General features: G+C 67.2%; 54 protein-coding genes and 1 tRNA gene (2 of these 55 running past the window's edge). 36 read left to right on the forward strand and 19 right to left on the reverse strand.

Features of this window, described 5'->3' with window-relative positions; genetic code table 11:
• From ACQVDU_RS00800 to ACQVDU_RS00810, 3 genes are all read right to left on the reverse strand, one after another.
• Positions 1-126 carry the start of an Ig-like domain-containing protein gene (locus ACQVDU_RS00800; RefSeq protein ID WP_443476049.1) on the reverse strand. It extends 5,820 nt beyond the left edge of the window, so the window shows 126 of its 5,946 coding nt (coding positions 1-126); the start codon lies at positions 124-126; the stop codon falls past the left edge of the window.
• A 4-nt stretch (positions 127-130) separates the two neighbouring features.
• Positions 131-1,273 (reverse strand): serine/threonine-protein kinase, encoded by a 1,143-nt coding sequence (locus ACQVDU_RS00805; protein WP_300593521.1) that lies wholly within the window; start codon positions 1,271-1,273, stop codon positions 131-133.
• 143 nt (positions 1,274-1,416) lie between these two features.
• The gene (locus ACQVDU_RS00810) at positions 1,417-2,355 is read right to left on the reverse strand and encodes an FHA domain-containing protein (RefSeq protein WP_443476050.1); all 939 of its coding nucleotides are present in this window, start codon (positions 2,353-2,355) and stop codon (positions 1,417-1,419) included.
• Between the two features lie 85 nt (positions 2,356-2,440).
• Here ACQVDU_RS00810 and ACQVDU_RS00815 point away from each other — a divergent pair, with 85 nt between their 5' ends.
• Positions 2,441-3,277, forward strand: a complete 837-nt coding sequence (locus ACQVDU_RS00815; RefSeq protein ID WP_443476051.1) for an aldo/keto reductase — start codon at positions 2,441-2,443, stop codon at positions 3,275-3,277.
• A 10-nt stretch (positions 3,278-3,287) separates the two neighbouring features.
• Here the strand turns inward: ACQVDU_RS00815 and ACQVDU_RS00820 are convergent, their stop codons facing one another.
• Together ACQVDU_RS00820 and ACQVDU_RS00825 are read right to left on the reverse strand one after the other, a co-directional pair.
• Positions 3,288-4,859, reverse strand: a complete 1,572-nt coding sequence (locus tag ACQVDU_RS00820; RefSeq protein ID WP_300593530.1) for a dolichyl-phosphate-mannose--protein mannosyltransferase — start codon at positions 4,857-4,859, stop codon at positions 3,288-3,290.
• Between the two features lie 9 nt (positions 4,860-4,868).
• Positions 4,869-5,441 (reverse strand): hypothetical protein, encoded by a 573-nt coding sequence (locus ACQVDU_RS00825; protein ID WP_300593533.1) that lies wholly within the window; start codon positions 5,439-5,441, stop codon positions 4,869-4,871.
• 207 nt (positions 5,442-5,648) lie between these two features.
• Here ACQVDU_RS00825 and ACQVDU_RS00830 point away from each other — a divergent pair, with 207 nt between their 5' ends.
• The 8 genes from ACQVDU_RS00830 to ACQVDU_RS00865 all read left to right on the forward strand — a co-directional run bounded on the left by ACQVDU_RS00830 (position 5,649) and on the right by ACQVDU_RS00865 (position 15,012).
• The gene (locus ACQVDU_RS00830) at positions 5,649-6,671 is read left to right on the forward strand and encodes a LacI family DNA-binding transcriptional regulator (RefSeq protein ID WP_292708950.1); all 1,023 of its coding nucleotides are present in this window, start codon (positions 5,649-5,651) and stop codon (positions 6,669-6,671) included.
• 162 nt (positions 6,672-6,833) lie between these two features.
• Complete coding sequence (locus tag ACQVDU_RS00835) at positions 6,834-7,601, forward strand: class II aldolase/adducin family protein (RefSeq protein WP_300593537.1); 768 nt, start codon at positions 6,834-6,836, stop codon at positions 7,599-7,601.
• A gap of 57 nt (positions 7,602-7,658) precedes the next feature.
• Entirely contained in the window at positions 7,659-8,789 is a 1,131-nt protein-coding gene (gene chvE / locus ACQVDU_RS00840; protein WP_443476052.1) for a multiple monosaccharide ABC transporter substrate-binding protein, read from the forward strand.
• Between the two features lie 72 nt (positions 8,790-8,861).
• Positions 8,862-10,391 (forward strand): multiple monosaccharide ABC transporter ATP-binding protein, encoded by a 1,530-nt coding sequence (mmsA, locus tag ACQVDU_RS00845; RefSeq protein WP_292708946.1) that lies wholly within the window; start codon positions 8,862-8,864, stop codon positions 10,389-10,391.
• Positions 10,392-10,416: 25 nt separating this feature from the next.
• Entirely contained in the window at positions 10,417-11,655 is a 1,239-nt protein-coding gene (mmsB, locus tag ACQVDU_RS00850; RefSeq protein WP_292708944.1) for a multiple monosaccharide ABC transporter permease, read from the forward strand.
• Positions 11,656-11,708: 53 nt separating this feature from the next.
• Positions 11,709-12,518, forward strand: a complete 810-nt coding sequence (rsmI, locus tag ACQVDU_RS00855; RefSeq protein ID WP_443476053.1) for a 16S rRNA (cytidine(1402)-2'-O)-methyltransferase — start codon at positions 11,709-11,711, stop codon at positions 12,516-12,518.
• A gap of 38 nt (positions 12,519-12,556) precedes the next feature.
• The gene (gene metG, locus ACQVDU_RS00860) at positions 12,557-14,134 is read left to right on the forward strand and encodes a methionine--tRNA ligase (protein ID WP_443476054.1); all 1,578 of its coding nucleotides are present in this window, start codon (positions 12,557-12,559) and stop codon (positions 14,132-14,134) included.
• On the forward strand, positions 14,131-15,012 hold the full coding sequence (locus ACQVDU_RS00865) for a TatD family hydrolase (protein WP_443476055.1): 882 nt from the start codon (positions 14,131-14,133) through the stop codon (positions 15,010-15,012). The genes metG and ACQVDU_RS00865 overlap by 4 nt, the downstream gene beginning before the upstream one ends.
• Here the strand turns inward: ACQVDU_RS00865 and ACQVDU_RS00870 are convergent.
• Both ACQVDU_RS00870 and ACQVDU_RS00875 read right to left on the reverse strand, forming a co-directional pair.
• Positions 14,994-16,079, reverse strand: coding sequence for a LacI family DNA-binding transcriptional regulator (locus ACQVDU_RS00870; RefSeq protein ID WP_443476056.1), 1,086 nt, complete (start codon positions 16,077-16,079; stop codon positions 14,994-14,996). The genes ACQVDU_RS00865 and ACQVDU_RS00870 overlap by 19 nt on opposite strands.
• 6 nt (positions 16,080-16,085) lie before the next feature.
• On the reverse strand, positions 16,086-17,345 hold the full coding sequence (locus tag ACQVDU_RS00875) for a glutamyl-tRNA reductase (RefSeq protein WP_443476057.1): 1,260 nt from the start codon (positions 17,343-17,345) through the stop codon (positions 16,086-16,088).
• A gap of 41 nt (positions 17,346-17,386) precedes the next feature.
• On the opposite strand from ACQVDU_RS00875, the gene hemE reads away from it, so the two are divergent.
• Genes hemE through hemL form a run of 8 tightly spaced genes read left to right on the forward strand, consistent with a single transcriptional unit; the run spans position 17,387 to position 25,808 of the window.
• The gene (hemE, locus tag ACQVDU_RS00880; RefSeq protein ID WP_443476058.1) at positions 17,387-18,508 is read left to right on the forward strand and encodes a uroporphyrinogen decarboxylase; all 1,122 of its coding nucleotides are present in this window, start codon (positions 17,387-17,389) and stop codon (positions 18,506-18,508) included.
• Positions 18,498-19,889, forward strand: coding sequence for a protoporphyrinogen/coproporphyrinogen oxidase (locus ACQVDU_RS00885; protein ID WP_443476059.1), 1,392 nt, complete (start codon positions 18,498-18,500; stop codon positions 19,887-19,889). The genes hemE and ACQVDU_RS00885 overlap by 11 nt, the downstream gene beginning before the upstream one ends.
• 30 nt (positions 19,890-19,919) lie before the next feature.
• Positions 19,920-20,609 (forward strand): hydrogen peroxide-dependent heme synthase, encoded by a 690-nt coding sequence (gene hemQ, locus ACQVDU_RS00890; protein ID WP_443476060.1) that lies wholly within the window; start codon positions 19,920-19,922, stop codon positions 20,607-20,609.
• Positions 20,606-21,820, forward strand: a complete 1,215-nt coding sequence (locus tag ACQVDU_RS00895) for a ferrochelatase (RefSeq protein WP_443476061.1) — start codon at positions 20,606-20,608, stop codon at positions 21,818-21,820. Before hemQ ends, ACQVDU_RS00895 begins: the two co-directional genes overlap by 4 nt.
• A complete protein-coding gene (gene hemC, locus ACQVDU_RS00900; protein ID WP_443476062.1) occupies positions 21,817-22,740 on the forward strand; it encodes a hydroxymethylbilane synthase in 924 nt (307 codons plus the stop codon). Before ACQVDU_RS00895 ends, hemC begins: the two co-directional genes overlap by 4 nt.
• The gene (locus ACQVDU_RS00905; protein ID WP_443476063.1) at positions 22,733-23,500 is read left to right on the forward strand and encodes a uroporphyrinogen-III synthase; all 768 of its coding nucleotides are present in this window, start codon (positions 22,733-22,735) and stop codon (positions 23,498-23,500) included. The genes hemC and ACQVDU_RS00905 overlap by 8 nt, the downstream gene beginning before the upstream one ends.
• Complete coding sequence (gene hemB / locus ACQVDU_RS00910) at positions 23,497-24,498, forward strand: porphobilinogen synthase (protein WP_300594690.1); 1,002 nt, start codon at positions 23,497-23,499, stop codon at positions 24,496-24,498. The genes ACQVDU_RS00905 and hemB overlap by 4 nt, the downstream gene beginning before the upstream one ends.
• Complete coding sequence (hemL, locus tag ACQVDU_RS00915) at positions 24,495-25,808, forward strand: glutamate-1-semialdehyde 2,1-aminomutase (protein WP_443476064.1); 1,314 nt, start codon at positions 24,495-24,497, stop codon at positions 25,806-25,808. Before hemB ends, hemL begins: the two co-directional genes overlap by 4 nt.
• A gap of 137 nt (positions 25,809-25,945) precedes the next feature.
• Here the strand turns inward: hemL and ACQVDU_RS00920 are convergent, their stop codons facing one another.
• Positions 25,946-27,409: a sugar porter family MFS transporter gene (locus ACQVDU_RS00920; RefSeq protein WP_443476065.1), complete on the reverse strand. Its 1,464-nt coding sequence runs from the start codon at positions 27,407-27,409 to the stop codon at positions 25,946-25,948.
• Positions 27,410-27,490: 81 nt separating this feature from the next.
• Here ACQVDU_RS00920 and rsmA point away from each other — a divergent pair, with 81 nt between their 5' ends.
• The 8 genes from rsmA to ACQVDU_RS00960 all read left to right on the forward strand — a co-directional run bounded on the left by rsmA (position 27,491) and on the right by ACQVDU_RS00960 (position 34,099).
• The gene (gene rsmA, locus ACQVDU_RS00925) at positions 27,491-28,345 is read left to right on the forward strand and encodes a 16S rRNA (adenine(1518)-N(6)/adenine(1519)-N(6))-dimethyltransferase RsmA (RefSeq protein WP_300594685.1); all 855 of its coding nucleotides are present in this window, start codon (positions 27,491-27,493) and stop codon (positions 28,343-28,345) included.
• Positions 28,346-28,354: 9 nt separating this feature from the next.
• Positions 28,355-29,434 (forward strand): aldo/keto reductase, encoded by a 1,080-nt coding sequence (locus ACQVDU_RS00930; protein WP_300594681.1) that lies wholly within the window; start codon positions 28,355-28,357, stop codon positions 29,432-29,434.
• A complete protein-coding gene (locus ACQVDU_RS00935; protein WP_443476381.1) occupies positions 29,428-30,405 on the forward strand; it encodes a 4-(cytidine 5'-diphospho)-2-C-methyl-D-erythritol kinase in 978 nt (325 codons plus the stop codon). The genes ACQVDU_RS00930 and ACQVDU_RS00935 overlap by 7 nt, the downstream gene beginning before the upstream one ends.
• 135 nt (positions 30,406-30,540) lie before the next feature.
• Complete coding sequence (locus ACQVDU_RS00940; RefSeq protein ID WP_300594675.1) at positions 30,541-30,843, forward strand: DUF427 domain-containing protein; 303 nt, start codon at positions 30,541-30,543, stop codon at positions 30,841-30,843.
• A gap of 12 nt (positions 30,844-30,855) precedes the next feature.
• Positions 30,856-31,698: an ABC transporter ATP-binding protein gene (locus tag ACQVDU_RS00945; protein WP_300594672.1), complete on the forward strand. Its 843-nt coding sequence runs from the start codon at positions 30,856-30,858 to the stop codon at positions 31,696-31,698.
• Positions 31,695-32,381 (forward strand): ABC transporter permease, encoded by a 687-nt coding sequence (locus ACQVDU_RS00950; protein WP_443476066.1) that lies wholly within the window; start codon positions 31,695-31,697, stop codon positions 32,379-32,381. The genes ACQVDU_RS00945 and ACQVDU_RS00950 overlap by 4 nt, the downstream gene beginning before the upstream one ends.
• A complete protein-coding gene (locus ACQVDU_RS00955) occupies positions 32,378-33,139 on the forward strand; it encodes an ABC transporter permease (RefSeq protein ID WP_443476067.1) in 762 nt (253 codons plus the stop codon). The genes ACQVDU_RS00950 and ACQVDU_RS00955 overlap by 4 nt, the downstream gene beginning before the upstream one ends.
• Positions 33,140-33,184: 45 nt before the next feature.
• Positions 33,185-34,099 carry an ABC transporter substrate-binding protein gene (locus ACQVDU_RS00960; protein ID WP_443476068.1) on the forward strand — a complete coding sequence of 305 codons (915 nt, stop codon included), beginning with the start codon at positions 33,185-33,187 and terminating at the stop codon, positions 34,097-34,099.
• A 73-nt stretch (positions 34,100-34,172) separates the two neighbouring features.
• Here ACQVDU_RS00960 and ACQVDU_RS00965 read toward each other — a convergent pair whose 3' ends face one another.
• The 7 genes from ACQVDU_RS00965 to ACQVDU_RS00995 form a co-directional block, all read right to left on the reverse strand.
• Positions 34,173-34,334, reverse strand: a complete 162-nt coding sequence (locus ACQVDU_RS00965) for a hypothetical protein (RefSeq protein ID WP_195691894.1) — start codon at positions 34,332-34,334, stop codon at positions 34,173-34,175.
• Between the two features lie 87 nt (positions 34,335-34,421).
• A complete protein-coding gene (locus tag ACQVDU_RS00970; protein ID WP_374197992.1) occupies positions 34,422-34,709 on the reverse strand; it encodes a metal-sensitive transcriptional regulator in 288 nt (95 codons plus the stop codon).
• Positions 34,709-36,394, reverse strand: a complete 1,686-nt coding sequence (locus ACQVDU_RS00975; protein WP_443476069.1) for an FAD-dependent oxidoreductase — start codon at positions 36,392-36,394, stop codon at positions 34,709-34,711. Before ACQVDU_RS00975 ends, ACQVDU_RS00970 begins: the two co-directional genes overlap by 1 nt.
• Before the next feature lie 71 nt (positions 36,395-36,465).
• On the reverse strand, positions 36,466-38,283 hold the full coding sequence (locus tag ACQVDU_RS00980; protein ID WP_443476070.1) for an ABC-F family ATP-binding cassette domain-containing protein: 1,818 nt from the start codon (positions 38,281-38,283) through the stop codon (positions 36,466-36,468).
• 39 nt (positions 38,284-38,322) lie between these two features.
• Positions 38,323-39,639 carry a GNAT family N-acetyltransferase gene (locus ACQVDU_RS00985; protein WP_443476071.1) on the reverse strand — a complete coding sequence of 439 codons (1,317 nt, stop codon included), beginning with the start codon at positions 39,637-39,639 and terminating at the stop codon, positions 38,323-38,325.
• A gap of 54 nt (positions 39,640-39,693) precedes the next feature.
• Positions 39,694-40,215 (reverse strand): hypothetical protein, encoded by a 522-nt coding sequence (locus ACQVDU_RS00990; protein ID WP_300593851.1) that lies wholly within the window; start codon positions 40,213-40,215, stop codon positions 39,694-39,696.
• Positions 40,212-40,709 (reverse strand): MarR family winged helix-turn-helix transcriptional regulator, encoded by a 498-nt coding sequence (locus tag ACQVDU_RS00995; RefSeq protein WP_300593848.1) that lies wholly within the window; start codon positions 40,707-40,709, stop codon positions 40,212-40,214. Before ACQVDU_RS00995 ends, ACQVDU_RS00990 begins: the two co-directional genes overlap by 4 nt.
• Before the next feature lie 84 nt (positions 40,710-40,793).
• Here ACQVDU_RS00995 and ACQVDU_RS01000 point away from each other — a divergent pair.
• The 6 genes from ACQVDU_RS01000 (at position 40,794) to ACQVDU_RS01025 (ending at position 46,395) form a co-directional block, all read left to right on the forward strand.
• Positions 40,794-40,865, forward strand: a tRNA-Gln gene (locus tag ACQVDU_RS01000).
• A gap of 1 nt (position 40,866) precedes the next feature.
• Positions 40,867-42,333 carry a bifunctional UDP-N-acetylglucosamine diphosphorylase/glucosamine-1-phosphate N-acetyltransferase GlmU gene (gene glmU / locus ACQVDU_RS01005; protein WP_300593845.1) on the forward strand — a complete coding sequence of 489 codons (1,467 nt, stop codon included), beginning with the start codon at positions 40,867-40,869 and terminating at the stop codon, positions 42,331-42,333.
• Positions 42,308-43,342 carry a ribose-phosphate diphosphokinase gene (locus ACQVDU_RS01010; protein WP_300593842.1) on the forward strand — a complete coding sequence of 345 codons (1,035 nt, stop codon included), beginning with the start codon at positions 42,308-42,310 and terminating at the stop codon, positions 43,340-43,342. The genes glmU and ACQVDU_RS01010 overlap by 26 nt, the downstream gene beginning before the upstream one ends.
• 92 nt (positions 43,343-43,434) lie before the next feature.
• Positions 43,435-43,911 carry a hypothetical protein gene (locus tag ACQVDU_RS01015; protein ID WP_443476072.1) on the forward strand — a complete coding sequence of 159 codons (477 nt, stop codon included), beginning with the start codon at positions 43,435-43,437 and terminating at the stop codon, positions 43,909-43,911.
• Between the two features lie 13 nt (positions 43,912-43,924).
• Complete coding sequence (locus tag ACQVDU_RS01020) at positions 43,925-44,824, forward strand: FAD:protein FMN transferase (protein WP_443476073.1); 900 nt, start codon at positions 43,925-43,927, stop codon at positions 44,822-44,824.
• A complete protein-coding gene (locus ACQVDU_RS01025; protein WP_443476074.1) occupies positions 44,821-46,395 on the forward strand; it encodes an FAD-dependent oxidoreductase in 1,575 nt (524 codons plus the stop codon). Before ACQVDU_RS01020 ends, ACQVDU_RS01025 begins: the two co-directional genes overlap by 4 nt.
• Here the strand turns inward: ACQVDU_RS01025 and ACQVDU_RS01030 are convergent.
• Both ACQVDU_RS01030 and ACQVDU_RS01035 read right to left on the reverse strand, forming a co-directional pair.
• Positions 46,389-47,966: a sensor histidine kinase gene (locus tag ACQVDU_RS01030; RefSeq protein WP_443476075.1), complete on the reverse strand. Its 1,578-nt coding sequence runs from the start codon at positions 47,964-47,966 to the stop codon at positions 46,389-46,391. The genes ACQVDU_RS01025 and ACQVDU_RS01030 overlap by 7 nt on opposite strands.
• Positions 47,963-48,694 (reverse strand): response regulator transcription factor, encoded by a 732-nt coding sequence (locus ACQVDU_RS01035; protein ID WP_300593831.1) that lies wholly within the window; start codon positions 48,692-48,694, stop codon positions 47,963-47,965. The genes ACQVDU_RS01030 and ACQVDU_RS01035 overlap by 4 nt, the downstream gene beginning before the upstream one ends.
• Before the next feature lie 191 nt (positions 48,695-48,885).
• Here ACQVDU_RS01035 and ACQVDU_RS01040 point away from each other — a divergent pair, with 191 nt between their 5' ends.
• Positions 48,886-50,343 (forward strand): ABC transporter permease, encoded by a 1,458-nt coding sequence (locus ACQVDU_RS01040; RefSeq protein WP_300593828.1) that lies wholly within the window; start codon positions 48,886-48,888, stop codon positions 50,341-50,343.
• A 121-nt stretch (positions 50,344-50,464) separates the two neighbouring features.
• Complete coding sequence (locus ACQVDU_RS01045; protein WP_443476382.1) at positions 50,465-51,130, forward strand: ABC transporter ATP-binding protein; 666 nt, start codon at positions 50,465-50,467, stop codon at positions 51,128-51,130.
• Positions 51,131-51,198: 68 nt separating this feature from the next.
• On the opposite strand, the gene gndA is transcribed toward ACQVDU_RS01045, so the two are convergent.
• Positions 51,199-52,674, reverse strand: coding sequence for an NADP-dependent phosphogluconate dehydrogenase (gene gndA / locus ACQVDU_RS01050; RefSeq protein ID WP_443476076.1), 1,476 nt, complete (start codon positions 52,672-52,674; stop codon positions 51,199-51,201).
• Positions 52,675-52,733: 59 nt separating this feature from the next.
• A complete protein-coding gene (locus tag ACQVDU_RS01055; protein ID WP_292736217.1) occupies positions 52,734-52,859 on the reverse strand; it encodes a hypothetical protein in 126 nt (41 codons plus the stop codon).
• Between the two features lie 242 nt (positions 52,860-53,101).
• Here ACQVDU_RS01055 and ACQVDU_RS01060 point away from each other — a divergent pair, with 242 nt between their 5' ends.
• The 3 genes in view from ACQVDU_RS01060 to mfd are tightly spaced (at most 35 nt apart) and all read left to right on the forward strand, a layout consistent with a single transcriptional unit that may run on beyond the window.
• Positions 53,102-53,728, forward strand: a complete 627-nt coding sequence (locus ACQVDU_RS01060) for a 50S ribosomal protein L25/general stress protein Ctc (protein WP_300593820.1) — start codon at positions 53,102-53,104, stop codon at positions 53,726-53,728.
• 34 nt (positions 53,729-53,762) lie between these two features.
• Complete coding sequence (pth, locus tag ACQVDU_RS01065) at positions 53,763-54,347, forward strand: aminoacyl-tRNA hydrolase (protein WP_300593817.1); 585 nt, start codon at positions 53,763-53,765, stop codon at positions 54,345-54,347.
• A 35-nt stretch (positions 54,348-54,382) separates the two neighbouring features.
• A protein-coding gene (gene mfd / locus ACQVDU_RS01070) for a transcription-repair coupling factor (protein ID WP_300593814.1) crosses the window boundary here: on the forward strand, positions 54,383-57,103 show its 5' portion. It continues 903 nt past the right edge of the window; 2,721 of the gene's 3,624 nt are visible here — the first part of the coding sequence; it begins with the start codon at positions 54,383-54,385; its stop codon lies beyond the right edge, outside the window.

Here is a 57,103-nt window from a genome sequence, read left to right on the forward strand (position 1 = left end):
CTGTGCATCGAATCCTGGCCAGACGGCTGCGGCCGCGACGACCAGGCCGACGACCGCGACCGTTGCCCCACCGGCCACGAGTGCGCGCCAGCGGGGCCCTGTCGGGTTCGTCGGGGTGGATGTCATCCGCTCAGAACACCCCCGTGAGAGCGAGGACTGTCACCGTCGCTGCGGCGCCGACCGCCACCGCGCCCGCGATGATCGTCGGGATGAGCCAGCGGCTGCGTGCAGGCCGTGAGGGCGAGGACCCGGCGAGCACTGTGCCGTCCAGGCTCACCCGGTGCGCGGTGGAGCGCGACGCGCGTTGCGGGCGGCGGGAGGCGTGCTCGACGGTGGGTCGGACTGGGCCGCGCAGCGAGTTGTCCTGGAAGTCGATCGCGGCTCCCGCGGCCGCCCACTCGTCGACGGCAATCTCGAGGGGTGTCGAAGGGAGCCCCATCTCGTGCTGGACGACCTGCAGCTCGTAGGCGAACTGCGCCGCCGAGGCTTGGCGCCGTGCGGGGTCTTTGCTCATCGACCGCTGCAGCAGCGCTTCGAGCGAAGCAGGCACATCCGATCGACCTATCGGGGTGTACTGAGCCTTGCGGATCCGGCCCTTGAGCTGATCCCGCCCGTTCTGCCCGCTGCCGGCGATCTCGAAGGGGCTCCGCCCAGCGAGCAGCGTGTAGATCGTCGCGCCGAGGCTCCACACCTCGCTGGGGATCGAGCCCGAAATCGATTCGTCGACGACCTCCGGGGCGCTCCACGGGACAGACATAGCGAAGACCTCACCGTCGCCGCGGGCGTTGATCGAGGCCGCGATCCCGAAGTCCGACAGTACCGGAGCCCCGAAGGCAGTCATGAGGATGTTCGAGGGCTTGATATCGCGGTGCAGCAGACCCGCGCGATGGGCGGTTTCGAGGGCAGACCCGATCTTCACGCCGAGAGCGACGATCTCGGCGACCGGTATGAGCTCGCGTCGATAGCGGTTGGTCATCGAATTCGGGCAGTGCTCCATCACGATGTAGGGGCGACCGTCTGCCGAGACGCTGGCCTGGTAGATCGTGAGGATGGAGGGGTGAGCGCTCAGGCGCGCCATGACGTCGGCTTCCGCGTTGAACATCCGCAGCAGGCCGTCGTCAACGATGTCTTGAAGCAGCACCTTGACGGCGACGGGGCGGCGAGGCATGTTTTGCTCGAACAGGAACACGTCGGCAAAGCCGCCGGTGCCCAGTGGTCTCACATAGGTGAATCCGCTGAGGATCGGCGGCGCCGCTGGTAGGCGCCCTGCCATTGTTTCCCCCTCGAAGTGAGCGCGGCACCGTCGGGTGTGTGTACCGCGTTCAACTGCGTGACTGCCCTTGTTCCCCCTGGCCGTTCGGATATTTCCTATCACATGCGGATCACGACTGTGCAACTCCGGCCGCGGGGACGGCCTTAGCGAGACAGAGTGACCTCGGCGATATTGCCGTCGCCGAAATCGACGCGGTCGCCGGGCGCTAGCGTTATCTCGCGATCGCGCACTTCGATCGTCGGGCCGTCTCCTACAGTGACGAATGTACCGTTGGTGGACCGGAGGTCCCGGAGCCGCAGCTGCACGCCCTCGGCGACTACCTCGGCGTGTGTTGCGGACACCTCGTGTCGCGGCGAAGCGAGGGCCACTGTCGTCGCGCCCGCGCGAGTGGGTGAGCGGCCGAAGACGACGGTCCCCGCGATGGGAATGAGTGGGCCATTCCTGAAGTGCAGAGCCAGGCGCGGTTCGACGCGGCGCTGCCCGATGACGGTGGCATCGTCGAGATCCGCGCGGGCGGCGGCCCCTGAACCGATCACCGTGCGGTCGTCGAGCTCGCCGTGCTCGGGGTCGGCGCTCGGCACCATACCGGTCGCCCAGCGAGGCTCGGACGAATGCTCGACAGCTGTGTCGAACTCCGGAAGTGGAATGCCCCAGTGGACCTGTTCGGTGCGGACGACTCCGCGCTCGACGGGCAGTCGCGCCGGCCCCGGAGGCTCTCCGCGCAGACCGATCGTCAGCTCGGCGATCTGCTGTGTCGATGCTTCGACCCACGTGGCCGCACCCTTGCCCGAGTAGCGCTGATGCTGGGCGCTGCCGACCTCAGCCCGTCCTCGCCCGCGGAGGGCGAGGGATGCCGAGCCGGTCGAGGCGTCCAGCAGCTCGATCAGCGCGAAGTCGGGGATCACCCGCACCCCGCGGGTGACCAGGGCTTCGAGGATGCTCTCCAGCGTCGCATCCGGGGTTGTCATCGTGCGCCACAGCTCGAGTGCGTGGCCCGCGTCGGTAGCGATCGTCAGGACGAACCGATCGGTGATCAGGCCCCAGGCGTCGCGATCGGCAGCCGCCGGGGTATAGCTGAACATGCGCACAGCATATTGCGCGCCCGTGGGGTCTTCTTCGCGCCACCCACGGCATCGCGGGCTGCGCCATGCCCCGTAGGCTGGAATCATGACGATTCCTACGCTGCAGCTTCTCGATGGCAACCGCATTCCGCAGGTGGGTTACGGCGTGTTCAAGGTTCCGGCCGATGACACGCGTCGTGCAGTGCTCGAGGCGTTCGAACTCGGTTATCGGCATATCGACACGGCGGCCATCTACGGCAACGAAGAGGGAGTCGGCGCCGCGATCGCCGAGAGCGGCATCCCGCGCGACGAGCTTTTCATCACGACGAAGCTCTGGAACGACCGCCACGACGGCGACGAACCCCGAGCTGCGCTGGGCGAAAGCCTCGACAAGCTCGGACTCGACGCCGTCGACCTGTACCTCGTGCACTGGCCGACCCCCGCGCGCGACAACTACGTCCACGCGTGGGAGCGGCTGATCGACCTACGCGATGCGGGACTAACCCGCAGTATCGGCGTCTCGAACTTCCTCGTTCCCCACCTCGAGCGGATCATCGCCGAGACCGGGGTCGCTCCCGTCGTCGACCAGATCGAGCTTCACCCCGCCTATCAGCAGCGCGAGGTCGTCGAGTGGGCACTCGCTCGCGGCATCCGGATCGAAGCCTGGGGTCCGCTCGGACAGGGCAAGTACGACCTGTTCTCGATCCCCGCTGTCGCGGACGCGGCGGCTGCCCATAGCAAGACCCCGGCGCAGATCGTGCTGCGCTGGCACCTCGATAAGGGCAACATCGTGTTCCCGAAGTCGGTGCGACGTGAGCGGCTGGCCGAGAACATCGACATCGTCGATTTCGCGTTGACGGATGCCGAGATCGCCGCAATCGATGCGATCGACCCGGGCGATGGTTCGGGGCGTGTCTCGGCGCATCCCGACGAGGTCAACTGAGTGCTACGCGTCAGATCCAGGTGGGCGACCAGTTGTGGAGTCGCCAGAAGTCGTAGGGCACGCTCGTCGCGGTGAGGATCGGATACCAGAACGCCGAAAGCACCAGAGCGACGATGAAGAAGACGGCAACCACCCGCTGGCCCGTCACGCGTCTTTCGGGACTGGCGCCGGCCGGATGGGCGAGATCACGCAGCGCAATCCCCAGGGCCAAGAGGAGGAACGGCAGCATCACGACCGTGTAGAACTGGAAGACCGTGCGCTCGGGGTAGAGAAGCCACGGCACCCAGGTGACGGCGATGCCCGTCAGAACGAAGCCCGAGGCGAGGTCCCGGCGCCGTATGAACCTGATGACGAGGTAGACGGCAGCTGCGACGGCGGCGTACCACACGAGCGGGTTCGGCATCGAGTAGATGTTCTGCACGCATCCCGAAGCCGCGGTGCAGCCAGCCTCGCCGAGAGCATCGCTGTGATAGAACATCGAGGTCGGTCTGGCAAGGAGCGGCCACTGCCATGCAGGGCTCGCGTAGCTGTGGCTTGCTGACAGCCCCACGTGGAAGCCGTACATCGACTGGTGGTAGGCCCACAGATTCTGGAGCGACAGTGGCGCCCACGACCAGAAGCCGGTTGCTGGCGAGCCGTCGACGGTGTGCCTGTCGTATCCGCCGTCGGTGACCAGCCACCCCGTCCACGTCGCGAGATAGAGAAGGAGTGCCGGCGGCACGAGCAGCAGGAACGTCACCGGTCCCTGGCGCACCGCGGCATCGGCGGGCCAATACTCGACGCCACGCCGGCGCCGCTCCAGGGCGTCGACGACGACGAGGTAGATGCCGATACCGGCAAGGACGTACAGTCCCGACCACTTCACAGCCGTTGCAGCTCCGGCGGCAAGCCCCGCTGCGACAACCCACGGCCTCGCCCAGAACACCGGACCCCAGCGAGATTCCGATTCAAAACGCCCGGCGGCTAACCGTCGGGGCCACTCCCGCTGGCGAAGCCATCGTCGATCCAGCAGCACGAACCAGAACGCCAGCAGGGTGAAGAACATGACGAAGGTGTCGAGCAACGCGACCCGGCTCATCACGATCGCGAGGCCATCGATAGCCATCAGCCCCGCTGCTGCCGTTGCCACACCGATCGACCGGGTGAGGGTGAGAGCAACGACGTAGAGCAGCAGCACGGCGAGAGTCCCGAACAGTGCCGTGGCAAAGCGCCAGCCGACCGACGAGTCGGCGCCGAACAGCGCCATCCCCGCACCGATGAGGAATTTTCCGAGGGGTGGGTGGACGACGTAGCTTCCTTCGTCGAGGAAGATGTCGGTCTCGCCGGCAGCGAATCGCGCGTCGGCTTCATCGGGCCACTTCGCGGCGAACCCCAGGTTCCACTGCGACCAGGCATCCTTCACGTAATAGGTCTCGTCGAAGACCAGTTCGTGCGGGTGCCCGAGGTTCCAGAAGCGCAGGATGCCGGCAACCGCCGTCACGACCGCCGGCACCGCGATCTGCAGTCGGGGGGAGACGGCGATCCGGGCGCTGACACGGTCGTACACCGTCGGACGCGCGGGGCTGTCGACGATGGTGGTCACGGTGACAGCCTATTCGGGCGGGTCTGTCAGTTCCGGCGGTTCCGAGGCTGCGGGAGGCGCCTCCGACGCTGCGGTCGGAGGACGGGGCGGATCGTCAGTGACACCGAGCAGAAAACCCGCGATCTGCAGTGCGGTGCCCTCGAGCACGGGGCCACTACCGAACGCCCAGTCGGCATCCGTCGCCCGAATCGTGTGTCCGGCCACGACTGCTCGACGTTCGAACTGACCGGCGCCCTGTGCGTACAAGGCGACAGCACCAGCGGTCATCGGGTCCACGACCAGATCGAGACCGAGGTCGCCCGCGATCCGGAGCGCTGCAGCGAGCGCTCGAGACAGTACACGGATGCCGCGTCGACGTGCGAGAACGGCAGCCCGGAAGCCTGCGACGGTTCGATCCGATTGACGCCAGGGACCCGCGAGTCCCGCGTCCACCGCGAAGGCTGCCCAGGTCTTCTCCGCGTCGGTGAGCGTCGCCAGGCTCGACAGCAGCGCGTCCAGCTCTGGGCGCCGATCGCTGGAGACGAGGCCCTCGTTCTGACGTGATCGGCCACTGAGCGGGAGAAATCGCAGGAAGTCCGCCACGGAGACAGAGTATCGGCCGGTCTCGTGCCAGGGGCAGCTATACACATGCGCCGCGGGCAATGTGACGGATGTGACAGGCGCCGACGCGGCGACGAGTAATTCCCGGGGCCTAAATGTGACTGTCACATCCGGCGCGCCGCTATCATGAGCGAAGGGGCACGGAATCCCGGCACACTGCGATGTGACCGTGCTCACGGGAGGCGTTCGATGAGCGAGGGCACCGGCGGACGACCGCCGAGCATCCGAGACGTTGCACGGTTGGCCGGCGTCTCTCATCAGACGGTCTCGCGCGTTCTCAACGACCATCCGAGCATCCGGCCCGAGACGCGGGCGCGCGTGGTGCAGGTCATGAACGAGTTGCGTTACACCCCCAACCGGGCAGCTCGCATGCTCGTGACCAGTCGCTCGCAGACGATCGGCATCCTCGCTGCCTCTTCGACGCAATACGGGCCGGCTTCGAGCATCGCGGCGATCGAGGAGGCTGCGCGCGAGCGCGGGTACTGGGTCTCGACCGCCAACATCGATGCCGCCGATCCGGACTCGATCACAGACGGCATTGCGCATCTGAGCGCTCAGTCGATCGAGGGACTCGTGGTCATCGCCCCGCAAATGCGGGTCTTTCGCGCCCTGGCTTCACAGCGGATCGATGTGCCCTACGTGACGCTGCAATCGGCGGTCCTCGGTCCTGAACACACCCTCTCGGTCGATCAGATCGCGGGTGCCAGGATGGCGACCCGCCACCTCATCGAGCTCGGACACCGGCAGATCTACCACATCGCGGGCCCCCAGGACTGGATCGAAGCGGAGGCCCGCATGCGCGGATTCCTCGACGAGATGGACGCGCATGACCTGCCAATGACGGCGCCGATCCTGGGCGACTGGACCGCCGAGTTCGGCTACCACGCGGGTCGCGAGCTGCTGCGGGTGCGCGACTTCACGGCGGTCTTCGCTTCGAACGACCAGATGGCGCTGGGACTTCTTCACGCCGTGCGTGACGAAGGCTTGTCGGTGCCGCGCGACATCAGCATCGTGGGCTTCGACGACATCCCCGAAGCAGCGCACTTCTGGCCACCGCTGACCACCGTGCGGCAGGACTTCACCGAGCTCGGGCGCCGATGCGTAGCGCTGTTGCTGGACGACACGGCGGGCGCATCCGCGGGTGAAGCGATCGGCACGATCGCGCCCACCTTCGTTCCGCGCGCATCCTCGGGGCCGATCGGGCGGGTCTAGGGACCCCGACCCGCGGAGATTCACTCCGTTCGGGGCCGTTACCAATCCGAGACTTTTCGCCGCTTGACACTCGGGACGGCGACCGGTCTATAGTTTCGCAATGTGACCGGTCACATTGACTGTCACACCGATCGCTACTGATCGGAACGAAGGAGTTCAGCCATGCCGCCCAAGGATGTTGCGGGCACGACCGAGGGATACGCCGCCGGTGTCAAAGCCGAAGTGGCTATCGCGCGGACCCGCGCCGATGTCGCTCATCGGCAGGCTGAGCTCGAGCAGCGCGGATTGGTCGCCTGCCCCCGCGGCAACGTGTCGGCACGCATCACCGCAGCTGACCTGTTCGTGATCGCTCCGGCAGGGGCGTTTCTCGACAAGATCTCGCCCGAGCGCATGGTTCTGTGCGATCTCGACGGAGTCGCTCTCCCCGAAGTTCTCGGTAGCGAGCGCCTTCCGTCCGCGGATGCTGCGGTCCACTCCCGCATCTACCGTGATCTCCCTGGCGCGGTGGCGATCGTTCACACCGATTCGCCGTATGCGATGGCGTGGGCGGCGCGTGCCGACTCGTTGCCGTGCCTGACCGCCGCTGCCGCCGAAGAGTTCGGTGGTCCGGTTCCGGTCACGGTCGCCGATCTCGCCGATCCCGAAGCACTGGCTGACGCGGTAGCGCGGGCACTCGGATCCGAGCGCCCCGTTGCTCTCGTTCGCGCTGTCGGCGTCTTCGCGGTCGGCGCTGATCTGCGCGAGGCGATGCGGATCGCGTCAGCTCTCGAAGTCGCAGCGCGCCACGCGCTCCTGGTCTCCCAGACCGGCCCGCTCGACGACCTGGCGCTCGATGACACCGTCGCCGCAGCACTGCACGAGCGTGCTCGCCGTCATGCCACCTCGACCCCGGACGCCGCGGTGCACGGGTCGGGTCTCACCCACAACTGAACACCCACAACTGAACACACTCACCAAGACAACGATGTCCTTAGAAAGGAAATCACTGTGAAGAGCACGAAGATTCTGCTCGCCGGCGCGGCAACCCTCGCCGCCGGCGCCCTGCTGCTGTCCGGATGCTCCGGCTCCGGTGGCGGCGGGTCAACCGATGGTGGCGGAGACGGCGGCCTCGTCGGCGTCGCAATGCCCACCAAGAGCTCCGAGCGCTGGATCCAGGACGGCGATGCCGTCAAGGCTGAGCTCGAGAATCAGGGATTCACCGTCGACCTCCAGTACGCCGAGGACGACATCCCCACCCAGGTCTCGCAGATCGAGAACATGATCACCAAGGGTGCTGAGGCCCTGATCATCGCCTCGATCGACGGCACGACGCTCACGAGCGTTCTGCAGGAGGCTGCGGATGCCGGCATCCCCGTCATCGCCTATGACCGCCTCATCCGCGACACCGAGAACGTCGACTACTACGCGTCGTTCGACAACTATCAGGTCGGCGTGCAGCAGGCCACCTCGATCCTCAACGGCCTGGGACTCACCGAACTGGACGGCACCCCGATCGACGGCGCGCCGACCGGCCCGTTCAACATCGAGCTGTTCGCCGGTTCGCTCGATGACAACAACGCGTTCTTCTTCTGGAACGGCGCGATCGACACCCTGCAGCCCTACTTCGACGACGGCACCCTCGTCGTGAAGTCGGGTCAGACCGAGATCGAGCAGGCTGCGACGCTCCGCTGGGACGGCGAGACTGCGCAGAGCCGCATGGAAGACATCCTGACGGCGTTCTACTCGGACGGCTCGAAGGTCAACGCGGTGCTCTCGCCCTATGACGGCATCTCGCGCGGCATCATCTCGGCCCTCACCGACGCCGGCTACACCGTCGGCGACGGCTGGCCGATCATCTCGGGCCAGGATGCCGAGCTCGACTCGGTCAAGGCGATCAACCGCGGTGAGCAGTACTCGACCATCTTCAAGGACACCCGCCTGCTCGCGCAGGTCGCTGTCGACATGGCGGTGGCTCTGCTCAACGGTGAGACGCCCGACGTCAACAACACCACGGACTACGACAACGGCGTGAAGGTCGTCCCGTCGTACCTCCTGGAGTCGGCGATCGTCGTCAAGGACAACATCACCGAGGTGCTCGTGGACACCGGGTACTGGACCGAAGCCGAGATCAACGGCTAAGAAGATCGAAGATCGTGTCGGGCGGCGCGCTGCGCCGCCCGACACGAGGCCGAATGCTGACAAGGAGTCACGATGGCGGACAACATCCTCGAGATGCGCAGCATCACCAAGACCTTCCCGGGTGTCAAGGCGCTCTCAGGCGTCACGCTCGAGGTGGAGCGCGGTGAGATCCACGCGATCTGCGGTGAGAACGGCGCCGGCAAGTCGACGCTCATGAAGGTGCTCTCCGGCGTCTATCCGCACGGCTCGTACGACGGCACCATCGTCTTCGAGGGTGAAGAGGTAGCCTTCCGCAGCCTCAGCGACAGCGAGGCCAAGGGCATCGTCATCATCCATCAGGAACTGGCGCTGAGTCCCCACCTCTCGATCGCCGAGAACATCTTCCTCAACAACGAGCAACGCGGCGCCCTCGGTCTGATCGACTGGAACCGCACGAACTTCCAGGCCGCGGAGCTGCTTGCTCGGGTGGGCCTGCGGGATAACCCGACGACTCCCATCAAGCAGATCGGGGTCGGGAAGCAGCAGCTCGTCGAGATCGCCAAGGCGCTCTCGAAGGAGGTCAAACTGCTGATCCTCGACGAGCCGACAGCGGCTCTCAACGACGAGGACTCCGATCACCTGCTCGGCCTGATCCTCCAGCTCAAAGAGCAGGGGATCACGTCGATCATCATCAGCCACAAGCTCAACGAGATCAAGAAGATCTCCGACACCGTGACCGTCATCCGTGATGGAAAGACGATCGAGACGATCGCTCGCGACGATGTCACCGAAGACCGCATCATCAAGGACATGGTCGGCCGCGACCTGGAGCATCGGTATCCCGACCACGATCCGCAGATCGGCGAGGAACTTCTGCGCGTCGAAGACTGGACCGCCTACCACCCGCAAGACCCGTCGCGTGTTGTCGTGGACAACGTGTCCCTCAACGTCCGTGCCGGCGAGATCGTCGGGATCGCGGGACTCATGGGCGCCGGGCGCACCGAGTTCGCCATGAGCCTGTTCGGACACAGCTACGGCAGCAAGATCTCCGGCAAGGTGTACATGCGCGGGCGCGAGATCAAGACCCGCACCGTTGCTGAGGCGATCGAGAACGGACTGGCGTATGCCACCGAAGATCGCAAGACCTACGGGCTCAACCTCATCGAGGACATCAAGCGCAATATCTCGATGGCGTCGCTGGGCAAGCTCGAGCGTCTGGGCCTGGTCAACGACAACAAGGAATACGCGGTGGCCAACGAGTACCGCCGAGACCTCAACATCAAGGCACCCAACGTGCTGGTCAAGACGGGGAAGCTCTCGGGCGGCAACCAGCAGAAGGTCGTCCTGTCGAAATGGATCTACTCCGACCCCGAGGTGCTGATTCTCGACGAGCCCACGCGCGGTATCGACGTCGGAGCGAAGTACGAGATCTACACGATCATCAACAAGCTCGCCGCTGCCGGTAAGGGCATCATCGTCATCTCGTCCGAACTGCCGGAACTGCTCGGCATCTCCGACCGCGTCTACGCGATCTCGGAGGGCCGCATCACCGGCGAACTGCCCGTCGAAGAAGCGACACCCGAATCGGTCCTCAAGCTCATGACCATGGAAAAGGCCCGCTGACGGGCCGCGCAGGAGAACAGACACCATGTCCAACGACATCCCGAACACCGAATCCACGGCAGCCGGAGCGCTCGTCAACCCGCCCGACAACAAGTTCACCCGATGGTTCAGCAACATCCTCGGCGACCTCGGCAAGAACGGTATCTTCATCGCCCTCATCGCGGTGGTGGTGTTCTTCACCATCACGACCGACGGCATCCTGCTGCGCCCGCAGAACATCTCGAACCTGATCGTCCAGAACGGCTACATCCTGGTCCTCGCGATCGGCATGGTGATGGTCATCATCGCCGGTCACATCGACCTGTCGGTCGGGTCGGTGGCTGCCTTCATCGGTGCCCTCTCGGGCGTGTTCGCCGTGCAGTGGGGGCTCCCGTGGTGGCTTGCGATCGTATTGTCGCTGCTGATCGGTGCCGTCGTGGGAGCCTGGCAGGGATTCTGGGTGGCGTTCGTCGGCATCCCGGCCTTCATCGTGACCCTCGCGGGCATGCTCATCTTCCGCGGGCTCGCGCTCGTGGTCCTCGGCAACGCGAACATCGGGTCGTTCCCCGAGGAGTATCGCGCGCTCGGCAACGGATTCCTCACCGGTGTGTTCGGTGAAGGTACCCCCGACATCTTCACGCTGCTGGTCGGCGCCGCTGCGATCGTGTTGCTGGTGCTGAACCAGGTGCGCTCGCGGGCCGCCCGGGTCAAGTACGGCCAGGAGGTCGACCCGATCGTCTGGTTCATCGTCAAGCTGCTGCTGGTGTCGGCCGCGATCGTGTTCTTCATGTTCTCGCTCGCGATGTACAAGGGCATCCCGGTGACTCTGATCATCCTGGCGGTGCTCGTCCTCTTCTACGGCACGATCATGAACCGGTCGGTCTTCGGCCGCCACATCTACGCGATCGGCGGCAACCGTCACGCCGCGGAGCTGTCGGGCATCAAGACCCGCCGCGTCGACTTCCTGCTGTTCGTCAACATGGGCTTCCTCGCCGCGCTCGCGGGACTCATCTTCACCGCGCGTCTGAACCTCGCCGGCCCCAAGGCCGGTGACGGGTTCGAGCTCGAGGCGATCTCGGCAGCCTTCATCGGTGGCGCGGCAGTCCAGGGTGGCGTGGGCACGATCGGCGGTGCCATCATCGGTGGCCTCATCATCGGTGTGCTCAACAACGGTATGTCGATCATGGGCATCGGTATCGAGTGGCAGCAGGCAGTGAAGGGCCTCGTGCTGCTGCTCGCGGTCGCCTTCGACGTCTACAACAAGCGGCGCTCGGGCAACAGCTGAGTCAGTCGAGTGGGCACGGCCCCAGCCTGAGGCGTCAGCCCTAGGCTGGGGCCGTGATCATCCTCGCCGCCACGCCCATCGGTAATCTCGGCGACGCGTCTCGGCGCCTTGTTGAGGCGCTGGAAGCCGCTCAGGTGGTCGCCTCCGAAGACACCCGCACGACACAACGGCTGCTTGCAGCTCTCGGCATCCAGAACCGGCCGCGGCTGATCGCCCTCCACGATCACAACGAGAAGGCGCGCGCGGCTGAGCTCGTCGAGATCGCACGAGACACCGACGTGCTCCTGCTCTCGGACGCTGGGATGCCGACCATCAGTGACCCGGGATTCGGGGTCGTTGCCACGGCAGCCGCGGCCGGGGTCGCGGTGAGTGTTCTGCCGGGGCCGAGCGCGGTACTGGCGGCGCTGGCGGTCTCGGGTCTTCCGACGGATCGATTCACGTTCGAGGGGTTCGTGCCGCGTAAGTCGGGGGAGCGCCGCAGCGCGCTGTCGGCCCTGCGCGCAGAGCCGCGCACGATGGTCTTCTTCGAGTCGCCGGCGCGGTGCGCGCAGACCCTTTCTGACATGGCTCACATCTTCGGCGTCGACCGTCCCGCTGTCGTGTGCCGTGAGCTCACCAAGCTCCATGAGGAGGTGCGTCGCGGTCCCCTCGAGGATCTCGCGGCGTGGGCAGCAGAGGGGATCAGGGGTGAGATCGTCATCGTCGTCGGTGGCGCCGCCGGCCCCGCGATGTCGTTCGACGACGCGGTGGCCTACGTTTCAGATCTCCTCGCGCAGGGAAAGCGCCTGAAGGATGCCTGCGCGGAGGTCGCCGCGGCATCCGGCCACTCGTCGCGTGAGCTCTACAACGCGTCGCTGTCATAGACCCGCGGGGCGGCATCGGCCCGAACTAGACTTCTCGGGTGAGTTCCGGCAGTTCCTTCTACATCACGACGCCGATCTACTACCCGAGCGATGTCCCGCACATCGGGCACGGGTACACGACGGTCGCCGTGGATACCCTCGCGCGTTGGCACCGACAGTCCGGCGATGACACGTGGATGCTGACCGGGACCGACGAGCACGGCCAGAAGATGCTGCGGGCTGCCGCCGCCAACGGTGCGACCCCGCAGGAGTGGGTCGATCGCCTCGTGGGCGAATCGTGGTTCCCGCTGCTGAAGACGCTCGATGTCGCCAACGACGACTTCATCCGCACGACGCAGGCGCGCCACGAAGAACGCGTGACGCAGTTCGTTCAGGCGATCTACGACAACGGCTACATCTACGCCGGCGAGTTCGAAGCGCTCTACTGCGTGGGCTGTGAGGAGTTCAAGACCGAGGCCGAGATCATGGACGGCACCGGGGCGTTCGAGGGCCTCAAGGTCTGCGCGATCCACTCCAAGCCGCTGGAGCTGCTGCAGGAGAAGAACTACTTCTTCAAGCTGAGCGAGTTCCAGGACCGCTTGCTCGACCTCTATAAGACTGTTCCCGATTTCGTCAGGCCCGAGTCTGCCCGCAACGAGGTGGCATCCTTCGTCCGCAGCGGCCTGAAGGATCTCTCGATCTCTCGATCGACATTCGACTGGGGCATCAAGGTCCCGTGGGATCCGTCACACGTCATCTACGTGTGGGTCGATGCGCTCCTGAACTACGCCACGGCTGTGGGCTACGGATCCGATCCCGAGCAGTTCGCGCGCCGCTGGCCGGCCTATCACGTGGTGGGCAAAGACATCCTGCGCTTCCACGCCGTCATCTGGCCCGCGATGCTCATGGCTGCCGGCGTCGAGGTGCCGCGCGGCGTTTTCGCGCACGGGTGGCTGCTCGTGGGCGGCGAGAAGATGTCGAAATCCAAGCTCACCGGCATCGCGCCGACCGAGATCACCGACGTCTTCGGCACTGACGCCTACCGCTTCTACTTCCTCTCGGCTATCGCGTTCGGCCAGGACGGCTCGTTCTCGTGGGAGGACCTCTCTGCCCGCTACCAGGCGGAGCTTGCGAACGGATTCGGAAACCTCGCCTCGCGCACGGTCGCGATGATCGAGCGGTACTTCGAGGCAGTCGTGCCGCCGCCCGCGCAGTACACAGATGCCGACCTCGCGATCCAGCGCGTTGTCGCGGACGCTGCCTCGAACGCGGATGCCGCGATCGAGCGGTTCCGCATCGACGAGGCGATCGCGGCGATCTGGACGATCGTCGACGAGCTCAACGGATACATCACCGAGAACGAGCCGTGGGCGCTCGCGAAGGATGACGTGCTTCGACCGCGCCTGGAGACCGTGCTCTACACCGCGGCCGAGGGGTTGCGCGCTCTCGCACAGCTGCTTTCACCGGTGATGCCGATCGCGACCGAGAGACTCTGGATCGCCCTCGGTGCTGCCGAGACCATCGGCCGCCTGCAGGACCAGCCGCTGCGCGAGGCGGGCACCTGGGGGCAGCTGCGGCCCGGCACCTCGGTCAATGGCCTGGCGCCGCTGTTCCCGCGCGTCGAGCAGCCGGCGTGAGCGACCCGAGCGCTTACGTGCGGGAGCGGTCGGCGTCGGGCCGGCGGGACCTCACCTATCCTGAGCTGCCCGCGCCGCTCGTGGTGCCGGTGTACGACAATCACTGTCATCTCGAGATCATGGACGGTGAAGACCCGCTGAGCCTGGACGAGCAACTTGCCCGGGCGGCCTCAGCCGGGATCGCGGGGGTCGTTCAGGCATCCGGCGACGTCGAGTCTTCGCGATGGGCGGTGTGGGCTGCCGAGCAGCATCCGCGGGTTCTCGCGGCGGTCGCGATCCACCCGAACGAGGCCCCGACCTACGAGGCGGCGGGCGAACTCGAGGCCGCTATCGCGGTGATGGACGAGCTTGCTGCCCACCCGCGGGTGCGGGCGATCGGCGAGACCGGACTCGACTTCTTCCGCACGGATGCCGAGGGTCAGCCGGCCCAGTACCGGTCGTTCGAAGCCCACATCGGGCTTGCCAAGAAGCACGGGATCGCGATGCAGATCCACGACCGGGACGCGCACGACGAGGTTCTTCGCGTGCTCGAGAGCGTGGGAGCCCCAGACAAGACCGTGTTCCACTGCTTCTCGGGGGATGCCGCGATGGCGCGCGTTGCCGCCGAGCGTGGCTACTACCTGTCCTTCGCCGGCAACATCACGTTCAAGAACGCGCAGAATCTGCGCGATGCCCTCGCGGTGACACCGCTCGAGCGGATTCTCGTCGAGACCGATGCGCCTTTCCTCACCCCGGTTCCGCACCGTGGGCGTCCGAACGCACCGTACCTCGTGCCCATCACGTTGCGGTTCATGGCCGCCGAGCTCGGCGTTCCCATCGACGTGTTCGCAGCTCGGGTAGCCGCGAACACGATCGAGGTCTACGGCACGTTCGCCTGAGCGGTAAAGCCCTCGGAGGTGGTGCCGCGACGAACCGATGTCGGCGCCGAGCGGGTTGTCGATCCGCCCACCAGTTCCCACGGCAAAACCACTGGCGACGTTGGGGTGCTTGCGGATTCCAGCGCTGCGACCAGCTCGGGAAAGAGGAGTTCTGGCGCCTGCTCGGGGTGCACGCACACGTGGGTGACGCTCAGTCGGCGGTTCAGAGCGCAGTCATGCAGGCACAGCGCGACGAGCTGAAGATCGCGCGGCAGCACGACATCGAGAGCCGTGAGGTCAAGGAACAGCCGCGGCCCCTCCGGGGCGAACGAGAACAGCCCGTCAACACCGTGCAGCAGGAGTTCACGGATGCTCCCGGCAAGCTCCAGGCTCGAGGCATCCACCCGTGCGACGATCGGCGCCTGACCGCGGTCGGCACACCATTGCGCGTAGACGGTCTCGCCGATCTCCAGGCGGGGGAGCCCTGGTTCACCGGTGAGAAGCCCGATGTTCGTCGCGCCACTGGCAGCGAGGAGGTCCAGGGCTGCGGTCGCGGCATCCTCGTATCCCGTGCGGATCCACATCCCCGCATTTTGCGGAAGAGGCAGGTCGTTGGTGATGACCGGGATGCTCTGCGCTGCCGCGATCGCCAGCAGCGGATCACTCTCGCGAGCATCGGGTGCGTACACGATCTCGACCCGGGCGCTGCGCAGCAGCTCCGGGCGCGTGGAGGGGATGACCGTGACCGTGAACTGGTGCGCGGCCGCAGCGTCGACGAGGGCGCTGAGCTGACGCATCGCGTACTGCGCCTGAGCTGCCTCGCGCACCGGGTCAAGCGGCGGCGACGCGACGTACCCGATCGAGAGTGTCCTCCCGCGCCGGAGCGCTGCGGCGTACCGGTCGGGGGAGTACCCGAGGCCGGATGCGGCATCGAGGATCCGCTGCCTCGTCTCGGTGCTGAGCGCGCCCCGGCCGTTGAGTGCCTGACTGACCGCCGCCGTAGACACGCCGGCTTTCGCCGCGACATCCTTCACCGTGACCCGAGCGCGCGGCAACGGGATCGGTGTCTGGTCGGGATGCTGGGTCATGCTCACTCACGTGCCGGGATTCGGCGCCTCCGAGAAAACTGTTTCGACCGCCGCTGACCAGCGCTCGCCCTCCCCGGAGGAGGCCAGTGTATGACCGCGCGCAACGACGTGATGCATGATCACGCCGGCAAAATGCCGGAGCGCCCGTTCGGTCTTCAGCGAACTCTCGGACGAGTTCTCGGGGAGGCGAGCGATCTCGGCATCCAAGAGCTCCTGTACCCACCCCCGGGCCGCCCGAACGGCAGGCGCGACATCGTGGACCCTCCCCGCTCCTGCGTGGCGGAGTGCTGCATCGGCGACGATCGCCTTCGCGTCGGCGAGCGAGGCGAATTCGTCGAGCGGTGCGTGCAAGCGAATGGTCTCGAGGTCCAGCACCTCGACGCCGTGACGTGCCTGCACGTCGGCCGAGACGTTCCGGGGCATGCCGAGGTCGATCACCAGGAGCCGCTCCGCAGCGGCCGTCACCGCGGCGCGACCGGCATCCAGTTCGTCGCCGCCGAGCACGACCCGGGTTGTGCAGGTCACGATGACATCGGCAGACGCGATCTCGGCGTGGTACGAGTCCGGGTCGACCGGGATCAGTCCGTGTCGCTGGGCGAACTCCGGACCGCGACCGGATGCCGAATGAACACGGATGCCGCGCGCACCGCGCACGCGCAGTGCCGCCAACGCCGCCGCGGCATACTGACCGGTTCCGATCAGGAGCACGCGGGCGCTCGGCCAGTCGGTGATCCGCGAGGAGGCGAGTTCGAGGGCGAGGCGAACCAGGGAGCGGCCGGATTCACCCACCCGCGCCGAGTTCTTGACCGTCCGCGATGTCTCCTTCGCGCGCTCGAAGAGATGCTCGAGGGCGCGCGTCGTCATCCCCTCCCCGCGGGCGTCTTCGTAGGCCCGGGTGACCTGACCTGCGATCTCGTCTTCGCCGACGACGACCGAATCCAGGCCCGAGGCGACGGCGAACAGATGATGCGCGACACGATTGCCCACTGTGACATCGAGCGTCTCGCGCAGCTCTCGGTAGTCGATTCCCGAGGCGTCGGCCAGCTCGCCGAGCGCGGCAGTGACGGCTGACTCGGCCGAGTGGCCTTCGTCGGGGTCGATATCGAGGTAGGCCTCGAACCGGTTGCAGGTGGCCAGAACCACGGCGCCGCCGATCGACTCGTGGGCACGGGGGATGTCGCGGCGGACGTCGTCGCCCACTTCCGCCAGACGTTCCAGGGAGGCGAACGGGGTAGCCCGGTGGTTGGCCGATAAGCAGACCAGCATCGCTTCCTCCTCGCGTCGACTGGTTAGTATATCGATTAACTATGCAGCTCTCCGATCAGCATCCGCTCGTTGCCCACGCGACGAAGGACTCGCATCTCATCCGCGCCTTCCTCGGACACCGACCAGCCATCACCCCCGTGTGGTTCATGCGGCAGGCCGGGCGTTCGCTTCCCGAATACCGCGCGCTGCGTGAGAGCGGTTCGATGCTCGATGCGTGTTTGGACCCCGCTCTTGCGAGCGAGATCACGCTGCAGCCGGTGCGTCGTCACGGTGTTGACGCCGCAATCTTCTTCAGCGACATCGTCGTGCCGCTGGTGCTGGCCGGGATCGACGTGCGCATCGTGGCCGGCCGTGGTCCCGTCTTTGCCGACCCGGTCCGTACGGCTGCCGATATCGCGCGAGTCACGGCGATCGATCCGGCGGCTGTGACCGAGCGGGGCGGGCCGATCATCGACGCCGTGCGCCGCACGACCGAGATGCTCGCGGACGAGTCTGCCGCTCGCGGCACGCCGCTCCCGCTCATCGGTTTCGCGGGGGCACCGTTCACGCTCGCGGCTTACCTCGTCGAGGGAGGGCCCTCCAAGGACCACCTCGCCGCGCGCCGCCTGATTCACGAGGACCCGGCCGGGTGGGCCGCTCTCACGCAGTGGCTTGCCGACATCAGTGGGCGGTTCCTCGCTCTCCAGATCGAAGCCGGTGCCAGCGCCGCGCAGTTGTTCGACTCCTGGGCCGGCTCGCTGTCCCCGCGCCTGTACCGGCAGGCGGCGCTCCCGGCATCCGCTCGAGCCTTCGCTCACGCACGGCAGATCGAACCGCCCGTGGACTCGGGGATGCCCCGGATTCCGCTCTCGCACTTCGGCGTCGGCACCGCCGACCTCCTCGGCGACATCGCGAACCTGGACCTTGACGTCGTGGGCATCGACCACCGGATCGATCTCGACGAGGCGCTGATGCGGATCGGGACAGACGTGACGGTGCAGGGCAACCTCGATCCCGCGATGCTCTTCGCCCCCGCCGAGGTCCGCGCCGCCGAGGTCTCTCGGATCATCGCCGCAGGCAAGGCCGCGCGCGCTCACGTCTTCAACCTCGGGCATGGGGTTCCGCCCGAGACCGATCCTGCCGTGCTCACGGATCTTGTCGTGAGGGTGCACGATGCCCGCTGAGGCAAACGAGATCGTCGATGTCTGCATCGTCGGCGCGGGGATGGCGGGCCTCGTCGTTGCCGCTGAGACCGCCGCTGCTGGGCTCCGGACCATCGTCGTGGAAGCATCCGACCGCGTCGGCGGGATGCTCGCGCCGGTCATGATCGGCGGCGATGCTGGCGTGGGCGCTGCTGGTCTGACCGTGGATGCCGGTGCCGAGTCGTTCGCGACCCGAACGACCGGCGTGGCAGATCTCATCGACCGGTGGCACCTTCCCGTCACGGTGACGGCGCCGAACCCCGCCGGGGCCTGGCTTGTTGCCGGCGGCGACTCCGGCATCCGTCGCGCCCCGCTCCCGCGGCGGAGCGTCCTGGGGATCCCCGCCGATCCGCGCGCTGCCGACATCCTGGCGCTCGTTCCGCCTCGCGCCGAGCGACTGCTGCCCGTGCCCGCCGAGGAGCCCTCGCTCTACGACATCGTCGCCGCGCGACTCGGCGATGACCTGGCAAGCGCGGTGGTCGACACCGTCTGCCGCGGCGTCTACTCGCGCTCTGCCCACGACCTCACGCTCTCGGTGGTACACCCGCAGCTCTGGCAGCGCTTTGTGCAGACCGGCTCATTGACGGACGCCGTCGCGGACCTTGCCGCAGGGCCGCGCCCCGGCAGCGCTGTCGCGGGGATCGTCGGCGGCATGTGGCGGCTGCCCGTCGAACTGGCGGCCCGCGCCCGCGCGGCCGGAGCGACCATCATGCTCGATACCCCGGTTCATCGCATCCATGGTGCCGGCGGCGTGGGAGATCGCACGCGCGACGAGGCGTTGAGCGTGGATGCCGGGAGCACCGCGATCCGCGCTCGAACCGTTGTCATCGCCACCGGCCGCGGCCAGGCGCTCCGGCTCCTCGGGGAGCACAGCGATGGTGCCGGAGCGCCGGTCGAGCTGGCGATCGCGCTCGTGCGTTCTCTGGGCCTGGATGCTCACCCGGTCGGCACGGGAGCGCTCATCGCCGACGCCGCACCCATCGACGCGAAGGCGCTCACGCACGCCAACGCGAAGTGGGGGTGGCTCGATGAGCAGCTCGAGCGTCACCACCATGTTGTTCGGCTTTCGGCGCGCGATGGTGTCACGGGACGGTTCGATGAGGCATCCGTCGCCACGGCGATCAGCGTCGTGACGGGAGTTTCGGTTGCGGCGGAAGACGTGCGAGAGCTGCACGTGCGCCGCTGGGACGCGTCCTCATCATCGTCCACGTCGCTTGTTGTCGCCGCTGACCCCCGCCTGCACCTCGCCGGCGCCGCCGTCGCAGGCACCGGGCTCGCCTCGGTGGTGCCGCATGCGCGCGAGGTCGCCGCAACACTGATCCACGCGCTCGCGGCACCGCCGCTCGCATCCGCCGCTTCCTGACCCGCACCGCCGCTTCTGACTGGAGGAATCGTGACCGATCCCGTAACCCCCGCCTCGAACCCCGAGGCTGAGCCGACGCCCGCGGGCTACACCCTGTTCACCGTGCTCGCCGTCCCGCGGGTGGCGCCGGAGTTCGGCGACCTCGAGAGCGAGATCGCTGAGCTTCCCGCGGCAGGCGTGACCCTGCGCGGCCTCTATGACGTCACCGGCATGCGCGCGGATGCCGACCTCATGGTGTGGCTGCACGGTGAGGACCCCGCGGCTTTGCAGGCGGCCCTGCGCCGGCTTCGCCGCACCGCGGCGCTGCGCGAGGCGAGCATCACGTGGAGTGCCATGGGCGTTCACCGCGAGGCCGAGTTCAACAAGCGCCACGTGCCCGGGTACCTGCGCGGAGAGGCACCGCGGGAGTGGCTCTGCCTCTATCCGTTCGTGCGCAGCTACGAGTGGTACCTGCTGCCCGAAGCCGAGCGCTCAGCGATGCTCGCCGAGCACGGCCGCAAGGGGAGTGCCTTCCGTGATGTCGTGGCCAACACGGTCTCGACCTTCGCGCTCAGCGACTACGAGTGGCTGCTTCCGCTGGAAAGCGACAACCTGCTGAGCCTGGTCGACATGATGCGAGACCTTCGCGCCACGGATGCCCGCCGTCATGTGCGCGACGAGGTCCCGTTCTTCACCGGTAGGCGCGTCGAGGTCAGCGAACTCGAGGACGTGCTCTCGTGAGCGACACGACGTTTCGGCCCAAGCCCCCGCAAGCGACGGGCGCCTACTGTGCGCCCGGCGCTGCGGTGTGCGGTGCGACGCCGGCGGCGGCATCCGGCCCCGCACACGTGGAAGAGCCCGTGGCCTACGACGCCCTGCTCCTGCTCGGGTTCGGTGGCCCGGAGGGGCAGGATGACGTCATCCCGTTCCTGCGCAACGTCACGGCAGGTCGCGGCATCCCCGACGAACGCCTCGAAGAGGTCGCGCACCATTACCGCCACTTCGGCGGCGTCTCGCCGATCAACCAGCAGAACCGCGATCTCGTCGCTGCCCTCGACGCCGAGCTTCGCGCACGCGGCATCGACCTGCCGGTGTATTGGGGAAACCGCAACTGGATGCCGTATGTCGCCGACGCCGTGCAGCAGCTGCACGCCGACGGACACCGCCGCGTCCTGGCGCTGGCAACGAGCGCCTACAGCTCCTATTCGTCATGCCGGCAGTACCGTGAGGACCTCGCCGACGCGCTCGAGGCTACGGGTCTCGGCGCGCAGCTCGAGATCGACAAGATCGCGCAGTTCTTCGATCACCCCGGCTTTGTGGCACCCTTCGTTGCCGGCATCCGCGCAGGGTTCGCAGAGCTGCGGGAGCGGGGCATCGAGAATCCGAACGAGATCGAGGTGCTCTTCTCCACCCACTCGATTCCCGTCGCCGATGCCGAGCGCTCCGGGCCCCGCGACCGGGACTTCGGGCCGGGTGGTGCCTATGCCGCGCAGCACGCCGCCGTCGCCACGCAGATCATGCGTGAACTCGGATCCACGAGCCCCTGGCAGCTCGTGTACCAGAGCCGCTCTGGCCCGCCGTCGGTGCCGTGGCTTGAGCCCGACGTCAACGATGCGATTGCGCAGCTGCCTGACCAGGGGCGGCGCGGCGTCATCATTGTTCCTCTCGGGTTCGTCAGCGACCACATGGAAGTCATGTGGGACCTCGACACGGAAGCCATCGAGACTGCCACCGAGCTCGGTCTTGTCGCCGTGCGCACCGCGACCCCGGGAACGGCGCCCGCGTATGTTGCTGGGCTCGTCGACCTCATCGCCGAGCGGCTGAACGGGACCCCGGCATCGCAGCGCCCCCGGGTGACCTCCCTCGGGCCGTGGTTCGACGTGTGCCGGCCCGGATGCTGCGAGAACGCCAGGCTCGGCTTCCGCCCGGCCCTTGCGGGGTTGACGCCGTGACCCTGCGGCTGGGAACCCGCGCCAGCACGCTGGCGATGACGCAGTCCGGAACGGTAGCCCGGATGCTGACCGAGTCCTCCGGGCTCGAGGTCGACCTCGTGCCGCTGACCACCCACGGCGATGTCGCCACCGGTTCTCTCGCGTCGCTGGGCGGCACGGGTGTGTTCGCGACTGCCCTGCGCGAAGCGTTGCTCGCGGGGGACTGTGACCTGATCGTGCACTCCCTGAAGGACCTGCCGAACGCTGCGTACCCGGGCCTGACGCTGATCGCGGTTCCTGAGCGCGAGGGGCAGCGCGACGCCCTGTGCTCGCGCGGCGGCGTGACCCTCACCGAACTCCCCACCGGTGCGTGCGTGGGAACCGGATCCCCACGCCGGGCCGCACAGGTTCTGCAGCGCCGCCCCGATCTCGAGGTCGCCGACATTCGCGGCAACGTGGACACGCGCCTGCGCAAGGTCGCGGACGGCGAGTACGACGCGATCGTGCTCGCCGAAGCCGGCCTTCGCCGGATCGGCCGGGACGCCGAGATCGCGGAGCTGTTCGACCTGCAGTCCTGGCCGACCTCGGCCGGACAAGGGGCGCTGGCTGTCGAGATCCGCACCGCCGACACGACGACCGAGCTGGGGCGTGCGCTCCGGGGACTGAACGATCCCGCCGCCGCGATCCCCGCGCTCGTGGAGCGTGCCGTGCTCGCCGAGCTCGAAGCCGGGTGCGCTGCCCCGGTCGGTATCTCCGCGGTCCAGAGCGGCGAGAGCGTCGAGGTCGCCGCGACGGTCTACCGGAGTGATGGGTCGCGCAGCATCCGTGTCGAGGATGCCGCGCCGATCGCCGTCGTTGCCGAGCCGGCGGGCCGGGCGGCGCTTGCTGAACGGGTCGTGCGGACGCTCCGAGACCGCGGGGTCGATGAGCTCGATGACTGAACCACTCGATGGACGCACCGTGCTTGTGCCGCGCGGCGGAGCATGGGGGGAGCGCGTCGCGCGCCTGCTCACGGACCGCGGCGCGGTGGCTGTGATTGCGCCGCTGATCGAGACCACACCACCGCGTGACGTGGAGGCCCGGGGCCGCTCCTTCGCAGCGCTTGCCGCGGGCGAGTACGACTGGGTGTTCATCACCAGCGCCGCCGCGGTCGAACACCTGCGGGCGGCGGGTGTCGAGATTCCTGCTGCAACGAAAGTCGCAGCGGTCGGGCGTGCGACGGCCCGCGCCGTCGTGGATGCCGGGTTCGACGTCGACTTCATTCCCGCCGGACGTTCCTCGGCGCTCAGTCTCACCCAGCAGTGGTGCTCGGCCCATGATCCTGCGGGCGTCGGGCGGTGCCTTGTCTTGCGCTCTGACCTCGCCATGGCGGTGGTCAGCGACGAACTGGAGATTCGCGGCTACGCGGTAGACGTCTGCATCGCCTACCGCACCGTCGGTGTCGACCTCGCGGAGGGGATCGTCGACGATCTTCGATCGGGGCGGATCGACACCGTTCTTCTGACCTCGACGAGCGTCGTTCGAGAGCTCAGCCATCAGGTCGGCGCCCTCCCCGAGCACACGCTCCTTGCCTCGCTCGGCCCCGGTACGACCCGGGATGCCGAGCGTCGCGGCCTCACCGTGTCGCTGACCGCACCCGAGCAGAGCGTCGAGGCGCTGATCGCCGCCCTTCCGCGCACATCCCTGGAGGCCCGAACATGACCACCTACCCGACCCACCGCCCGCGGCGCCTGCGACAAAGTCCCGCCATGCGGCGCTTGGTCACCGAGAACGCGCTGTCGGCATCCGCCCTCGTGCTCCCGGTGTTCGTGACCGAGCGGGACGAACCTCAGCCCATTGCGACGATGCCGGGCGTTCGGCAAGAGACCCTCGAGACGCTGCCGCGGGTCGTGGATGCCGCAGCCGACGCGGGCCTCGGCGGCATCATGCTGTTCGGTGTGCCCCTTGCCCGGGATGCCGTCGGTTCCGGGGCCACCGACCCCGACGGCATCCTCAACCGGGCCATCCGCGTCGCCCGGACGGCAGCTGCGGGCCGGCTCACCGTGCAGGCCGACCTGTGCCTTGACGAGTTCACCGATCACGGCCACTGCGGCGTTCTCGATGCCCACGGACGGGTCGACAACGACGCGACGCTCGAGCGGTATGTGGCGATGGCGCTCGCGCAGGCAGACGCTGGAGCCGAGATCCTGGGCCTGTCGGGCATGATGGACGGCCAGGTCGCCGCGGTTCGCGAAGCCCTCGACGCGGCGGGGCGAACGGATGTCGTGCTCCTGGCCTACTCGGCCAAGTACGCCTCGGCGTTCTACGGGCCGTTCCGGGACGCCGTCGAGTCCACGCTCGTCGGCGACCGAAAGACCTACCAGCTCGACCCGGCAAACGGTCGGGAGGGGCTCCTGGAAGCATCCCGCGACATCGAGGAGGGCGCCGACATCGTCATGGTCAAGCCCGCGGGACCCTACCTCGACGTTCTTGCGGCGGTAGCCGAGCGCTCGCCGATCCCGGTGTGGGCGTACCAGGTGTCGGGGGAGTACGCGATGGTCGAGCTCGCCGCGGCAGCCGGGGCCATCGACCGCGATCGCGCGATCATCGAGTCCCTGATCGGCATCCGTCGATCCGGAGCCGACGCGATCCTGACGTACTGGGCGCTGGAGGTCGGGCAACTGCTGCGCGACGGGCGCGACGCTGGAGATGCGCGATGACCCACAACGACGAACTCTTCGCCCGGGCTCAGACCGCCATGCCCGGGGGCGTCAACTCACCGGTGCGCGCCTTCGGCTCGGTCGGCGGCACGCCCCGCTTCTTCGTCTCGGCCCGCGGGCCGTTCGTGACGGATGCCGACGGCCGCGAGTACGTCGATCTCGTCGCCAGTTGGGGGCCGGCAATCCTCGGGCACGCCCACCCCGCCGTGATCGATGCCGTCACCGCTGCCGCGGCACGCGGACTCTCGTTCGGTGCCAGCACGCCGGCCGAGACCGAACTCGCCGAGCAGATCGCCGGGCGGGTCTCGGCGGTCGAGCGGGTACGGCTCGTGTCCACCGGCACCGAGGCGACCATGACGGCGGTGCGCCTGGCGCGCGGATACACCCGCCGTGACCTCGTCGTGAAGTTCTCTGGCCACTACCACGGCCACTCCGACGGACTGCTCGCGCAGGCGGGCTCAGGCCTGGCGACCCTTGCGCTGCCGGGTTCTGCCGGAGTCCCCGAGGCGATCGCGGCGCAAACGATCGTGATCCCTTACAACGACCCCGAGGCGCTCGCGGCCGTCTTCGCGCAGCATCCGGATCGCATCGCTGCCGTCATCACCGAGGCGGCGGCGGCGAACATGGGTGTCGTGCCGCCGAAGCCGGGATTCAACGCGCTGCTGGCACGCACGTGCCACGAGCATGGCGCGCTGCTCATCCTCGACGAGGTGCTCACGGGCTTCCGCGTCGGTCCCGCCGGGTTCTGGGGCCTCCAGGAGGCGGCGGGCGAGAAGTACACGCCCGACCTGTTCACCTTCGGCAAGGTCGTCGGTGGCGGACTCCCGGTCGCCGCCGTCGCCGGTCGTGCCGAGGTCCTGGAGATGCTCGCGCCGCTCGGCCCCGTCTACCAGGCCGGTACGCTCTCGGGAAACCCCGTGGCTGTCGCTGCGGGCCTCGAGACGCTGCGGCACGCGGATGCCGAGGTCTACGCCCGGCTCGACAGCGCTGCAGCCCAGCTGTCCGCCGCGGTCGCTGACGCGCTCGGTCGCGAGGGCGTCGCGCACGTCATCCAGCACGCCGGGAACCTCTTCAGCGTGTTCTGGGGCGAGGCCGTCTCGGCGGGCGTGTCCGACTATGAGACCGCCGTACAGCAGGAGTCGTTCCGGTACCGGGCCTTCTTCCACGCGATGCTCGATGCGGGAGTCTCGCTCCCACCGTCCGCGTTCGAAGCCTGGTTCCTCACCGCCGCTCACGACGACACGGCTCTCGGCCGAATCGTCGATGCGCTTCCCGCCGCGGCACGGGCTGCCGCATCCGCTCGCCCCTAGCCGCCGCATCCGCTCCGCCGCATCCGCTCCGCCGCGCGCCGCCGCATCCGCCCCGCAACCACCGCGAAGCAGCCACGTCTCGTCGAACCATCCCGCATCGCGGGCTGCCTCGACGAGACGTGGCTGCTTCGGTGACGTCAGGCGGCGGACTTTGACTTCGGGCGGATGAAGAGGGTCTCGGTCTGCTCGAGCTCCATCCCCTTCGTCTCGGGGATGCGCAGCCACACGAAGAAGAACGAGAGTGCGGCGAATGTCGCATACATGCCATAGGTCACTGGCAGCGACCAGCTCGACATCACCGGGAAGGTCATGGTGATCAGGAAGTTCGCGATCCACTGAGCGCCGGCCGCGACGCCGAGCGCCTTGCCGCGGATGCGGCTCGGGAAGATCTCGCCCAACAGCACCCACACGAGCGGTCCCCACGATGCGCCGAAGCCGACGACGAAGAGGTTCGCAGCCACGAGGGCGAGCGGACCCCACGCGCCCGGAAGGGTTACGACGCCATTGACGGTCTCGGAGAAGGTGAACGCGAGCGCCATGGTTCCCAGCGACACGGTCATGAGGACGGATCCGGTGAGCAGGATCGGCTTTCTGCCCACCCTGTCGACCAGGAAGATCGCGATCAACGTCACGAGCACGTTCGTCACGCTCGTGATCACGCTGATCAGCGGCGCGTTGGTCATGCCGACCGAGTTCCACAGGCTCGTCGAGTAGTAGAAGATCACGTTGATGCCCACGAACTGCTGGAACACCGACAGGATGATGCCGATCCAGACGATCGGTTGCAGCCCCAGAGCCTTTCCGCGGATCGAGACTCCGGCGTTCTTCTTGTCGGTCTCGATCGCCGCGATGAGGTCGTTCATCGTCTTGTCGAGATCGACGGCAGGTACGAGGCGTGCGAAGATCGCCCGGGCCTCGTCGTTGCGGCCCTTGCTGATCAGATAGCGCGGCGACTCCGGCACCGTGAAGGACAGGATGCCGTACACGGCGGCGGGGATCACCGCGACGAGGAACATCCAGCGCCAGGCGTCAAGTCCGAGCCACAGGACGCTGTCGGCTCCGCCGGCGATGCCCTCCAGCATGGCGTCGGAGAGCAACGCCGCGAAGATACCGATCGTGATCGCCAGCTGCTGCAGCGACGCGAGACCACCGCGGATCTGTCGAGGCGCGACCTCGGCGATGTAGGCGGGCGCGACGACAGACGCGATGCCGATGCCGATGCCCCCGACGACGCGCCAGAGGCCGAGATCCCACACCGAGAAGGCCAGGCCCGTCCCGATCGCGCTGATGAAGAACATCACCGCACCGAGGAACATGACCCGTAGGCGCCCCCAACGGTCGGCGAGGTTACCCGCCGTCAGCGCGCCGACGGCGCAGCCAAGAAGGGCGATGGCGACGATGAATCCGGTCACGAAGTCGTTGAGGGCGAAGTCGGACTGGATGGACTCGACCGCGCCATTGACGACCGAGGAATCGAAGCCGAACAGGAATCCGCCGACGGCAGCGGCGATGGAGAGGGCGATTGCCCGCCGGCCATAGGTGCTGTTGAGAGAGAACGTCCCCGTGGGGAGTGCGTCTGAAGAGGATGTCACGCGACTCACCGTACCCCTGCCGCGGCGCCGTGACGGATTCGCTTGGCCCTCGTCGTGACGTCCGCGTGTGCGGCGAACTACAGTGAACCCATGCCCGTCACCCTCCTGGGCGCCGCGGAAGTGCGGGCGCTGGCAGCCGATCTCGACGTCACGCCGACGAAGAAGCTCGGACAGAACTTCGTCGTCGACGCCAACACGGTCCGCAAGATCGTTCATCTTGCGGGAGTTCGCGCGAGCGAGCATGTCGTCGAGGTCGGCCCCGGTCTCGGCTCCCTGACGCTCGCGATCCTCGAGACCGGGGCGGAGGTCACCGCCGTCGAGATCGACCATCGGCTTGCCGAGCGTCTTCCTGCCACGGCCTCGGCGCACGGTGTCGCCGAGGGTGCGCTACGGGTCATCGATCAGGATGCGCTGCGGATCACCGAGCTTCCCGGTGAACCGGCAGTGCTCGTAGCCAATCTGCCCTACAACGTGTCGGTTCCCGTGCTGCTGCACTTCCTCGAGAACTTCCGGACGATCGAGCGTGGCGTGGTGATGGTCCAGGCTGAGGTGGGGGAGCGGCTTGCCGCTGCCCCCGGCTCCAAGGTGTACGGGGCGCCGAGCGTCAAGGCAGCGTGGTGGGGTTCGTGGCGGCTGGCCGGCACGGTGTCGCGGCAGGTGTTCTGGCCGGTCCCGAACGTCGACAGCGTGCTTGTCGGTTTCGAACGCGCGGAACCACTCGGCTCGGAGGGCGAGCGGATCCTGACCTTCCGCATCATCGATGCGGCGTTCCAGCAGCGTCGCAAAATGCTGCGCCAGGCGCTCGCCGCCGTTCTGGGTGGAAGCGCACTCGAGGCATCCGTCGTGCTCGAGCGCGCCGGGGTGGCGCCGACTGCGCGAGGCGAGGAGTTGACGGCTGCGGAGTTCCTGCGCATCGCCAGAGCAACCGCCGCGGCTGCGCGATAGCCTCGAAGCATGACCGAAGAGCAGCGATTCTCGCGCAGCCGAAGCGACATCCACCGCCCCTACTCGGCATCCGGGGACCGCTACTGCGCCACCGACTACCGACAGGTGGGCACGTCGGGTCTGTACCTCCCACCGATTTCGCTCGGGCTGTGGTGGAACTTCGGTGACAACATCCCGTTCGACAACCAGCGGGCGCTGCTACGGCACGCCTTCGACTCCGGGATCACGCACTTCGATCTGGCCAACAACTACGGGCCGCCCTACGGATCAGCCGAGACGAACTTCGGACGGATGATGCGCGAGGACTTCGCGCGCTACCGTGACGAATTGATCATCTCGTCCAAGGCCGGTTACGACATGTGGCCGGGGCCGTACGGCGACTACGGTTCGCGCAAGTACATCCTCGCGAGCGCCGACCAGTCGCTAGCTCGCATGGGTCTCGATTACGTCGACATCTTCTACTCCCACCGGATGGATCCGGTCACTCCCGTCGAAGAGACGATCGCAGCGCTCGATACCCTCGTGCGTCAGGGCAAGGCCCTTTACGTCGGGATCTCGTCGTACTCGGCCGAGCAGACCGCGATCGCCGCGGCCGTGGCTCGGAGCCTGGGGACGCCGCTGGTCATCCACCAACCGTCGTACTCGATGCTCAATCGCTGGGTCGAGGACGGTTTGACAGGCGTGCTGAGCCAGGAGGGACTGGGCGCTATTGCGTTCACGCCCCTCGCGCAGGGCCTTCTTACCGATAAGTACCTCAGCGAAGCGGCCGCCGACCGTGCGCAGAGCCGCAACTCGGTCCCGGCGGATCGAGTGTCCGAACGTGGCCGTTCGCTCCTGGGCGGTTTGAACGAGATCGCTCGGCAGCGCGGCCAGAGCCTTGCGCAGATGGCCATCCAGTGGGTGCTTCGTGACCCGGTGGTCACGTCAGCGCTCATCGGAGCATCGCGTCCGTCCCAGCTCGACGAGAACCTCGCCGCGGTTACGGGGCCGGCATTCGACACCGAAGAGCTTGAGCAGATCGACGCACTCACCGACGGGATTGACCTGTCGCCGTCCGGCCCGATCTGGTCGGATTCTGCGGCATCGTGACGGCACCGCTTCGCTCCGACGTCGTCCGGGTGAGGGCACCGGGCAAGCTCAACGTGTTCTTCGAGGTCGGCCCGCTGCTCGACGACGGCTACCACGCCGTCGCTTCGGCCTACCAGGCGGTCTCGCTGTTCGAAGAGGTGTGGGCCGTAGCGGCAGATGACTTTCGGCTCGAGGTCACCGGCTCGGTGGATGTCTCAGCAGTCCCGCTCGATGACCGAAACCTTGCGCTGCGGGCTGCACGCATCCTCGCGCAACACACCGGGTACGACGGCGGCGTTCACCTCACGATAGACAAGCACGTCCCCGTCGCCGGGGGAATGGGTGGTGGTTCGGCAGATGCTGCTGCGGCGCTGGTCGCCTGCGATGCACTGTGGGGCACTGACGTGGGATCTGGCGAACTGCAGCGGCTTGCTGCGAGGCTCGGCGCCGACGTCCCGTTCGCCCTGATGGGTGGAACCGCCGTGGGCGTTGGCCGGGGGGACCGGCTCAGTCCTGCGCTCGCGACGGGTCGCTTCGAGTGGGTTATCGCTCTTGCCGATGGCGGACTGTCCACCCCCGCGGTGTACAGCGAGCTCGACCGGCTTCGGGCGCGGACCGCGTCGGCCGGGCATCCGTCGACGGGCGCGATTCCGCTGGGCCGCATCTCCGGGGCTCGCGACGATGACGCAGACCCGGCCGTCGGAACGGGTGTGCTGCACGCTCTCCGCGCCGGCGATCCCGAGGAACTTGCGGCTCACCTGCACAACGATCTGCAGGAGGCGACGCTGTCGCTCCGGCCCGAGCTGAGTGATGTGCTCGAACTGGGGGAGCGGTCGGGAGCTCTCGCGGGGATCGTGTCGGGGTCGGGCCCCACCACCGCATTCCTTGCCGAGGATCTCGAGTCGGCCCTGGAACTCCAGGTGACGTTGTCTGCCGCGGGGTATACGGCCCTCCACGCGCACGGACCCGTGCCCGGCGCACGTCTGATCTGACCGAGCCGCGGGCGCCTCTGATGCGCCGCGGATATTACCGCCGGATTTCCGCTTCGGCCAGAACCGCCCCAGTGTCCCAGGCCTCCGGTAGCGTGATTCGGAGCCGAATCGGCGGTCCCCGACGAACGGAGAACCATGAAGGCTGTCATCGACAACGTTGTCATCGCAGAGGCGTCTCGCGATGATCTTCTCTCGATCGAGGGCAACTGGTACTTCCCGCCGAGCAGCATCGCCGACGGCGCGCTGGCCGAGAGTCCGACGCCGTACACGTGCCCGTGGAAGGGTGTGTGCCAGTACTACGACATCGTCGCCGATGGAGTCACGCACTCCGATGGGGCGTGGGCCTACCCGACGCCGTACCCGAGCGCGTTTGATCGCGTCGGGGCCGACTTCTCGGGCTATGTCGCCTTCGGGAAGGACGTGTCGGTCATCGACTGACTCGGTGCCGCCGTGATCATCTTCGACGACGTCACGAAACAGTTCCCCGACGGAACTCGCGCTGTCGACGGGTTCAGTCTGACCCTCCCCGCGCACAAGACGACGGTCTTCGTCGGCTCATCCGGATGCGGCAAGACGACCCTGTTGCGCATGATCAACCGCATGGTGGAGCCGTCGCAGGGCGTCGTCACGATCGACGGTGAGGACATCGCTGGCAAGGACCCGGTCAAGCTGCGCCGCAGCATCGGCTACGTCATGCAGAATTCCGGCCTGTTGCCGCACTACACCGTGATCGACAACATCGCGACGGTTCCCGTGCTCCAGGGGATGTCTCGCTCTGCCGCGCGCAGCCGCGGTCTCGAGCTCATGGACACGGTGGGGCTGGATCGCTCGTTCGCCAAGCGATATCCGAGCCAGCTCTCCGGCGGCCAGCAACAGCGGGTGGGGGTCGCGCGCGGACTTGCGGCCGATCCCAACATTCTCCTGATGGACGAGCCCTTCGGCGCAGTGGACCCGATCGTGCGCGCCGAACTGCAGCAGGAGTTGCTGCGGCTGCAGGACGAGGTCGACAAGACCATCGTGTTCGTCACTCACGACATCGACGAGGCGTTTCTGCTGGGGGATCAGGTCGTCATCCTGGAAAAAGGTGCACACATCGCCCAGGTCGGCACGCCGAGCGAGATTCTCGAGAACCCGACATCCGAGTTCGTGGCGTCGTTCATCGGCGCCGACCAAGGGAAGCGCTCGCTGCACCTGAAGAAGACCGCGACCGGTACGGCTGTGATTGACGGGCAGGGGCGCACGCAGGGGATGCTCAGTGATCCGGATGAGAGCGCGCGAGGCGTACCGTCGTGACCTGGGTTCTGGACAACCTCGATCTGATCCTTCAGCTGTCGGTGGAACATCTCCGCCAGTGTCTGATCGCGATCCTGCTCGGGTTCGGCCTGTCGATTCCGCTGGGCTTTCTCGCCTGGCGGTTCCGATTTCTTCGTGGCACCGTCGTCACGATTACGGGATTGATGTACACCATCCCCTCGCTCGCGCTGTTGTTTCTGCTTCCCGCGGTCTTCGGCTACGTCGCGTTCAGCGATCTGAACCTCATTCTGGCTCTGACGCTCTACGCGATTGCGCTTCTCGTGCGTTCTGTCGTTGACGGACTGAACTCGGTTGACGAGGGGGTACGTGGCGCGTCCACTGCCATGGGCTTCTCCGGTGCGCGCCGGTTCTTCGCCGTTGAGCTACCGTTGGCCGGCCCCGTCATCCTCGCGGGCCTGCGCGTTGCAGCCGTCAGCACCATCGCGCTGGCCCCCGTGGGAATTCTCGTCGGCGTCTCGAATCTGGGATACCTGTTTACCAATGGCCTCCAGCGGCGCATCATCCCCGAGGTCCTCGCGGGGGTTGTCGCCGTCGTCGTTCTCGCCCTCGTGATCGATCTCGTGTTGGTTCTGATCGGGCGGATGCTGATGCCGTGGACACGCCGAACGCGAGTGCGGCCCCGCTCAGCCTCATCCGCTGTTCCGGCGGAGGTGAGCGCGTGAATCTTCTCATCGACGCCTGGGCCTGGATCGTCGCGCCAGAACAATGGTCCGGCCGATACAGCCTTCCGACGCTGCTGCTGGAGCAGCTCGGGTACACCTTCGCCGCCGTTGGAATCGCGGCTCTCATCGCCGTGCCGATCGGCTGGGCAATCGGACACACCGGCAAAGGACGCGAGGTAGCTGTCGCCGTCTCCGGCGCGGCGCGCGCCATTCCCTCGTTCGGTCTGCTGATTCTTCTCGTCCTGGTCATCGGTGTGACGCGCCGGGCTGAGGCTGCGCTGATCACGTTTGTCCTCCTTGCCATCCCTTCCCTGCTGGCCGGCGCCTATACCGGCCTCCAGGCGATCGATCGGGCCACGATCGACGCGGCGCGCGCCATGGGGATGACTCGCTGGCAGATCCTGTGGCGCGTCGAGGTTCCGCTGGGTCTCCCGCTGTTGGTCGGCGGGCTGCGAACCGCCACCTTGCAGGTTGTCGCAACCGTCACGATCGCCGCCTACGTGAACCTCGGCGGTCTGGGATTCCCGATCATCCAGGGCCTTCCGCTGCGGGCGTTCGATCAGGTTCTTGCCGGATCGATTCTCGTTGCCCTCCTCGCGCTGATCCTCGACGGACTGCTCGCGCTGCTGCAGCGCGCTGCAGTGCCGCGCGGGCAGCGCGCCACGAAGACCCGGCATACACCATCCGATTCCGGGCCCCGGTCCGACCAAACGCCCGCTCGGGTCCCTCGCACCGTCGCGTCTAGCCCGTCCTCCTGACCGCACCACCACAGGCCCCGCACCACCAGAAAAGAAAGAGGCACCATGACCACCACACGCACCCTCCGCGCCGCCGCGCTCGCCGGCGCTGCCGCGCTGCTGCTGGCTGGCTGCGCTTCGGGCAACCCGCTCGAAGAGCCCACCGACGGTAGCGGAAGCGGCGAGATGATGTCCGACACGATCGTGGTCGGCTCGCAGGCGTATTACTCCAACGAGATCATCGCCGAGATCTACGCGCAGGCTCTCGAGAACGCCGGCTTCGATGTCGAGCGCCAGTTCAACATCGGCCAGCGGGATGCCTACATCCCGGCGCTCGAGAGCGGCGAGGTGACGCTGTTCCCGGAGTACAGCGGAAACCTCCTGCAGTACTTCGACCCCGAGACGACTGCCCGCACCGCTGACGAGGTCTACGCCGCGCTCCCGGATGCGCTTCCCGAAGGGCTCGTCGTGCTCGACCAGTCCAGCGCGACCGATCAGGACTCGTACACCGTCACGTCGGCGTTCGCCGACCAGTACAGTCTCGTCTCGATCGCCGATCTCGCTAACGTCACCGAACCCCTGACGCTCGGCGGTCCGCCGGAGCTCGCCGAGCGTCCCTACGGGCCGACGGGGCTGGCTGATGTCTACGGGATCGACGTCGGGTTCTCGGCCACGGGTGACACCACGTTCGAGGACCTCGAGGCGGGCACCATCAACCTCGCCAACATCTACACGGCCGACCCGCGCATCCAGACGGCGGGCCTCGTGGTTCTCGAGGACCCCGAGGGGCTCTTCCTCGCCTCGAACGTCGTCCCCGTTGTGAACGCGGATGTCGCCGACGAGATCGCCGACGTCATCAACGCAGTCAGCGCCGCCCTCACCCCTGAGGGTCTGGTCGCACTGAACGTGCAGAGCACCGTTGACGAGATGTCGCCCGCCGACATCGCGTCGCAGTGGCTGCAGGAGAACGGCCTGAGCTAGCCAACACGACGACAACGAAGCGGCTGCCGCCCGAGAGAGGGTGGCAGCCGCTTCCGAGTTCGGGGGCGGTGGTTCAGCGGCCGAACAGGCTCGCGAAGAACCCCTTCGACGGCTCGTTCTCATGTCCGGCGCAGCGCTGGGCTTTCGGGACCCCGGCGAGGGCCTGCTGCACGTGCTGACCGCACCCGCCCCACGTCACTTTGCCGCACTTCCGGCACGTCGTCTGATAACACATGATGTCTCCTTCGATGGCTGCGCAGGGCAGCACAAGTAGCGGTCCGTCACGGCGACGGGCCGAGCGGTGAATGTCAGGGGATGCGGCTCAGGCGAGGGAGAGGAAGAGCTTTTCGAGCTCTTCCTGCGTCAGGCCCTCGGCCTCGGCGGTGCCGTCCGGGTCGGCGACGCAGTCACGCATCGCCGCCGAGATGATGGCGAACCCGGCGCGGTCGAGCGCGCTCGTGACAGCGGAGAGCTGCGTCACGATGTCGCGGCACGTGTCACCGGCCTCAACCGATGCGATGACAGCGTTCAGCTGACCCTGTGCGCGCTTGAGCCGGTTGGTGATGCGCTTGCGCGTTGCCGCCTGCTCCTCGGGGGTGCCGGTGATCATCATGCGTGGACCTCTTCTCTGACAAGGATGCTGGCGGCCTGATCGCCCCACCACTGGCGCAGCGTCTGCGTCCCGCCGGAGAGGGACCGGGCATCGAAGCCGTTACCCACCAGAATGCGGTAGGCGATGTTCGATCGGACACCCGCCGCGCACAGAGCTGCGATCGGGCGGCCCTGCGCGGCCTCGCGCACCTCGTCGAGGCGTTCGCGCAGTTCAGTGTGTGGAATGTTCAGCGACCCCTCGATGTGGCCGCTGTTGTATTCGCGCGGAGTTCGGACGTCGAGGATCAGTGCGGATTCCCGCATCTGGTCGAGTTCGTCCGCGTACCAGAGCTTCAGCCGCCCGTTCTCCACGTTTTCAGCGACCATCCCGACGAGGTTCACGGCATCCTTTGCCTGTCCGTACGGCGGGGAGTAGGCAAGGTCGAGATCCATGAGGTCGGTCGCGGGCAGGCCGGCACGGATCGCGGTCGCGAGAACGTCGATGCGCTTGTCGACTCCTTCATAACCGACTGCCTGTGCGCCGAGGATTCGCCCATCGCGCTTCGAGATGTGGACGATCAGGTGCACGGTCGAGGCGCCGGGAAAGTAGCCGGCGTGCTGCATCGGGTGCAGGTGGATTGTCGTGTAGTCGATCCCCGCCGCGTCCAGGCTCGCGCGGTTCGCGCCGGTCATCGCCGCTGTGATCTCGCCGACCCGCACGATGGCGGTTCCCACGGGCTGCGGGATGGGACGGCCGCCAGCCATACCGAAGATGTCGTCGGCGATGAGCCTGCCGGCGCGGTTGGCTGGGCCCGCAAGCGGTACGGGGCGCTGGACGCCGGTGACGGCATCCGTGCTGATGACGGCGTCGCCGGCGGCCCACACGCTCTCGGCGGACGTGCGACCGCGGTCGTCGACGACAATGGCGCCGCGAGAGGTCTCGATTCCTGCCGCTTCGACGAACGCAGTGTCGGGTCGAACGCCGACCGAGAGGACCACGAGATCGGTCGGGATCCGGGTGCCATTTGCGAGCACCACGACATCCTCGTTGTCGCCGACCTCGACGCTTTCAGCGGCAACCCCCGCGTGAACGCGGATGCCGAGGTTTCGCAGCTGCGTCGTCACGACGGATGCCATCTCGCGCTCGAGGGGAGGAAGCACGTGCGGGGCCAGCTCGACGACGTCGACCTCGAGTCCGCGGTGGCGGAGCGCTTCGGCAGCTTCGAGGCCGATGAAACCGGCGCCGAGAACAACCCCACGCATGGCGCCGTCATCGACCCACTTCTTGAGCGTCACGGCGTCGGCGACGGTGCGGAGCGTCCGCACGCGGGGCGAGTCGAGTCCGGGGAGCGGTGGCCGGATGGCGACGGCGCCGGGTGCGAGCACGAGTGCGTCGTAGGCCAGTTCGTCGACACCGGATGCTGAGGCGACAGTGACGGTCTTCGCTGCCGTGTCGATCGCGGTCACATCGTGCCCGGTCCGCACGTCGAGGTTGAGGCTCGCGCGCAGCGTCTCGGGCGTGTGAAGCAGCAGCGACCCCTCGTGGGGAATCTCGCCGCCGACGTGGTACGGGAGGCCGCAGTTCGCGAACGACACCTCCGGGCCGCGCTCGAGCACAATGATCTCGGCTGACTCGTCGTGACGGCGGGCGCGGGCTGCGGTGCTCATCCCGGCGGCGACGCCGCCCACGATGACAATGCGCATGGAGCACTCACTTTCTTGGAAGAAGATGGTGAGAGCATACCCCAGGGGGTATATCGCAGGCAAACTCGCTGCTAGGTTGCGAGTTCGGTGAGCTCGAACCAGCGCTCCTCGAGAGACGCAGTCTCTGTCTCCACGTCGCGGAGCTCATCACCCAGTCGCGTCAGACCCGCGAAGTCGCTCTGGTCGTGCGCTGCCATCCGCTCGTGGATGTCGGCGGTGCGCTGCGTCAGCCGCTCCAACTTGCGTTCGATCGCGCTCAGTTCCTTCTGCGCGGCGCGCAGGTCGGCGCCTGACAGTCCGGGTTCCGCCGGGGCCAATGCTCCCGCCGCGCTGCCCGATCGCTCCGTTCCGGCATCCGCGGTCTGCTCGCGCAGTCGCAGGTACTCGTCCACCCCACCGGGGAGGTGACGCAACCGGCCGGCGCCGCCGGGGCCGGGCAGGATCGCGTACTGCTGATCGGTGACGCGCTCCAGGAAGTACCGGTCGTGCGAGACGACCAGCAGTGTGCCGGGCCACGAGTCGAGCAGGTCTTCCATCGCGGCGAGCATGTCGGTGTCGAGGTCGTTTGTCGGCTCATCGAGGATGAGCACGTTCGGCTGGTCCAGGAGGATCAAAAGCAACTGCAGTCGGCGCTTCTGGCCGCCCGAGAGATCGCGGACCGGCGTCGACAGCTGCGCGGAGGAGAATCCGAGGCGCTCGAGCAACTGGCCCGGCGTGAGCTCTTGCGCCTTCGAACCGGAACCGATCGTGTAGCTCGTGCGCAGCCCGCCGATCACGACCCTCACCGGATCGGTCAGGTGTTCTTCGAGTTCATCGAGGCGCTGCGTGAGGGTCGCCACGCGCACCGTTTTTCCTCGCTTCACCCGCCCGCCCGTGGGAGAGACGCTGCCGTCGACGAGCCCGAGCAGCGTGGACTTTCCGGCACCGTTGACGCCGAGGATGCCGGTCCGCTCGCCCGGCGCGATGCGCCACTCGATGTCGTGAAGGATCTCGCGGCCATCGAAGCTCACCGAGGCATCCAGCAGATCGACGACGTCTTTGCCAAGGCGCGTGACCGCCAGGGACTGCAGTTCGGTGGCGTTGCGGATCTCGGGTACGTCCGCGATCAGCGCATTGGCCGCGTCGATGCGGAACTTCGGCTTCGAGGTCCGTGCCGGGGCTCCGCGACGGAGCCACGCGAGCTCCTTGCGCGCGAGGTTCTGTCTGCGCGCCTCGATCGCGGCGGCCTGGCGGTCGCGTTCGACGCGCTGCAGGATGTAGGCGGCGTAGCCACCCTCGAACGGTTCGACGATCCGGTCGTGCACCTCCCACGTGAGGGTGCATACCTCGTCGAGGAACCACCGGTCGTGTGTCACGACCAGCAGTGCCCCGGCGTTCGCTGCCCACCGCTTCTTGAGATGTGCGGCGAGCCAGGCGATCCCCTCGACGTCGAGGTGGTTGGTCGGTTCGTCCAGGATCAGGATGTCCCAGTCGCCGATGAGCACGGCGGCCAGGGCAACGCGACGGCGCTGACCACCCGACAGCGTCGAGAGGGGAGCATCCCAGTCCAGATCCGTGACCAGCCCGGCAAGGACGTCACGGATGCGGGCGTCGCCTGCCCACTCGTGCTCGTCGAGGTCGCCGACGATCGCTCGTCCCACCGTCTGGTCGTCGTCGAGGGTGTCCTGTTGGTCGACGACACCGATGCGGGTCCCGCCGCGGACGGTGACCTTGCCGGCATCCGGTTGCAGGCGGCCTGCGATCATGGCGAGCAGGCTCGACTTGCCGTCGCCGTTGCGGCCGACGATCCCGATCCGGTCGCCCTCCGCGATGCCGAGCGTGACGGAGTCGAAGACCACTTTCGTGGGGAACTCGAGGTGCAGCGCCTCAGCGCCGAGAAGATGTGCCATCCCCTCCAGGCTAGGCGCCGAGTGAGCTTTGGCTGTGCGTCAGTACCAGAAGCTCAGGCGCGGAGCCTCGATGGTCTGGAAGACGCGGGCGATCCGGGTCGGATCGTCGGTCACGATGCGACCGGCTCTCGCCAGCGTCACGGCTGACACGCCACCGAGGAACAGCGACGACAGCTCACGCACGCCGAGCCGTACCGACGGAAGCTCGGCCGGAGAAGCATCGACAGCCTCAACTGACGCGCGACCCTCGGCATCCGTCGTCAGCACGAACGTGCCCCCGGCGATCCCCAGTGGATCGTCCACCTCGAGAGCGATCGTGTCGGCGGCGCCGAAGCGGCGACTCGCGAGCGCCGCCGGCACGTCGAGGATGCGCACGTATTGGTGGTCGGTGACGGTAATCTTCGCTGCCCGCTGGTCTGCGATCATCCACCACAGCGGCTCGTCGAGGCCAAGTTCTGACGCACGCAGAAGCGCGATGAGATCCATCTCGAGCAGGAAGCGCCAGAGGCCCGCGTAGGCCTCGTCGGTCGCGGCGAGCAGCCACGACAGCTCGAGCGTGGATTCGCTGAAGTCATCGTGATTCTCGACCACCCGGTAGACCGCCAGGCCGTCGACCTCACCCGCAGGCGAGCGGTACTGGATAGCGCGCAGGCGCTCCGCCTTCTCGGCATCGGGGCTCGTGCCGAAGAACCGATTGAGGTGTCCGCCCGGCAGCGAGATCTCACCGGGCGATAAGACGCGCACCCGCTCGTGGAGGGCTTCCGCTACCTCCCGCGCCTGTTCGCGAGAGACGAAGTCCACGCGCCCCGGCTCCTCGGGCCCGATCCACCCGGCCCGGCGCACTCGGATCTCCCAGTTCGCCACCGCGGCTGCCGCACCGAACCCGAACCTGCCGTAGATCGTCGACTCGCTGACGGTTAGCACGGCCACAGGAAGATCGAGCGAGGCCGCGGTGCGCAGCTCTCCAGCCATGAGCGAACGAAGGATGCCACGCCGCCGGTGCGTCGGAGCGACGGTCACGGAGCTGATGGCGGTGGCGGCGACGGTGCCGCCGGGGACGGTGAGTTCGGTCGGCCACGATGCGAATGTCGCGACGGGAATCTCGGGTTGCGGGGAGCTGGCGTCGTAGACACCAAGCTTGCGGCGGTGAGCCGTGTGTTCGACGAAGGCCTCGCGGCGCACCTCGCCCGGCTCCTCCTCGAGGAATCCGCGCGCAACCGCAGACAACCACGGATCGTTCTGCACTCGGGAGGCGCTGTCGACAACGGCCACCGTCAGGCCGTACTGCGCGAGAGACTCCGATAGTGCCTTATCGAGGGGCGCGTTGTGGAAGGACTGCACATGCTCACTCGTCATACCTCCACGCTACGCGGAGCGGAGGACACCGCTCGGCGCTGAAGCGCGGGGGAATCAGTGGAAGGCGTACTCGAGGATCGCGACGAAGACACCGAGGAACGCAGTGCCGATCGCGCCGAGGATCCGGATGCTCCAGTGGGCGCCGGTGCGCGAGAAGGCGATGTAACCCAGAAACGCCAGCACCGCCATGGTGGCCCACACGGCGTAGTCGGCAGCGTCGACGGCGGGCTGGCCCTGCGCGCCGGCAATGAGCATGGCGATCGCCGGCAGGACAGCCGCCCAGAGCATGCCAGCCGAGTGCGAGAGCGCGTACCGGATCGCTACGCGCAGGCGGTGCTTGCCGTGGTCGGCGAGAGTGTGGGCGAACACGTGCGCAATGAAGAAGATGACGAGCGTGCTCGAGGCCGTAAGGACCACGGTCGGTACGTCATCCTCGTGGTCTGCGCTGATCATCAGCAGCGCTGAGAACACGATCAGGCCGTAGATCGCTGCGGGGGAGCGGAACCGCGCGTCGAACCACGCGTGCCACCGGGGGTGTTCGTCGATCGGCTCAGGTGCTCGTTCGGTGTCTGTCATGTGTCGAATCCCAGGGAGAGTTTGCGCAGCAGGGCTGCGAGGCGGTCGCGGTCGGCGCGGGAGAGGCTGTCGAGGAGCACTGCTTCGGCATCCACGAGGCGCGTGATCGCGGCATCCACCCGTGTCCGTCCCTCCTCGGTGAGTGTCACCAGGATGCCGCGCCCGTCGCCCGGGTCGGACTCGCGGCGCACGAGCCGCCGGCCCACGAGCCTGTCGATGCGGTTGGTCATCGTGCCCGAGGACACGAGTGTCTGCTGCAGCAACTGCTTCGGGCTCAGCTGGAACGGCTCGCCCGCCCGTCGCAGTGCCGACAAGACATCCCACTCCCAGGGCTCGAGCTCCGAGCGGCGGAAGGCTTCGCGCCGAGCCCGGTCCAGGTGGCGCGAAAGGCGGTCGACTCGCGAGAGCACTTCGAGGGGCGAGAAGTCCAAGTCGGGTCGTTGGGCGCTCCAGGCACCGACGATACGGTCGACTTCGTCGGATTCAGCGGGCACTGAGCCATTATCTCGACTGCCGCGGCCATTCTCCCGGGCGACGCGTCCTCTGGCAGACTGGAACGCGGCCGCGTTACGCGCCGGTCCGCCGTGGTGTAATGGCAGCACGACAGCCTTTGGAGCTGTGAAGTCTAGGTTCGAGTCCTGGCGGCGGAGCATGGCTGAGAACCCAACCCCCGTCGCCGTCATCATTCTGGCGGCAGGCCAGGGGACCCGGATGAAGTCCGCCACGCCTAAGGTCCTGCACCAGATCGGTGGTCTTCCGCTGATCGGCCATGTGCTGCGTACTGCCTCGGCACTGGCCCCGACGCGCGCTGTCGTCGTGGTCCGTCACGAGCGGGATCTTGTCGCGGATGCCGTCACTGGCCTGCTCCCGGGAGTCGACGTGGTCGACCAGGACGAGATTCCCGGCACCGGCCGTGCCGTGGAGCTGGCCCTCGCGGCACTCGACGGCTTCGACGGGGACGTGCTGGTGCTCAGCGGCGACGTGCCCCTCGTTGAGGTCAGCGTCGTCGAGGGGTTGCTCGCCCGCCATCGTGCCGCGGCGGCATGTGCAACGCTCCTGTGCGCGACGCTCGATGACGCCACGGGCTACGGTCGCGTCATCCGCGGCGCCGACGGTGCTGTCGAACGCATCGTCGAGCAGAAGGATGCGTCACCCGACGAACTCTCGGTGCGCGAGATCAACACCGGCATTTATGTGTTCCGCGCCGCGCAGTTGCGGGCGAGCCTTGCCTCGGTCGGTACGGCCAACGCCCAGGGCGAGAAGTACCTCACTGATGTCATCGGGATCCTCCGCGGAGCCGGTGAGATCGTTGCGGCATCCGAGGCCCCTGCGGCACAGGATGCGCTCGGCGTGAACGACCGAGTACAGCTGTCGGAGGCTGCGCGCACACTCAACGCACGAACCGTGCGTCGCTGGCAGCTTGAAGGCGCGACGATCCTCGACCCAGCGACGACCTGGATCGATGTGACGGCCACCCTTGCCCCTGACGTCACGGTGCTGCCGAACACGTACGTCCTGCGCGCCACGACCGTCGAGCGCGGGGCGACGATCGGCCCTGACACCTCACTCGTTGACTGCGAGGTGGGAGAGAACGCGACGGTCACCCGCACCGACGCGACGCTTGCTGTTATCGGACGAGGCGCAACGGTGGGTCCGTTCGCGTATCTTCGCCCCGGCGCGACCCTGGACGCGCAGAGCAAGGTCGGCACGTTCGTCGAGATCAAGAACTCCACGATCGGTGAGCGCAGCAAGGTTCCGCACCTGTCCTACATCGGCGACACCACGATCGGGCGCGGCGTCAACCTGGGCGCCGGAGCAATCACCGCCAACTACGACGATCTCGCCAAACATCGCACCGAGATCGGCGACGAGGTCCACTCCGGGTCGCACAACGTCTTTGTCGCGCCCGTTAGGATCGGAGACGGTGCGAAGACCGGCGCCGGTGCCGTCATCCGCAAGGATGTCCCTCCCGGTGCGCTGGCTCTGAGCGTTGCCCCCCAGCGCAACATCGAGGGGTGGGTCGAGAACAACAGACCGGGAACAGCCGCCGCCGAGGTCGCCGCGCGGGCCCGGTCCGCACAGGAAGCGGACGATGGCGAGCAAGAACAAGACGGTTGATCTCGACAGGGATAGCGGTATCGCTCCCGGACTGGTCGCCAAGACCAAGAAGCGCCTGGTTGTTGCATCCGGCCGCTCGCACCCGAGCCTTGCCGATGACGTCGCTACAGCGCTCGGCACGAATCTCGTTCCGACCGAGTACCGAACGTTTGCTTCCGGCGAGATCCTGACCCGCTTCGAGGTCTCGATCCGAGGCTGCGACCTGTTCCTCATTCAGTCCTTCGGTCCGCCCGTGAACGAATGGATGATGGAGCTGCTGATCATGCTGGATGCCGCCAAGCGGGCATCCGCGAAGCGGATCACCGTTGTCGCGCCCTACTTCCCGTACTCCCGGCAGGACAAGAAAGGGCGCGGGCGTGAGCCGATCAGTGCTCGCCTCGTTGCCGACCTGGTCAAGACAGCGGGCGCCGACCGCGTCATGAGCGTCGATCTGCACGCCGCGCAGATCCAGGGATTCTTCGACGGTCCTGTTGACCACCTCTTCGCCAAGCCGGTGCTCTTGGAGTACTTCGAAGAGAACCTCTCGCCCGAGGACCGCGCCAAGCTGACGGTGGTCTCGCCGGATACCGGCCGCGTCCGCGTCGCCGACACGTGGTCGGACAGCCTCGGTGCGCCGCTCGCGATCATCCACAAGCGGCGCGACCCGAATGTGGCGAACCAGGTCACGGTCAGCGAGATCGTCGGTCAGGTCGACGGCCGCGTCTGCCTCCTCGTCGACGACATGATCGACACCGGCGGCACGATCGTCAAGGCGGCGCAGGCTCTGAAGAAGAACGGCGCCGAGCGCGTCATCGTCGCGGCCACCCACGCCGTGTTCAGTGATCCGGCCAGCGAGCGGCTTCAGGATGCGTCGATCGACGAGGTCGTCGTGACCGATACGATTCCGATTCCCGACCGCAAGCGCTGGGACTCCCTCACCGTGCTTCCGATCGCACCGCTGCTGGCGCGCGCGATCCGCGAAGTGTTCGAGGATGGCTCGGTCACCAGCATGTTCGACGGCGCGGCCTGAGCAGACATCCTTACGCTTTCGTCGCCGCCTCAAAGCCTATGCATAGGCATGAAAGCGAACATGGCAGAGACGATCCCCAGGAAGGACTGCTCATGATTCGCACCCCCTCCCGCCCCGTTCGCGTGGGCGTCGCCCTCGTCGGTGTCGCAGGCGCCCTGAGTCTTGCGGGGTGTTCGGCTGCAGACGCCGTCGCTGAGTCCGACACTGCGCAGACGGAAGCTGCAACGAGCGACACGAGCTCCGGCTCCGGCGTGGCGTCCGACTCAACAGGCACGTATGCGGATGGCACCTACACGGCCGAGGGGTCCTATGCGACGCCTGAGTCGGTGGAGACGGTCACGGTGACCCTGACGATCGCCGATGACATCGTGACGGACGTCGAGGTCACGGGTAACCCGCAGGCGCGCGAGTCCGAGCAATACCAGTCACAGTTCATCGGCGGCATCAGCGATGAGGTCGTCGGTAAGAGCCTCGACGATGTCTCGGTCAGCCGCGTGTCGGGATCCTCGTTGACCAGCGGTGGCTTCATGCAGGCCGTTGAACTCATCAAGGCCGAGGCTGCTGCCTGATCTTGTCGACCCGATGAGCGACGAAGCCCGCGTCACGGGAGAGTCAGCACGGGGTTGGCGGCTCGAGGCGATCGGCACGCAGTGGACGATTGACACCGGCAAGCCCCTCACCGAGGCAGAACGCGCCGCCGTGCTCAGACTGATCGGCGATTTCGATCGGGAGTGGTCTCGGTTCCGCGGGGACTCAACCGTCAGGGCTCTGGCTTCGGGCGGCTCCCGCCCGCTTCCCACTGACGCGGAAGCGATGTTCGCGGTGTACGCGGACCTCGGCGAGGCCACGGACGGGGCGGTCAACCCTCTCGTAGGTGTCTCGCTCGAGGCGCTCGGCTACGACAGCTCCTATTCGCTCCGTCACAGCGACCCCATCAGCGCGCCGTCCGACTGGCGTCACGTTGTCTCGATCGGCGATGGCGAGATGGCGGTCTCGCAACCGGCTCTCATCGATGTCGGCGCCATCGGAAAGGGTCGCCTCGTCGATCTCGTCCTCGAGCATCTCGAGGGTGCCGGGCAGGACTCCCTCACTATCGATGCCGGCGGCGACATCCGCTGCTCGGGTGTGCGTGAGCGGATCGGACTCGAGCATCCGTACGATCCGACGCGGATCATCGGCGTGGTCGACCTTACGGATGCTGCGCTCTGCGCTTCGGCGACCAACCGGCGTGCGTGGGGCGACGGTCTGCACCACGTCCTCGACGCTCGCACCGGCATGCCTGTTCGAGCCGTCGCAGCGACCTGGGCGGTTGCCCCGATGGCAATGATGGCTGACGCAGCGGCTACCGCGCTGTTCTTCGATGGCGGCGCGCAACTCGCGCGCCGGTGGGGCGTCGAGTGGGTGCGGATGACGACGGCTGGACGTGTCGAATGGTCTCCCGGGTTCGGGACGGAGCGGTGTAGGGCAGAGTTGTTCACATGATCGGATGGTTGACCGCAGGGTGGAATCGTGTGTTCGCGGTGCTCGGCAGGGTCTCGATGTATCGCATGGTCTTCCTGGCACTCCTTGCCCTGACCGTCGTCGCGTTCGGAGTCTCGTTCTTCGGTCTGGTCGCTCCCAGCCCGCTGGAGTTGCTCGCCACCCTTGCGGTGCTAGCCGTCGCGTGCGGTGTCGTTGATATCGTCGCGCACCGGATCATCGGGCAATCGCTCCGGCTCGAGTCCTCGGTGATCACGGCCTTCATCTTGCTGTTCGTCCTGCGACCCACACTGGATCCGGTCGCGTTGGCGGGCGTCGCGCTGGCAGGTGCCGTGGCAGGCGCATCCAAGTACCTGTTGGCCTGGCGCGGCCGCCACATCTTCAACCCGGCAGCGGTCGGCGCTGCGGTCCTCACGATCGTGAGCATCTGGATTCCGGCGCTCGGTGCGTCGGCGTGGTGGGTAGGAACGCCGGTGCTTGCGGCCCCCGTCGTCGTTCTTGGTCTGGCGGTGCTGTGGCGCACCGAGAAGATCCGCGTGGTCCTCGTGTTCCTGCTGATCGCCGTCGCAGTCGGCTTCGTGCGCACGACGATCCAGTACCAGACGGCGGGTCTCGCGGTCGATCCGCTGACGATCTTCTGGTCGCTGTTGTGGTCCTCGCCGTTCCTGTTCCTCGGTGTGTTCATGCTGTCCGAGCCGCTCACCCTCCCGCCCCGGCGCTGGCAGCAGTTCCTCGTCGCGGGTGTCGTCGGCGTTCTTGCCGGTTGGCCGATCTCGCTCGGTGAGATCACCCTCGGCCAAGAGCGCGCCCTGTTGGTGGGTAACCTCGTTGCCTTCGCGTTCTCGGTGCGTGCTGCTGTCCGGCTGACTCTTGAGTCGCGCGAGATGATTACACCGACGGTGCGCATGCTGACGTTCACTGCCAAACGTCGCATCAACTTCCTTCCCGGGCAGTACCTCGAGCTCGACGTGCCGCACCGCAGGCCTGACGCGCGCGGTACGCGCCGCGAGTTCAGCATCGCCTCCGCCCCGGAGGATCTTCCCGCGATCCGTATCGCCTTCCGGGAGTACCCGGAGGGCTCCGGCGGCCCTGCGCCCAGCTCCTACAAGCGCGCGCTCGCGGAGGTCGACGCCGGCGCATCCCTGGCTGTTACCGGAATCTGGGGCGACTTCGTGATGCCGAACCGGGCTGAGGCCCCCCTCCTCATGGTCGCCGCGGGAATCGGCGTCACGCCGTTCGTGTCGCAGCTGCGCCATCTTCACGCGAGCGGGCAGAGCCGTGACATCGTTCTGGTATACGTCGCCTCCGAGGCTGCCGAGCTCGCCTTCCGTGACGACATCGCGGCATCCGGGGTGCCCGTGGTCATCTTCACGCGTGATGACCCGGGCCCGCTGCCCGCGAACTGGCAGTGGGCGCGCGGAGTGCGCCTGGATGCCGCGGGACTCCTGGATGTCGTGCCCGACCTGCATGCCCGGCATGCTGCGATTTCGGGTCCACCCCGACTGATTGCTGACCTCGCACCGGCTCTCGAGCGGGCGAAGTCGGTCACCACCGACGCTTTCAGCGGCTACTGAACCGCACCCGTCGCAGGGTCACTCCGGTCGGCGTGTGTCGGAAGCGGAAGTCGCACCGTGAAGGTGGTGTCTCCGGGCCTGCTCTCCACCGTGATCTCGCCGTGATGCGCATGCACGATCGCACGCGCAATCGAGAGACCGAGCCCGGTTCCACCGGTTTGCCGGGCGCGTGATCTGTCGGCGCGCGAGAACCTCTCGAACAGTTCGTCGGCGATGGCGGGCTCGATCCCCGGCCCGTTGTCGTGGACACGGATCACCGCGGCATCCGTCTTTGTGCCGCCCTCGGTGGGCGAGTTCTCGCGGCCGACTGAGAGGGTGACCTCGGTTCCCGCGGGCGTATGGGTCCGCGCGTTTGCGAGCATGTTCACGACCACCTGCTGCAGCCGGGCGGAGTCGCCGGGCACTGTCACCGGCTCCTCGTCGACCTCGAGCAGCCAGACGTGTTCGGGACCTGCGACTTGCGCATCGCCGAGCGCTTCAACGGCCAGCTGCGTGAGATCCACGACCCCGTAGACGAGCTCTTGGCCCTCGTCGAGTCGTGCGAGAAGCAGGAGGTCCTCCACGAGCCGGGTCATCCGCAGCGACTGCGCCTGAATCCTCGACAGGGCCGACTCGGTGGTCTCGCTCAGCTCGGGGTCGCGAAGCGACAGTTCCGAGTAGCCGCGGATCGAGGCGAGAGGTGTGCGCAGCTCATGGCTCGCGTCGGCGACGAACCGTCGCATCCGCTCTTCGTTGCGCTGGCGGGCTTCCAGCGATGCGTCGACGTGATCCAGGAGCGTGTTCAGCGCGTGACCGACTCGACCGATCTCGGTCCGTTCATCGGTTTCGGATGCCGGGACGCGATCAGCAATCGAGACCTCGCCCTCGGCCATGGGAACACTCGCGACGCGCTCGGCGGTGTCGGCGACCACGCGAAGTGGCCGCAGACTTCGTCGCACGATGACCGTGACAGCGAGCCCAAGAAGCACAAGACCCCCAGCTGTCAGCAGGGCGACAGTCGTCGCGATCTGCGCGAGCGTCGCCGTCACCTGACTGACCGGAAGACCTGAGGCGATCGCGAAGCTGCCGCCACCGAGCGCGACCATGCGGTAGGTGCCGACGCCGTCGATGGTGATCTCGCGGACCGGGCCACCCTCGCCCGGCTGGATCAGCTGCTGCACGATCTGGTCGACCTGAGAGTCCTCGAGCGTGGTCACGGTTCCGGCCGCATCGACATACCCTCCTGTGACGGATCCGAAGGCTGACTCGATGACGATGAGAAAGCCCGGTTCGAACGGCCCGGAGGCCAGGAGCGCGGCGGCATCCTCGGTTCCCGCGGCAACCTGGGGTGCGTCGTGGACGGTTCGCAGCGCCTTCGCGGTGGCTTCGGTGACCTCGTTATCGAGGTTCGACTGCAGAATCGACCCGAGGATCGCGCCCGTAGCGATGCTGACTGTCGCGAAAATCAGCGCCACGACGGCGACGATCGTGACGACCAGGCGCCCCTCGAGGCCCCACGGTCGCCATCCGCGCCGCGCGCCGTCACTCACTGTGCCCTTGCGCGACTCCGCCGCGTGCCGCGGCTCCGTCACTGTGTTGGCGCCTTGATCATGTAGCCGACGCCACGCACGGTATGGATGAGCGGCTCCTTGCCCTGATCGATCTTCTTGCGCAGGTAGGAGATGTAGAGCTCCACGACGCTGGACCTGCCGCCGAAGTCGTAGTTCCAGACGCGGTCCAGGATCTGCGCCTTCGACACGACGCGGCGCTGGTTGCGCATCAGGTAACGCAGAAGTTCGAACTCCGTTGCCGTCAGCTCGATCTCGTCGCCGCCGCGCTCGACTTCGTGGCTGTCTTCGTTCAGAGACAGATCGGCAACGCGCAGGATCGGCTCGTCCTCGCTCTGCGTCGCCGTTCCGGCGCGGCGCATGAGACCGCGAAGTCGTGCGACGACCTCCTCGAGACTGAACGGCTTCGTCACGTAGTCGTCGCCGCCTGCGGTGAGTCCCGCGACCCGGTCGGCGACGGCATCCTTCGCTGTCAGGAACAGCACCGGCACGTCGTTCCCGGACTGTCGCAGCCGATGCAGCACTGCCATTCCGTCGAGGTCAGGCATCATGATGTCGAGCACCATCGCGTCGGGTTCGAAGTCTCGGACGGCCTGCAGAGCTTCGAATCCGGATGCCGCGGTGCGAACATCCCAGCCCTCCATGCGCAGAGCCATCGAGAGCAGGTCGGTGAGCATCTGCTCGTCATCGACGACGAGGATGCGGACAGCCGCGCCGTCGGGTCGGCGCAGGGCGGGGGCCGGAGATGTCATGGACTCATTGTGATGCTCCAGCTATGGGTTTCCTATGGAGGAAGTTATGCGCCGTCTGTGAAAATCGCGCTCCCTGCTCCTTCTCGTGAGGAGCGTGATCCATAGGTTCGCCATAGCGATCCCTTTTAGGGCTCATCAGCGCCGTCCCTACCGTCGTGCCGATGGCTGCAATCAGGAGCTGAAGGAGACCCATGTATTGGACCTATTTGCGACGCGAACTCGCGGGACGCAAGAAGCAGACGATCATCGTGGCGGTGGGCCTCGCCGTCGCGATCGCTCTCGTCATCGTCGTCAACTCCCTCTCTGCGGGAGTGCGCGACGCGCAAGCGCAAGCGCTCGAGTCCGTGTACGGCGTCGGCACCGACCTGACGGTCACGGGGGCCGCCGCAGAGCCGGGCGAGGGCGGTGGCCAGCGCTTCGAGTTCGACAGCGAGGCCGGCGAAACCACCGACGGCACGACCTCGGTGTCGCAGTCGCGGCTGACCGCAGACTTCATGCGGGGCACACTGGATGCCTCGACAATCGAGAGCGTCGCATCCCTCCACGGGGTTGCTGCAGCATCTGGCGCGCTATCGCTCACGAACATCACGTTCAGCGGTGAGATGCCCGACAGGTCACAGATGCAGCAGGGGGGCCAGGGCGAAGCAGGCGGCGAGCCGCCGTCGGGCGGTCCCGACGGCGCCGGGGGCAGCGCCTTCGATCTCAACTCGTTCACCGTCCTCGGGATCGACCCCGAGGACACCGCGGTCGGACCGCTGTCGGCGGTCGAGGTATCTGAGGGTCGTGCGCTCGACGCTTCAGACGCGGGAGCCTTGGTGGCGGTCGTCGACGCGACCTACGCGACCACGAACGAGATCGCGGTTGGCGACACCATCAATGTGGGCGGCTCTGACGTCGAGGTCGTCGGGATCATCACCTCGACATCCAGCGATGCCGACACTGCGGCCAACGTGTACATCCCGCTCGACGTCGCACAGTCATTGGCTGGTCTCGAGGACGTCGTATCGACGGTCTACGTCCAGGCGACCTCGGCCGACCAGATCGAGGCGGTCCAGGCAGAAATCGAGGGCAGCGTCGCGGACGTCACCGTCAGCTCCCAGTCCGATCTAGCATCGACCGTCTCGTCGTCCCTGTCGAGCGCCTCGTCGCTGATCACCAACCTCGGAACGTGGCTGTCGATCCTCGTGCTCGCCGTTGCGCTGGCGCTGGCGGTGCTCTTCACGATCTCGGGCGTGACACGGCGCACGCGGGAGTTCGGCACTCTCAAGGCAATCGGATGGTCCAACGGCCGCGTCGTCGGCCAGGTAGCCGGTGAATCGGTGATCCAGGGCTTGATCGGTGGCGCGATCGGCTTGGCTGTCGGACTTGCGGGGATCGGGATCATCAACCTGATCTCGCCGACGATCTCCTCGACGTCCTCGACCACCGGTCAGGGCGGATCCGGCCAAGGAGGCGGTCCGATGGGCGGAGGCTTCGGAGGGATGGCGCAGCAAACGGCGACGGATGTCGTTCTTCACGCGCCCGTCACCCTCTGGGTGGTCGCTGCGGCGGTCGGCATCGCCATCGCCGGAGGCCTGATCGCCGGCGCCTTCGGTGGCTGGCGTGCAGCCCGGCTGAGTCCCGCCGAAGCGCTGCGGTCAGTGGGCTAGGCGCATGAACGCCAAGCACATGAACACCGTCACGAACGAAACCGTCACGACCGAACAGGAGAACCCCATGAGCATGGCACACCCCGCCACGGCATCAGTCGAAGGAGCCACACCCTCGCCGATCTATGCCTTGCAGGCGGTCATCCGTGAGTACCAGCAGAAGAACCGCAAGATCCGTGCCCTCGCGGGCGTCGATCTTGAGATCCGCGAGGGCGAGTTCGTCACCATCCAGGGCCCGACGGGCGGGGGAAAGTCCACCCTCCTGCAGATGCTGGGTGCACTCGACCGTCCGAGCTCGGGTGTCGTCAAGCTCGGGGATGTCGATCTGGCGAAAGCCTCGAATGCGAAGCTCGGACGAGTCCGGGCCACCGAAGTGGGCTTCGTGTTCCAGGGATTCAACCTGATCCCCACCCTCACCGCGCACGAGAACGTGGACATGGGGCTGGAGCCGCTGGGTCTGACCGGCGCCGATCGCCGCAGTCGGGTCACCGAGGCTCTTGCCCAGGTGGGTCTGGCCGAACGCGCCGACCATCTGCCGGGGGAACTCTCGGGTGGGCAGCAGCAGCGCGTCGCGATCGCCCGCGCGATCGCCAAGCGCCCGCGGGTGCTCTTGGCGGACGAGCCGACGGGAAACCTCGATGAGCACATGCGCGACGAGATCCTGGAGCTGCTCGAGGGGCTCAATCGGGACGGACTGACCCTCATCGTGGTGACCCACGACTCGGCAGTCGCCCGTCGCGCTCATCGGCGCCTGCGCCTCGAGAAGGGGAGCGTCCGCGAGATCTGACGGTTCTGCGTGAACGAAGGGCCGTGACCGAGGCTGAGCCGGTCACGGCCCTTCGGCGTCGGGTGAGGTCAGTGGGTGTCGACGGCTTCGATCTCGCTGCGGTCGCCCGACCACAGCGTGTGGAACGTGCCCGCGCGGTCGATGCGCTTGTACGTGTGCGCACCGAAGAAATCACGCTGACCCTGGATGAGGGCAGCCGGCAGTCGCCCGGCCCGCAGCCCGTCGTAATAGGCGAGCGAAGACGAGAACACCGGCGCGGGGATGCCCGCCGCTGCCGACAGTGCGACGATGTTCCGCCACGCGTTCTGAGCGCCATTGAGGGCATCCACGAAGAACGGGGCGGTCATCAAGACCGGCAGATCCGGGGCCTCGGCGTACGCCTCGGTGATGCGGTTCAGGAACCGCGCCCGGATGATGCAGCCGCCCCGCCAGATCGCAGCCACCCGGCCGAGGTCGATGTTCCAGCCGTAGTGCGCAGCGCCAGCGCGGATGATGTCGAAACCCTGCGAGTACGCCACGATCTTGGATGCGTAGAGGGCGCGACGGACCTGCTCGATGAACTCCTCGGGCTCGTCCATGAGCGCGACCCCGTCGCTTGTGTCGGGTCCGGGCAGAACGCCGGCGGTGGCCCGCTGCTCGGGGTGCGACGAGAGAGAGCGGGCGAAAACGGCCTCGGCGATGCCGGATGCCGGAACGCCGAGATCGATGGCGGTCTGGGCCGTCCACCCTCCCGTGCCCTTCGCCCCGGCCTGGTCGAGGACGATGTCGACGAGCGGCAGGTTGGTCTCGCTGTCGACCTGGCGCAGCACCTCTGCGGTGATCTCGATCAGGTACGACTCGAGTTCGCCGCGGTTCCACTCGGCGAACACGTCGGCGATCTGTGCGGGGGAGTACCCGGTCGCGTGACGGATGATGTCGTAGGCCTCGGCGATCACCTGCATGTCGGCGTACTCGATGCCGTTGTGCACCATCTTGACGAAGTGGCCGGCGCCGTCGTGGCCGATGTGGGTGACGCACGGCTCGCCCTCGGCGACCGCGGCGATGCTCTTCAGGATGGGGCCGAGTGTGATCCACGACTCATCTGATCCACCGGGCATCAGCGAGGGTCCGAGGAGGGCCCCTTCCTCGCCACCGGATACGCCCATGCCGACGAAGTTGATTCCGGTCTCACGCACAGCCTTCTCGCGACGGATGGTGTCGGTGAACAGGGCGTTCCCGCCGTCGACGATGATGTCGCCGGGCTCGAAGACGCGCAGAAGCTCGTCGATGACGGCATCCGTGCCGGCACCGGCCTTGACCATGATGATCGCGGTGCGGGGTGCGGTGAGCGAGGCAGCGAACTGCTCGTACGAGAAGGTGGCGACGAAGCCCGCTTCGGGATGCTCCGCGACGAGGTGCTCGGTCTTCTCAGCGCTGCGGTTGTAGATCGCGACGGTGTTGCCCTCGCGGCTGGCGAGGTTTCGGGCGAGGTTGGACCCCATGACCGCGAGCCCCACGACTCCGATGTTCGCTGTCGCGGTGCTCGTCGCTGCCTGATCCGTCACGTTCACTCCCTGGGCGTCTGCGGGTGGTTGCCGCAGTCAGCCTAAGGGAACGTCGCGGCTTACTCCTTGCGGTATGCCGAGCGGCCCATCGACCAGAAGGCCGCAACGACACCGACGAGGGTGCCGAGGGTGAGGATGCCGATCACGGCGACGAGAATGTTCGAGGTGACCTGGGCGTCCATCATTCGTCCTTGCTCTCGGGAAAGCGGGCCCGTCGCGGCCCGTCACCATCGTACCGGGGCCGCTGGTAGACTTGCGGACTGTACTTCGGCGAGGGATGCTCGCTGGCGCCCAGCGCGCCGCAGTAAGCATCCGTTATCGACGAGGGTGTGCGGCCTCACGGGTTCCTCACGCGCTCGCGTTCGAGTCGAGTCCCACTACGTCCGGGCTGAGAACACATCCCGGTGTCCGCCCAAGGAGAGAGCACATGTCCGAACAGACCATCGTCCACGCCGAGATTCGTGAGAACTTCGGTAAGGGTTTCGCCCGCCGCCTGCGTGCTGCAGGCAAGATTCCTGCCGTGCTGTACGGCCACGGCACTGACCCCGTCCACGTGGCGCTGCCCGGTCACCAGATGCTGCTGCTCGTGCGCCACGCAAACGCGCTGATCGAGCTCGACATCGCTGGCAAGCCGCAGCTCGCGCTGGTCAAGGACGTGCAGAGGGACCCGGTGCACCAGATCATCGAGCACATCGACCTCGTCGTCATCAACAAGGGTGAGAAGGTCCAGGTCGACGTTCCGGTCCTCGTCGTCGGCGAGTCCTTCTCGGGCACGATCGTCAACCAGGACGCCACGAGCATTTCCCTCGCCGTCGCGGCCACCGACATCCCGCAGCACGTCGAGGTCGACGTCGAGGGCCTCGAAGAGGGTGCCCGTATCACCGCTGGCGAACTGGCCCTTCCGCAGGGTGCGGTGCTGGTCACCGACCCCGAGGTGCTTGTCGTTGCCATCTCGGTTCCTGCCGCTGCAGCTGCTGATGAGTCTGCCGCGGACGGCGAGGCTGGCGCTGACGCCGGCGACGCTGCCGAGGACGCTGCGACCGACTCGGAGTAATCCGGCGGGCTGAACGAGCCGGAGGGGCGCTGCCGTGAGCGACGCATGGCTCATCGTGGGCCTGGGCAACCCCGGTCCACAGTACGAGCGCACCCGGCACAACATCGGGCAGCTCGTCGTCGATGAACTCGCTCGTCGGCGTGGACAGGGTTTTCGCTCCCACAAGGCAAACGCTCGCGTCGCCGAAGCGTGGCTGCGTCCGGGCGGACCGAAGCTCGTGCTCGCCAAACTGAACACCTTTATGAACGTCTCGGGGGGACCCGTCGCGGGACTCGTGCAGTTCTACGGGATCCCCCCCGAGCGTGTGGTCGTCGTGCACGACGAGCTCGACATCCCCTTCGACGCCGTGCGGCTCAAGATCGGCGGCGGGCACGGCGGTCACAACGGGGTGCGGGATGTCGCGAAGGCCCTGGGTACCCCGGACTTCCCGCGGGTGCGCGTGGGGATCGGTCGACCGCCCGGCCGACAGGATCCGGCGGACTGGGTGTTGCAGCAGTTCCCTGCTTCTGCCCGGGAGGAACTTGCTCTCGCTGTCTCGGATGCAGCCGATGCTGTCGAGCGACTCGTTGATGAGGGTCTGCTCGCGGCTCAACAGGTGCACCACGCGCCTCGCCCCTGATCCGGGAAGGCTGGCGGGCGGCCTAGAATCATCCGGTGGCTTTTCCCGGGATCTCGCGCGCCCTCGACCGCTCCGAGCATTTCCGGGATGTGGTTGCGGCGGCTGCCGTGGATGCCGACGTCTCGGTGGTCGACGGCCTCGATGCCCCGCTGCTGAGCGCTCTCGTTCGTCGCCGCCGGGACACAGGTAAGCCGCCTGTGTTGCTGGCGATCGCTCCGACCGGCCGCCGCGTTGAGTCTCTGATCCCGGCGCTGCGAGCACTTCTTCCCGACGCGGCGGTGCTGCCCTTCCCTGCGTGGGAGACTCTGCCTCACGAGCGGCTCAGCCCTAGTCCTGAGACGGTTGGACGGCGGCTGGAGACACTCGCGCGCGTCGCAGCCTCTTCTGGTGCAGAGCCGGTCGTTGTCGTGGCATCAGTCCGCGCGGCGCTGCAGCCGCTCGCGGCGGGGCTTGCCGAGGTCGAACCGGTGCGGCTGCGTGCCGGTGAACGCGGGCACGATCTTGCGGTGATCGTCGAGCGCCTGGTTGAACTCGCCTACCACCGCGTCGACATGGTTTCGCGCCGCGGCGAGTTCGCGGTGCGCGGCGGGATCCTGGATGTGTTCCCCACCGTGGCCGACCATCCGTATCGTGTCGAGTTCTTCGGCGACGAGGTCGACCAGATCCGCACGTTCTCGGTTGCTGATCAGCGTTCTCTGCCCGGCGCGGTCGAAGCCGTCGACCTCCTTCCTGGTCGCGAGCTCTTGCTCACCGCCGACGTTCGCGCTCGTGCACGCCAGCTGGCCGGCGAGTTCGCGGGCCTGCACGGGATGCTCGAGAAGATGGCTGAGGGGATTCCTGCCGAGGGCATGGAATCGTTGACGCCGGCGCTCGTGCCGCAGATGGCGACCCTCGTCGACTATTTGCCCGAAGGATCCGCCGTTGCCCTCGTGGATCCCGAGCGGTCCCGTACGCGGGCACGGACCCTCGCTGAGACCAACCATGAGTTCCTGGAAGCCGCGTGGAGCGCAGCGACGGCGGGTGCGAGCACGCCGGTCGATCTCGGAGGGGGCGACTTTCTGACGATTGCCCAGTTGCGGGAGACGGTTCACGATCGCTCCGGCGTGTGGTGGACGCTGAGTCCCTTCGATTCGGGAGCTGCCGATGCGGCAGCCGAGGGGCTGCTTGCAGATGACCTCGACGACGTGCTCGGTGATGCACCGGTGCGGATTCCCGCCCGATCGGTGCCGTCCTTCCACGGCAACGTCGACGGGGCCACCGCCTATGTCGGCGAACGCGTTGCCGCGGGCTGGAGCGTTGTCGTCACGGCATCCGGCACGGGACTGGTCGAACGCGCCCGCGACGTGCTCGCCGACCGTGAGATCGCCGCGGTCATCGTGGATGATGCGGATGCCGCGCCCGAGCCTGGCCGCGTCTTGCTCGCGGTGGCCCAGCTCGAGCGCGGTTTCGAACTCGAGGACGCACGCCTTGCGGTGCTGACGGAGTCCGAGTTCTACGGGCGCACGATCGGTGGCGACAGTCGGGTCGTCAAGAAGCTCGCGTCCAAGCGCCGGAATGTCGTCGATCCTCTCCAGCTGACGCCCGGTGATCACGTCGTGCACGCCACGCACGGGATCGGGCGGTTCGTCGAACTTGCGAAGCGCGAGGTGTCGTCGGGCGGTCGGAACCCGGTCAAGAGCGTGCGCGAATACGTCGTGCTCGAGTACGCACCGTCCAAGCGCGGGTACCCCGGCGACAAGCTCATGGTGCCGACCGATCAGCTCGACCTTCTGTCGCGCTACGTCGGCGGTGAGGCGCCGGCCCTCTCGAAGATGGGCGGCAGCGACTGGGCGCAGGCAAAGGGGCGGGCACGCAAGGCGGTACGCGACATCGCCGTCGAGCTGGTCAAGCTGTATTCCGCGCGGATGGCCGCCAAGGGACACGCCTTCGGCCCTGATACCCCGTGGCAGCGTGAGCTGGAAGAAGCATTCCCGTTCGCCGAGACGATGGATCAGCTACAGACGATCGACGAGATCAAGGCCGACATGGAGCGGCCCATCCCCATGGACCGACTGCTGTCGGGAGACGTCGGCTTCGGCAAGACCGAGGTCGCTGTACGCGCCGCGTTCAAGGCGATCCAGGACGGCAAGCAGGTCGCGATGCTCGTGCCGACGACCCTGTTGGTCAAGCAGCATCTCGAGACCTTCACGGAGCGCTTCGCCGGTTTCCCCGTGAAGGTCAAGGCGCTCTCGCGATTCCAGACCGACAAGGAGGCGAGGGAGACTCTTGCGGGCCTCACCGACGGCACCGTCGACATGGTGATCGGCACGCACCGGATCTTGACCGAGAAGGTGATCTTCAAGGACCTCGGTCTCATGATCATCGATGAGGAGCAGCGCTTTGGCGTCGAGCATAAGGATGCTCTGAAGAAGCTCAAGACCAATGTCGACATCCTGGCGATGAGCGCTACCCCCATTCCTCGAACGCTCGAGATGGCGGTGACAGGCATCCGCGAGATGTCGACGCTGCAGACACCGCCCGAAGACAGGCATCCGATCCTCACCTATGTCGGCGCCCGCAATGACAAGCAGATCGCAGCTGCGATTCGTCGGGAGCTGCTGCGCGAGGGTCAGGTCTTCTACGTCCATAACCGCGTGAGTTCCATCCAGCGCGTAGCGAGCGAGCTGGCAGAGCTCGTGCCCGAGGCTCGGGTCGTGGTTGCTCACGGCCAGATGGGCGAGCACCAGCTCGAGCAGGTCGTCGATGACTTCTGGGAA

The organism is Microbacterium sp. F2 (assembly GCF_052274505.1).
GTDB lineage: Bacteria > Actinomycetota > Actinomycetes > Actinomycetales > Microbacteriaceae > Microbacterium.

Excerpts from the sequence above, each read along its gene's own strand:
- ACQVDU_RS00835 (WP_300593537.1), top strand. The coding sequence starts at position 6,834 with ATGCCGCCCAAGGATGTTGCGGGCACGACCGAGGGATACGCCGCCGGT.
- ACQVDU_RS01035 (WP_300593831.1), bottom strand. The coding sequence starts at position 48,694 with ATGACATCTCCGGCCCCCGCCCTGCGCCGACCCGACGGCGCGGCTGTC.
- hemL (WP_443476064.1), top strand. The coding sequence starts at position 24,495 with ATGACCCACAACGACGAACTCTTCGCCCGGGCTCAGACCGCCATGCCC.
- hemE (WP_443476058.1), top strand. The coding sequence starts at position 17,387 with ATGCAGCTCTCCGATCAGCATCCGCTCGTTGCCCACGCGACGAAGGAC.
- ACQVDU_RS00875 (WP_443476057.1), bottom strand. The coding sequence starts at position 17,345 with ATGCTGGTCTGCTTATCGGCCAACCACCGGGCTACCCCGTTCGCCTCC.
- glmU (WP_300593845.1), top strand. The coding sequence starts at position 40,867 with ATGGCTGAGAACCCAACCCCCGTCGCCGTCATCATTCTGGCGGCAGGC.
- ACQVDU_RS00980 (WP_443476070.1), bottom strand. The coding sequence starts at position 38,283 with ATGGCACATCTTCTCGGCGCTGAGGCGCTGCACCTCGAGTTCCCCACG.
- ACQVDU_RS01055 (WP_292736217.1), bottom strand. The coding sequence starts at position 52,859 with ATGATGGACGCCCAGGTCACCTCGAACATTCTCGTCGCCGTGATCGGC.
- hemB (WP_300594690.1), top strand. The coding sequence starts at position 23,497 with ATGACCACCTACCCGACCCACCGCCCGCGGCGCCTGCGACAAAGTCCC.
- rsmA (WP_300594685.1), top strand. The coding sequence starts at position 27,491 with ATGCCCGTCACCCTCCTGGGCGCCGCGGAAGTGCGGGCGCTGGCAGCC.
- ACQVDU_RS00940 (WP_300594675.1), top strand. The coding sequence starts at position 30,541 with ATGAAGGCTGTCATCGACAACGTTGTCATCGCAGAGGCGTCTCGCGAT.
- ACQVDU_RS00985 (WP_443476071.1), bottom strand. The coding sequence starts at position 39,639 with ATGACGAGTGAGCATGTGCAGTCCTTCCACAACGCGCCCCTCGATAAG.
- ACQVDU_RS00930 (WP_300594681.1), top strand. The coding sequence starts at position 28,355 with ATGACCGAAGAGCAGCGATTCTCGCGCAGCCGAAGCGACATCCACCGC.
- ACQVDU_RS00990 (WP_300593851.1), bottom strand. The coding sequence starts at position 40,215 with ATGACAGACACCGAACGAGCACCTGAGCCGATCGACGAACACCCCCGG.
- ACQVDU_RS00830 (WP_292708950.1), top strand. The coding sequence starts at position 5,649 with ATGAGCGAGGGCACCGGCGGACGACCGCCGAGCATCCGAGACGTTGCA.
- ACQVDU_RS00805 (WP_300593521.1), bottom strand. The coding sequence starts at position 1,273 with ATGGCAGGGCGCCTACCAGCGGCGCCGCCGATCCTCAGCGGATTCACC.
- ACQVDU_RS00970 (WP_374197992.1), bottom strand. The coding sequence starts at position 34,709 with ATGATCACCGGCACCCCCGAGGAGCAGGCGGCAACGCGCAAGCGCATC.
- ACQVDU_RS01040 (WP_300593828.1), top strand. The coding sequence starts at position 48,886 with ATGTATTGGACCTATTTGCGACGCGAACTCGCGGGACGCAAGAAGCAG.
- ACQVDU_RS01025 (WP_443476074.1), top strand. The coding sequence starts at position 44,821 with ATGATCGGATGGTTGACCGCAGGGTGGAATCGTGTGTTCGCGGTGCTC.
- ACQVDU_RS00885 (WP_443476059.1), top strand. The coding sequence starts at position 18,498 with ATGCCCGCTGAGGCAAACGAGATCGTCGATGTCTGCATCGTCGGCGCG.
- ACQVDU_RS01060 (WP_300593820.1), top strand. The coding sequence starts at position 53,102 with ATGTCCGAACAGACCATCGTCCACGCCGAGATTCGTGAGAACTTCGGT.
- ACQVDU_RS00905 (WP_443476063.1), top strand. The coding sequence starts at position 22,733 with ATGACTGAACCACTCGATGGACGCACCGTGCTTGTGCCGCGCGGCGGA.
- ACQVDU_RS01015 (WP_443476072.1), top strand. The coding sequence starts at position 43,435 with ATGATTCGCACCCCCTCCCGCCCCGTTCGCGTGGGCGTCGCCCTCGTC.
- ACQVDU_RS00810 (WP_443476050.1), bottom strand. The coding sequence starts at position 2,355 with ATGTTCAGCTATACCCCGGCGGCTGCCGATCGCGACGCCTGGGGCCTG.
- ACQVDU_RS01010 (WP_300593842.1), top strand. The coding sequence starts at position 42,308 with ATGGCGAGCAAGAACAAGACGGTTGATCTCGACAGGGATAGCGGTATC.
- ACQVDU_RS00870 (WP_443476056.1), bottom strand. The coding sequence starts at position 16,079 with ATGACCCAGCATCCCGACCAGACACCGATCCCGTTGCCGCGCGCTCGG.
- ACQVDU_RS00815 (WP_443476051.1), top strand. The coding sequence starts at position 2,441 with ATGACGATTCCTACGCTGCAGCTTCTCGATGGCAACCGCATTCCGCAG.
- ACQVDU_RS00960 (WP_443476068.1), top strand. The coding sequence starts at position 33,185 with ATGACCACCACACGCACCCTCCGCGCCGCCGCGCTCGCCGGCGCTGCC.
- ACQVDU_RS01020 (WP_443476073.1), top strand. The coding sequence starts at position 43,925 with ATGAGCGACGAAGCCCGCGTCACGGGAGAGTCAGCACGGGGTTGGCGG.
- ACQVDU_RS00975 (WP_443476069.1), bottom strand. The coding sequence starts at position 36,394 with ATGCGCATTGTCATCGTGGGCGGCGTCGCCGCCGGGATGAGCACCGCA.
- mmsB (WP_292708944.1), top strand. The coding sequence starts at position 10,417 with ATGTCCAACGACATCCCGAACACCGAATCCACGGCAGCCGGAGCGCTC.
- ACQVDU_RS00965 (WP_195691894.1), bottom strand. The coding sequence starts at position 34,334 with ATGTGTTATCAGACGACGTGCCGGAAGTGCGGCAAAGTGACGTGGGGC.
- mmsA (WP_292708946.1), top strand. The coding sequence starts at position 8,862 with ATGGCGGACAACATCCTCGAGATGCGCAGCATCACCAAGACCTTCCCG.